General features: G+C 71.2%; 33 protein-coding genes (1 of these 33 only partly in view). 14 read left to right on the plus strand and 19 right to left on the minus strand.

What is annotated here, in order from left to right:
- From G6O68_RS25605 to G6O68_RS25620, 4 genes are all read right to left on the minus strand, one after another.
- Positions 1-31, minus strand: the start of a protein-coding gene (locus G6O68_RS25605) for a serine hydrolase (RefSeq protein ID WP_165251509.1). The gene continues 1,298 nt to the left of window position 1, outside the view; 31 of the gene's 1,329 nt are visible here — the first part of the coding sequence; the start codon lies at positions 29-31; its stop codon lies beyond the left edge, outside the window.
- 414 nt (positions 32-445) lie between these two features.
- A complete protein-coding gene (locus tag G6O68_RS33370) occupies positions 446-1,963 on the minus strand; it encodes an RNA polymerase sigma factor (protein WP_165251510.1) in 1,518 nt (505 codons plus the stop codon).
- A 330-nt stretch (positions 1,964-2,293) separates the two neighbouring features.
- The gene (locus G6O68_RS25615; RefSeq protein ID WP_165251511.1) at positions 2,294-4,585 is read right to left on the minus strand and encodes a hypothetical protein; all 2,292 of its coding nucleotides are present in this window, start codon (positions 4,583-4,585) and stop codon (positions 2,294-2,296) included.
- Positions 4,586-5,084: 499 nt separating this feature from the next.
- Positions 5,085-10,148, minus strand: coding sequence for a PVC-type heme-binding CxxCH protein (locus G6O68_RS25620; RefSeq protein ID WP_165251512.1), 5,064 nt, complete (start codon positions 10,146-10,148; stop codon positions 5,085-5,087).
- 601 nt (positions 10,149-10,749) lie between these two features.
- On the opposite strand from G6O68_RS25620, the gene G6O68_RS32485 reads away from it, so the two are divergent.
- Entirely contained in the window at positions 10,750-13,824 is a 3,075-nt protein-coding gene (locus tag G6O68_RS32485; protein ID WP_206108210.1) for a glutathionylspermidine synthase family protein, read from the plus strand.
- A 220-nt stretch (positions 13,825-14,044) separates the two neighbouring features.
- Here the strand turns inward: G6O68_RS32485 and G6O68_RS25635 are convergent, their stop codons facing one another.
- Both G6O68_RS25635 and G6O68_RS25640 read right to left on the minus strand, forming a co-directional pair.
- Positions 14,045-15,196 (minus strand): hypothetical protein, encoded by a 1,152-nt coding sequence (locus G6O68_RS25635; protein WP_206108211.1) that lies wholly within the window; start codon positions 15,194-15,196, stop codon positions 14,045-14,047.
- 210 nt (positions 15,197-15,406) lie between these two features.
- Complete coding sequence (locus G6O68_RS25640; RefSeq protein WP_206108212.1) at positions 15,407-16,987, minus strand: carboxylesterase/lipase family protein; 1,581 nt, start codon at positions 16,985-16,987, stop codon at positions 15,407-15,409.
- Positions 16,988-17,204: 217 nt separating this feature from the next.
- On the opposite strand from G6O68_RS25640, the gene G6O68_RS25645 reads away from it, so the two are divergent.
- Positions 17,205-18,533: a PepSY domain-containing protein gene (locus tag G6O68_RS25645; RefSeq protein ID WP_165251514.1), complete on the plus strand. Its 1,329-nt coding sequence runs from the start codon at positions 17,205-17,207 to the stop codon at positions 18,531-18,533.
- Between the two features lie 95 nt (positions 18,534-18,628).
- Here G6O68_RS25645 and G6O68_RS25650 read toward each other — a convergent pair whose 3' ends face one another.
- From G6O68_RS25650 to G6O68_RS25680, 7 genes are all read right to left on the minus strand, one after another.
- Positions 18,629-19,864 (minus strand): hypothetical protein, encoded by a 1,236-nt coding sequence (locus G6O68_RS25650; RefSeq protein ID WP_165251515.1) that lies wholly within the window; start codon positions 19,862-19,864, stop codon positions 18,629-18,631.
- A gap of 287 nt (positions 19,865-20,151) precedes the next feature.
- Positions 20,152-20,724, minus strand: coding sequence for a hypothetical protein (locus tag G6O68_RS25655; protein WP_165251516.1), 573 nt, complete (start codon positions 20,722-20,724; stop codon positions 20,152-20,154).
- Positions 20,725-20,983: 259 nt separating this feature from the next.
- On the minus strand, positions 20,984-21,340 hold the full coding sequence (locus tag G6O68_RS25660) for a hypothetical protein (RefSeq protein WP_165251517.1): 357 nt from the start codon (positions 21,338-21,340) through the stop codon (positions 20,984-20,986).
- A gap of 37 nt (positions 21,341-21,377) precedes the next feature.
- Positions 21,378-22,538 (minus strand): SDR family oxidoreductase, encoded by a 1,161-nt coding sequence (locus G6O68_RS25665; protein WP_165251518.1) that lies wholly within the window; start codon positions 22,536-22,538, stop codon positions 21,378-21,380.
- A 216-nt stretch (positions 22,539-22,754) separates the two neighbouring features.
- Positions 22,755-23,198 carry a hypothetical protein gene (locus G6O68_RS25670; RefSeq protein WP_165251519.1) on the minus strand — a complete coding sequence of 148 codons (444 nt, stop codon included), beginning with the start codon at positions 23,196-23,198 and terminating at the stop codon, positions 22,755-22,757.
- A 543-nt stretch (positions 23,199-23,741) separates the two neighbouring features.
- Positions 23,742-24,962, minus strand: coding sequence for an FG-GAP repeat domain-containing protein (locus G6O68_RS25675; protein WP_240911505.1), 1,221 nt, complete (start codon positions 24,960-24,962; stop codon positions 23,742-23,744).
- Positions 24,963-25,102: 140 nt separating this feature from the next.
- The gene (locus tag G6O68_RS25680; protein ID WP_165251520.1) at positions 25,103-25,648 is read right to left on the minus strand and encodes a DnaJ domain-containing protein; all 546 of its coding nucleotides are present in this window, start codon (positions 25,646-25,648) and stop codon (positions 25,103-25,105) included.
- 243 nt (positions 25,649-25,891) lie between these two features.
- Here G6O68_RS25680 and G6O68_RS25685 point away from each other — a divergent pair, with 243 nt between their 5' ends.
- The 6 genes from G6O68_RS25685 (at position 25,892) to G6O68_RS25710 (ending at position 33,100) form a co-directional block, all read left to right on the plus strand.
- Positions 25,892-26,539, plus strand: coding sequence for an FMN-binding negative transcriptional regulator (locus G6O68_RS25685; RefSeq protein WP_165251521.1), 648 nt, complete (start codon positions 25,892-25,894; stop codon positions 26,537-26,539).
- 98 nt (positions 26,540-26,637) lie between these two features.
- Positions 26,638-27,591 carry a cytochrome c gene (locus tag G6O68_RS25690; protein ID WP_165251522.1) on the plus strand — a complete coding sequence of 318 codons (954 nt, stop codon included), beginning with the start codon at positions 26,638-26,640 and terminating at the stop codon, positions 27,589-27,591.
- Between the two features lie 186 nt (positions 27,592-27,777).
- Positions 27,778-30,141, plus strand: coding sequence for an arylsulfatase (locus G6O68_RS25695; protein WP_165251523.1), 2,364 nt, complete (start codon positions 27,778-27,780; stop codon positions 30,139-30,141).
- Between the two features lie 245 nt (positions 30,142-30,386).
- On the plus strand, positions 30,387-31,049 hold the full coding sequence (locus G6O68_RS25700; protein ID WP_165251524.1) for a hypothetical protein: 663 nt from the start codon (positions 30,387-30,389) through the stop codon (positions 31,047-31,049).
- Between the two features lie 619 nt (positions 31,050-31,668).
- Positions 31,669-32,160, plus strand: coding sequence for a hypothetical protein (locus tag G6O68_RS25705; RefSeq protein WP_165251525.1), 492 nt, complete (start codon positions 31,669-31,671; stop codon positions 32,158-32,160).
- A 658-nt stretch (positions 32,161-32,818) separates the two neighbouring features.
- On the plus strand, positions 32,819-33,100 hold the full coding sequence (locus G6O68_RS25710; RefSeq protein WP_165251526.1) for a WGxxGxxG family protein: 282 nt from the start codon (positions 32,819-32,821) through the stop codon (positions 33,098-33,100).
- A gap of 120 nt (positions 33,101-33,220) precedes the next feature.
- Here G6O68_RS25710 and G6O68_RS25715 read toward each other — a convergent pair whose 3' ends face one another.
- Together G6O68_RS25715 and G6O68_RS25720 are read right to left on the minus strand one after the other, a co-directional pair.
- Positions 33,221-35,203: a PAS domain-containing hybrid sensor histidine kinase/response regulator gene (locus G6O68_RS25715; RefSeq protein WP_165251527.1), complete on the minus strand. Its 1,983-nt coding sequence runs from the start codon at positions 35,201-35,203 to the stop codon at positions 33,221-33,223.
- Between the two features lie 314 nt (positions 35,204-35,517).
- The gene (locus G6O68_RS25720; protein WP_165251528.1) at positions 35,518-35,934 is read right to left on the minus strand and encodes a molybdopterin dinucleotide binding domain-containing protein; all 417 of its coding nucleotides are present in this window, start codon (positions 35,932-35,934) and stop codon (positions 35,518-35,520) included.
- A 240-nt stretch (positions 35,935-36,174) separates the two neighbouring features.
- Between G6O68_RS25720 and G6O68_RS25725 the strand changes: the two genes are divergently transcribed.
- From G6O68_RS25725 to G6O68_RS25735, 3 genes are all read left to right on the plus strand, one after another.
- On the plus strand, positions 36,175-36,768 hold the full coding sequence (locus tag G6O68_RS25725) for a sigma-70 family RNA polymerase sigma factor (protein WP_165251529.1): 594 nt from the start codon (positions 36,175-36,177) through the stop codon (positions 36,766-36,768).
- A 66-nt stretch (positions 36,769-36,834) separates the two neighbouring features.
- Complete coding sequence (locus tag G6O68_RS25730; RefSeq protein ID WP_165251530.1) at positions 36,835-40,158, plus strand: serine/threonine-protein kinase; 3,324 nt, start codon at positions 36,835-36,837, stop codon at positions 40,156-40,158.
- Between the two features lie 170 nt (positions 40,159-40,328).
- A complete protein-coding gene (locus tag G6O68_RS25735; protein WP_165251531.1) occupies positions 40,329-41,843 on the plus strand; it encodes a hypothetical protein in 1,515 nt (504 codons plus the stop codon).
- Between the two features lie 243 nt (positions 41,844-42,086).
- On the opposite strand, the gene G6O68_RS25740 is transcribed toward G6O68_RS25735, so the two are convergent.
- Entirely contained in the window at positions 42,087-44,471 is a 2,385-nt protein-coding gene (locus G6O68_RS25740; protein ID WP_165251532.1) for an FdhF/YdeP family oxidoreductase, read from the minus strand.
- A 19-nt stretch (positions 44,472-44,490) separates the two neighbouring features.
- Positions 44,491-45,363 carry a formate dehydrogenase accessory sulfurtransferase FdhD gene (gene fdhD, locus G6O68_RS25745; protein ID WP_165251533.1) on the minus strand — a complete coding sequence of 291 codons (873 nt, stop codon included), beginning with the start codon at positions 45,361-45,363 and terminating at the stop codon, positions 44,491-44,493.
- Positions 45,364-45,619: 256 nt separating this feature from the next.
- Between fdhD and G6O68_RS25750 the strand changes: the two genes are divergently transcribed.
- Positions 45,620-46,135: a hypothetical protein gene (locus tag G6O68_RS25750; RefSeq protein ID WP_165251534.1), complete on the plus strand. Its 516-nt coding sequence runs from the start codon at positions 45,620-45,622 to the stop codon at positions 46,133-46,135.
- 12 nt (positions 46,136-46,147) lie between these two features.
- On the opposite strand, the gene G6O68_RS25755 is transcribed toward G6O68_RS25750, so the two are convergent.
- Both G6O68_RS25755 and G6O68_RS25760 read right to left on the minus strand, forming a co-directional pair.
- Positions 46,148-47,119, minus strand: coding sequence for a response regulator (locus G6O68_RS25755; protein WP_165251536.1), 972 nt, complete (start codon positions 47,117-47,119; stop codon positions 46,148-46,150).
- A 119-nt stretch (positions 47,120-47,238) separates the two neighbouring features.
- Entirely contained in the window at positions 47,239-48,615 is a 1,377-nt protein-coding gene (locus G6O68_RS25760; RefSeq protein WP_165251538.1) for a serine/threonine-protein kinase, read from the minus strand.
- A gap of 371 nt (positions 48,616-48,986) precedes the next feature.
- Between G6O68_RS25760 and trpC the strand changes: the two genes are divergently transcribed.
- Both trpC and G6O68_RS25770 read left to right on the plus strand, forming a co-directional pair.
- Positions 48,987-49,775, plus strand: coding sequence for an indole-3-glycerol phosphate synthase TrpC (gene trpC / locus G6O68_RS25765; protein WP_165251540.1), 789 nt, complete (start codon positions 48,987-48,989; stop codon positions 49,773-49,775).
- Positions 49,776-50,237: 462 nt separating this feature from the next.
- Entirely contained in the window at positions 50,238-51,329 is a 1,092-nt protein-coding gene (locus G6O68_RS25770) for a hypothetical protein (protein WP_165251542.1), read from the plus strand.
- Positions 51,330-51,491: the final 162 nt, after the last annotated feature.

Genomic DNA, 51,491 nt, shown 5'->3' on the forward strand with positions numbered 1-51,491 from the left:
CCTCCGCCGCGACGGCCTCGATCGCCCCCATCGTCCACCTCCCGGCCCCAGTATCGGCCCATCCCCGGCCGAACGCCAGCCGTCTCCATCAAGGCGGACGAACGAGGAGCCGACGCTTCTCGCCGACGATCCAGCAGATCGTCCAAAGCCCTTCCCCCCTGGCGGGGGAAGGTGGCCCGAAAGGCCGGATGAGGGGGAGGACCAGCACGAGAACCGTTCGGAGAGAGGGGCGCGCCGGCTGCCGCGAATCGTCCTTCTCCCCTCGTGGGAGAAGGTGGCCCGAAGGGCCGGATGAGGGGGGCACCTCGAAAAGCCATCGGTCCCTCGCCTCGTCCGCCTGGATGGTCCCCCTCATCCGGCCTTCGGCCACCTTCCCCCACCGAGGGGGAAGGGGGGACAGGTGGACCCGTCAGCCCCCCTGGGGTGAGATCGGTCGGACCAAGCCTCAGCGCAGGTCGTCGATGGTCAGCTTGGCGTCGGGGAAATGCTCGCGGGTCCAGGCGATCAGCCTCTCGACCGCCGCCGAGTGGCCCTGCATCGGGAGGAGTTCCCGTTCCAGCCTCAACATGTCACGCCTCGCTTCATCACGCTGGTCGCGCGTCTCTTGCAGGGCCCGGGAAGCGGCGGCGATCTTCTGATACTCCGTTGGGCCGGAGCCTTCGTCCGCGTTCAAAGCGTCAAGCTCGGCCATGCGTTCGCCAGCCGTGGCCCTCAGCCTCTGGAAGTCTTTGTACGCGACCTGAAAGAGTTTCAACGCGGATTCGCGTTCATCCTTCATGTCCAACAGTCGGGCGAAGAGGACGCGGACCGGCTGGACGACGGCCTCCAACTCCTCGCGCGAGGCGAGGCCGCGCTCGACCAGCTTGAGCCGCGTCTCGTAGAGGCGATAGGCGTTCAACAGCTGGGCCTCGATCTCGCGCAGGCCCTTCGCGTCCACGGCCGACCGGATCGCCGCCGAGGGGTCGGCGGCCGGTGCGGACGCGGGCGCGGCGGGCGCGGCCAGCATGGCGGCGATCCGGTCGAGCTTGGCCTCCAGCGCGTCCAGGCGGTCGGCCTTCGCGGCGGGCGTTTGCGGCGGGGGGGGCTCGTCGCGGGGGGCGGGCCCGTTCAGGCCGCCGCCGGCGACGGCCAGGGCCCCGGCGGTGAGGCCGACGGAGGCGATCGAGAATCCGAGGAGCTTCCACGGGGATGGGGACATGGTCGCGAGGACTCCCTGGGCCAGGGCCGCGGCGGGCCAGGCGGTGGAGGATAGGGAGGAAGCCGGGCCGAGGAATCGGCCGGCGGCGGCGACCGTCGTCGCGACGAGCGACGGCGGGGCGGGGGGGAGCAGGTCGACCCGGGCGAGGGCCAGGCACGCGGGGGCGTCGATCCCAAGCCGGGTGAGGCGGCCGTGCAGCAGGGCCCGGGCCTTCGCCATCCGGCTCCGCAAGGTGCCCGACGGCCAGCCCAGCTCGGCCGCCGCCTGGTCGTAGGTCCGGCCCTTCAGGTGGAGCACCAGCGGGGCCCGATACTTCTCGGGCAGCCGGGCCAGCTCGCGGTCGAGCGTCTCCAGCGCGTCGTCCGCCGGCCGCTGGGGCGCGGCGACGGCCCGGTCGAGCCCGACGTCTTCCCCCTCGCGGGCCCGGCGCTTGAGCAGGTCGGAGCGGGCCCGGAGCGCCACCCGGCGGGCCACGCCGTAGAGCCAGCTCGAAAGGGCGTCGCCGTCGCGGAGGCTTCCCCCCTTGCGGACGAGGACCAGGAACGTCGCCTGGAACGCGTCCTCCACGTCGGCCGGGTCGCGCAGGTAGCGCCGGCAGAGCGCCAGCACGAGCGGTCCGTGGCGGTCGACGAGCGTCTCGAACGCCGACTCGTCCCCCTCGGCCCGATACCGATGCAGGAGCCGCGCGTCGCCCCCCGGCGGGTCCACCCCGTCGCGGAGCAGCCGCTCGACATCCCGCACCGCCCGCCGTCCCGACGTCCGCATGAGCAAGTCTCCCTCCCCACGAAGCTACTGCGGCGAGTCGCCCCGCAGGTCTCGATTTCCGGGACCGTCGTCGATTTTCTCCCGCCCGTCGGCTCCCCGATCTGCGATCCGGCGACATCATCCCTGTTGGAGGATTCCCGTTCCTTGACATCCCGACCGGCAGATCATCGATCCCCGCGACCCGGGGAAGCGTCCCCGACCGCATCGCAGGTCATGCGAAGCGCGCCGAACGAACCCAATTTTCCAGGGCCTCCAAGGCCGCCTTGACGCATACCCCACAAGGACTTGCGTCCGATGGGTTCGTTTCCGGGCCGGCGCGAACGAAGCCGATCATCCGGCGGCGGGCGGGGCCTGGAGGTCGGCGAGGAGTTGCTTGAAGTCGTCGCGGGGACGGAGGGCGTCGAGGGCGGGGTCGCGGCGGTAGAAGTCGAGGCGGTCGTACCCCTGGGCGACGGCCTGGCGGAGGGCGGCGACGGCGCGTTGGGCGTAGACGTCGCGGCGGAGGCGGTCGGCGGGGGTGAGGGCCGGGTCGTCGGCGTCCTCGATCGGCTTGCCGCCGTCCTTCACGCCGATGAGGGTGAGGCCCAGGGCGAGGTTGCAGGCCAGGGCGTAGGAGTCGGCGGCCTCGCGATCCTTCCGGCCTTCGAGCAGGTCGGCCGCGCCCTGGAAGGACTTGAGGGCCTCGGCCGCGCGGCCCTCCTGGGCGAGCATCCGGCCCCGGAGCTGCCGGGCGAAGGCCAGGGCGGCGGCATACCGGGCCTCGTCGGGCCGCTCGACGATCAGGCGTTCGAGTAGGTCCCGGGCCCGGTCCGCGCGGGCCATGGCCTCGGCCCGCTGGCCCCGGCCGCGGAGGATCTCGGCTTCGAGGTTGGCGACCGAGGCCAGTTCGGCCCGGTACGACGAGGCGGCGGGGAAGCGGGCGGCCAGGTCTTCGAGGATCGTCGAGGCGCGGGCCAGGGCTTCGGACGCCGGCGGGATCGCGCCGGCCGCGAACTGGATGTCCGCCAGGTCGACCAGCCTCGCGGCCGTGTCGAAGGCGACGCGGGGGTCGTCCCGGGCCGTTCCCGGGGTCGCGTCGAGGGTCTGGATCGCGCGGTCCAGGGCGATGGCCGCGGCGGGGAGGCCCTCGTCCAGGTCGCTCATCGTCCGGGCCATCAGCCCGTAGGCCGAGGCCAGCGCCAGCCGCGTCTCCAGCCGGTCGGGCTCCGAGAGGTTCAGTTCCTCCAGCAGCCGGATCGCCGACCGGATCGGGGCGACGGCGGGCTCCACCTCGCCGCGACGGCGGCGGATCTCGGCCTGGTCGAGCAGGACGCCGGCCAGGCGGCGGCGGATCCGGGGCTCGTCGGGGAGGGCCTCGGCCGCCTTCCGGTAGCCCTCGCCGGCCGTCTCCAGCGCCGCCAGCGCGGCGGCGACCTCGCCCTCGGGGACCTTGGCCCCGGGGTCGAGCGCGCGGCCCAGGCCGGCGCGGGCCTCGGCCAGCCGCTCGTGGAACGTCGGCTCGCCCGGGCTCGATTCGGCCAGCCCCTTCCACAGCCTCTCGGCCTCGCGGAAGGAGGAGTCCGCCTCCGCCTTGCGGCCCAGCGCCAGCTGGATCGCGGCGACCCGGCTGACGGCGTCGGCGGCGTCGATCGTCGCGCCCGGGCCCCGGTCGGAGTCGGCTTCGACCATCTCCCGTTCGTAGTAGCGCCAGGCCTCGGCCAGCAGGGCGCGGCGGAGCGAGGCGGCGTCGCCCTCGGCGGTCGAGTCGTCGGCCAGGCGGTCGAGGGCGGTCGCCAGGGCCTCCCGCGCCCGGTCGGACGAGGCGGCGGCGCGGTCGCGATCGCGGCGCAGGGCGCGGGCCTCGCGAGTCGTCCAGACGCCCCAGGCGGCCGCCGCCAGGATCGCCGCCGCGAGGGCCGCGACGGCCCCCTTGCGGCGTCGGGCGAAGCGGACGACCCGCCCCCATTCCGAGGTCCGCCCGGCGCGGATCGGCAGGCCGGCGAGGTAGGCGTCCAGGTCGTCGGCCAGGGCCGCGGCCGAGGCGTAACGCCGCTCGGGCTCCTTGCGGAGGGCCTCCAGGACGATCGCGTCGAGGTCGCCGCCGATCGCCGCGCGACGCTCCCGGGGCGCGGCCCGGCGGGGGCGCTCGGGGGCCTGCTCGCTGATCGCGCGGGCCGCCGCCGAGGGGTCCGACGGGTCGACCGTTATCGGCGGATTCCCGGTCAGCAGCTCGTACAGGACCACGCCCAGGGCGTAGACGTCGGAGGCCGTCGTGGGGGGCTCGCCGAGGACCTGTTCCGGGCTGGTGGCGGCGTGCAACGCGTCGGAGTCACCCCCCTCGGCCGGGATCTCGGCCGCCTCACCCGCCTCGGTCGCCCCGAGCCGCGAGGCCGATAGGTCGCCGAAGACCCGGCCCCGGCGGTGGCCCTCGTGGACCATCCGGCAGGCCGCCTGGAACAGCCGGATTCGCGCGGGGACGTCCAGCCCCAGGCGCTCGCAGCGGGCCGCGATCGGCTCGACCGGCCCGTCGTCCGCCTCAGGCTCCGGCCGGGCGCCGGAAGTCGCCTCGGCGGCGATGGCTTCCATCAGGGCGTCGTCGATCGGGTCGGGACGTTCCGCGAGTTCCTCATCGGCCTGGCTCATTGGGCGGACGCGCTCCCGAGACGATTCCATGCGACGAACCGGACCGCCCCCGTTGGACGCGGGCGGTCGGCCGGTCCCCATCATAGCGTCTCGGATCCGCCGCGGGCGACCGAGCGGTCGGAGGTCGTCGCGAACCCAGGGCTCCGACGGCGATCCGGGGTGTGACGTCTCACGGCCTTCCCCCCTGGCGGGGGAAGGTGGCCCGAAGGGCCGGATGAGGGGGAGGACGAGCACGAGCGCCGTCCGGAGCCTCGACCGGGCGGGACGCGGGATCCGACGGCCCCCGTGCTCGTCCTCCCCCTCATCTGACCGCTTCGCGGTCTGTCTTCCCCCGCGAGGGGGGAAGACCGTTTCGCCGCCGCGTTCCGCGTGTTCGAGAGGGACGTCCTGATTTCGGGCCCCCGACGTCCCGGTCGCGGCGAAAGAGGCTCCGCGCGGAACGACCCCGGGGCGGGGGCCCCCGGGGTCGTCGTAGGCGTCGAGATCGGGTCCGCCGCGATCAGTGGCCGGAGCCGGCGTGGCCGTGGCCGGTCGCGGCGCCGTGGGCCGGGGCCTTGGCCTCGGCGTGGCCGGCGTGGTCGTGGCGGAAGAGGGGGTTCTTGGGGTCGCCGGCGGCGGCGACGTAGGCGAGGAGGTCGAGGATCTCCTCGCGGGTCATCTTGTCGAGCAGGCCCTTGGGCATGATCGAGACCGTGGATTTCGCCCGGTCGGCGACGTCGGCCTTGGCGATCCGCCGCGGCTGGACGCTGGCCAGCGGGTTCTCGACGACCTGGATCGCGTCGTCGTCCTCGGCCACGATCAGGCCGGTGACCACCTGGCCGGACTCCAGGCCGATCGCATAGCCGGCGTACTTCTCGTTGATGGACGCCGAGGGCTCCAGGATGTTCTTCAGGAGGTCGGCCAGGCCCTGCTTCGGCTCCAGGTTCGCCAGGTCCGGCCCGAAGTTCGCCCCCACGCCGCCGAGCTGGTGGCAGGTGGCGCACGAGGCCAGCTGGAAGAGCTGGCGGCCGTTCTGGAACGACCGGCCGGCGTCGCCCGTCAGGGTGGCGAGCGACGGCTCCAGGTCGTCGAAGGTCCACTCGGTCCGGGGCCGGCTGGACTTGAGCAGCTCGTCGGCGACGGGGAGCGGGTGGGCGGCCAGGTAGCCTTCGGGCGAGGCCAGGTACTCGTCCAGGTCCTCCACGACGTAGAGGGCCCCGTACATCCGCCGCCAGTGGCCGGGATACGTGCAGACGTAGGGGAGCACGCCCGGGGTCGTCGGCGCGGTGAAGGCGATCCGCTCGACCTCGCGGGACTGGAGCAGCTTGCTGGCCAGGACGATCTTGTCCGAGGGGGGGACGTACTGCCGCTTCATGGCGTCGGGCTGGAGGCCCGTGCGCTCGGCCAGCTCGCCGACCTCCTCCAGGGCGCCGGCCTGGGTGATGACGAAGTTGTGGGGCATCACGTCGACGTTCTCGAAGACGAACTCGACGGGCTTGCCGGCCTGGACGACGATCCGGTCGACGTCGTACCGCATCTGTTCGAGGACGGTGCCGACCCGGATGGCGCGGACGCCCAGGTCGCCCAGGGCCTTGCGGACGGCCTTCGCCTGGTCGGCGGGCAGCCGGGCCGCGACGAGGTCGCCGAGTTGCAGCGCGTCGAGCGCGGCGGGGGTGCGGCGGTCGGCGACGGGGATGTCGGCGACCTGGGCCAGCAGGGCGTCGGCCAGGGGGCTCAGCTCGTCGGCGGGCCACTCGGCCGTCGGCAGCTTCTGGATCGCCACGATCGCGGCCGGGCGGTCGACCCCCTCGCGGATGAACCGGGCGAGGGCGCGGAAGGTCTCGGCCTCGTGGCCGCGGAGGGTGGTCAGGGCGTCCATCGCGGCGCGGCGGACCAGGCCGGCGGGGCCGTCGCCGCCGTACTCGAAGCGGGCCGACTCGTCGGGCGCCGGCAGGTCCTTCCGCCGGTCGACGACCTGGCGGGAGGAATCCAGGAGGGTCAGCTCGTAGCCCTGGAGCCGCTGGCCGAGGGTCCCCTCGGTGCGGTTGCGGACGACGATCGCCTCGACGGGGACCTCGGCGCCGAGGTCGACCTCCCACCAGGGGGAGTCGGTCGCCTCCCGGGTGTGGGTCTGGCCCGCGTCGCCGTAGACGCCCGAGGCGTTGCCGTCGATCGCGCGGGCGGCGTCGCCGCCGTTGGCGGTGTTCACCTGCGAGGCCTTGCCCTGGCGGGCGACGTTGCGGCCGTCGCTGTAGACCTCGACCTCGGCCAGGGTCAGCGTCCCCTTGCGGGGCAGGGCGACCCGGACGTAGCGGCCGACGGCCCCCTTGGCCGACGCGCCGGAGAGCCCCTCGGGGAGGCCGCGGAGCAGGGGCTCGACCTTCGGGAAGAGGGCCGAGCGGACGATCGGGTCGCGGATCAGCGGGGTCGCGGCGAGGATGTCGCGGAGCGAGCCGACCGATCGCGAGGCCAGCTCCCAGGCGGGATCGGCCGAGCCGTCGGCGGCGATCATGGCGGCGTAGCCGATGCGGCGGGCGATCGGCGACTTGCCGGCGGTCGCCAGCTTCTCGGCCTCGGCGCGGATCGGGGCCAGCTCGGCCCGGTCGCGCTCGCCCAGCAGCCGGGCCAGCTCCATCGCCACGGCGTCGTCGAGGCTCGCGGCTCCTTCGGCGTCGCGCGCCGCCAGGTCCTGCAGCAGGACCTTCGCGGGGGCCTCGCCGACGAGCGCGGCGAGGTCGGCCAGGGCCTGGCGGCGGTCCTCCTCGCGGAGCCCGGGGCGGAAGAGGATCTCCCGCAGGACGGGCCGCGAGCGCTTCATCTGGATCAGGTCCTCGGGCGCGGCGCGGTCGAGGAAGTAGCGGGCCGCGGCGTCGCTGCGGAACTCGATCGTCCGCCCTTCGCGGAGGGCCTTCTTGACGACCGGCTCCAGCGCCCGGAGGGTCTCGCCGCGGGCGTAGTCCAGGTAGTAGTCGGTGGCGCTCTCGGCGGTGGTCAGGGCGACGTCGAGGGCGTCGGGCTCGTCGAAGAAGCTGGCGGCGCGGACGACCTCCAGGCGGACGCGCGGGTGCTCGTCGCGGGCCAGCTTGCGGAGCACGTCGAGCGCGTCGGGCGTGCGGTCGCGCCAGCAGCAGAGGACCCGCACGGCCGCGGCGCGGGCCCGGGCGTCCTCGGCGGTCAGGCAGCGCTTCAGCAGCTCCAGGTTCGGGACGTCGTACGTCTGGTGGACCCAGAGGGCCTCGAGGACGTGGTGCTCGCGGTCGGGGTCGGCCGGGTCGAGCTTGGCGACCCAGGCGGCCAGGGCCGGGAGGACCTCGGCGGCGTCGCGGGCGCACAGCTCGAACTTGGTCCGGTAGCGGACGCGGTCCTCGGGCGACTTCAGCAGCTCCAGCAGCTCGGCGACCGGCCGGCCGGCGATGGCGGCGGGGGGCGAGAGCGGGCGGCCCTCGTGGCTCACGCGGTAGACCCGGCCGTGGACGACGTCGCGGCTGGGGTCGCGGAGGTTGTGCTGCATGTGGCCGATGATCGGGTTCTGCCAGTCCACGAAGTAGACCGCGCCGTCGGGGCCGGTCTCGATGTCCACCGGGCGGAAGTTGGGGTCGGTCGAGAAGACCAGGGGCTCCTGCTCGACGGCCGTGAAGCCGGAGCCTTCGTCCTGGTAGCGGTAGCGGTGGATCCCCTGGAAGCCGATCACGTTGGCGACCAGCAGGTCCCCCTGCCAGTCGTCGGGGAAGTGCCTGCTGGAGAGGATCTCCGTGCCTCCGCAGGGGCGGGTGCGCTGCTGGAAGTAGGGCTTCATCGGCCGGTGCTTCTCGGGGAAGTCCAGGTGGCCGGAGAAGGCGGCGGCGAAGTAGTTGACGTTGCCGGTGCCGTCGGTCACGAAGTCCTGGCCCCAGCGGTCGAAGACGTGGCCGTGCGGGTTGGCGAATGGGTAGGTGACGTAGACGTCGATCTTCTGCGAGCGCGGCTCATAACGGAAGACGCCGGCGTTGGCCAGGCGGACGGGCGGTCCGAACGGGGTCTCGATCTGCGAGTGGTGGAACGTCCCCTCCTGGAAGTAGAGGTCGCCGCCGGGCCCGCTGCGGAAGCTGTTCGAGGTGTGGTGGGTGTCGGCCGAGTCGAGCCCGCTGAGGACCCGCGTGCGGACGTCGGCCACGTCGTCGCCGTCGGTGTCCTTCAGCAGCATCAGGTCGGGCGCCTGGGCGACGAGGACCCCCTGGGGGACGATCTCGAAGCCGGTCGGGCAGTGCAGGTCGCTGGCGAACGTGGTCTGCTTGTCGGCCTTGCCGTCGCCGTCGGTGTCCTCCAGGATCAGGATCTTGTCGTTCCGGGGGGACTTCGGCTTCCAGTGCGGATAGGTGGGCCAGCAGGCGACCCAGAGCCGCCCCTTCGCGTCGAAGGTCATCTGCATCGGGTTGGCCAGGTCCGGGAACTGCTCCTCGGACGCGAACAGGTTGACCTTCAACCCCTGGCCCGGGGTCATCTTGGCGATGGCCTCCTCGCCGCCCAGGAACAGGTGCTCGCCGTTCGGGCCCTCGCCGGGCTTGTTGGTGACCACCGGGATGAACGGCGGGGTGTTGGAGTCGTCGACCGGCGGGGCGTCGCCCTTCTCGGCGATGGCCCAAATCCGCCGGTCGCGGTTGGCGGTCATGGCGTCGAGGACTTCCATCTCGCGCTGGGCGACCACGCGGTTGGTCTGGTTCTCGACGAACGCGAGGTCGGCGCGGCCGCCGAAGATGGAGTAGCCGTCGACGGTCCGGTAGCGGTTGAACCAGATGTCGCTCTTGTCGAGGACGGCCTGGCGGAGTCGTTCGAACCGCTCCGGATCCTGCTTCTTGACGTCGCCGAACAGGGCCCGCTCGACGACCTCGGCGATCAGCCGGTCCCCCTCGGAGGTCAGGTGGATCCCGTTGAAGGTGAGGGGCTTCTTCGCCTTGGCGTAGAGTTCCAGGCTGGGGTGGAAGAGGTCGATGAAGCGGACGTCGCGGGCCTCGGCGATGTCGCGCATGACGGCCGTGATCCGCTCCAGGCGGACGTTGACGTCCTTGCCGTCGGGGAGCGACGGGTCGTGCAGGTCCTCGAACGCGATGGGCGAGAAGAGCACGAGCTTGGGGGCCGACTCGCCGTTGTACCGCTGCTCCAGCGTGTGCTTGATGAAGGCGTCCAGGTCGGTCCGGAACTGGGCGAGGTTGGCGTACGACTCGTTGTAGCCGAAGAACGCGCAGACGACGTCGGTCCGGTTCTTGGCGAGCCACTCGTCGGGCGTGCCGAACGCGGCCGAGCGGAGCCGGGTGGTCAGCTCGTCGCCCGAGAAGGCGAGGTTGCGGATCGTGAGCTGATGGTCGGGGAACCGGGTGTGGATGACGGTCTCCAGCCATCCGGTGTGCTGCATGCGGTCGGCCAGGGTGTTGCCGATCACGCTGATGTGCGACCCCTTGGGGAGGTCGAGGTTCGGGTCGGGGAGCCGTCCGTCCCTGGCGAATGCGGCCGGAGGCGAGGCCGACGCGGCCCAGCCCGCGACCAGTGCGAGCGCGAGCCCCCAGGCCCCCGCCCGCCGTCGCTCCCCGAAGTGACGGATCGAATCCATAACGCGCTTCCCCTCGATGCCGCGATTCGAAACGACGCCCCGCCGGGTCCCCGTCCGGGCCCCGCAAACCACGCGGCCGCCGATTCACTGCTCGCGAACCCCGATTGTCCGACCCATCCAGGGGAATATCAATCAGGAACTTGAGACTCCCGCCGCTCGGCCGAGGGTCCGCCTGGGGCGTGTCGGGCGGATTCCGGCTAATCTGTCGCGACGGGGGACGAACATCCTCGGAATCTCGAACGGGCCCGGGCGGAGGCGGCCGGGCCATGCGTCCCTCATTCGGAAAGCGACGGCGGCCATCGCGATGAGAAAGTCTACGGCGGCGATCTCTTTGGCATTCATCGGCTCCACGCTCCTCCTCGGCGGCTGCTCGTCGAGGAACCCCGAGGAGGAAGAGGATCGGGCGCGATCCTCGCCCGGGGCCCGGGGGGCCGTCTTCGTCGGCGCCGGGGGCGGCCGGGCGGCGTCCGGCGCGTCGGTCGGGTCGTCGGCCAGGGGCGGCTTCGGCGGCCACGGGGGGGCCTCGGCCTCGTCGTGACGGCCCACGCCGAAGACGACAAGCCCCCCTTCGAGATCCCCGATCGCCAACGACGAGGCCGCGATGCTCCGCATGACCACGCCCCCCCGCGCCGACTGGAAGGCGGCGGTGGAAGCCCAGGGGCTCCTCTTCCATTCGCTCGAAGACCGCCCTTACTGGGACGAGGGCGGCTACTACCTGTTCGAGGCCGACGAGATCGACCAGATCGAGCTGGCCACGAACCGCCTTCACGCGATGTGCCTCGCCGCCGTCGAGCGGGTCGTCGCCGAGGGCCGGCTCGGCGAGTTCGACATCCCGGAGCCCTACCATCGCTTCGTCGCGGAGAGCTGGGAGCGGGACGAGCACGCGATCTACGGGCGGTTCGACCTCGCCTTCGACGGTTCCGGGCCGCCCAAACTCCTGGAGTACAACGCCGACACGCCGACCTCGCTGCTCGAAGCCGCGGTCGTCCAGTGGTTCTGGATGAAGGACCTGCTGGCGGCCCAGGGCGGCCCGAACGCGTCGGACTTCGACCAGTTCAACAGCATCCACGAACGCCTGATCGAGGCCTGGCGGCGGTTCCGCCGCGAGCGAGGCTCCCGGGTCGTCTTCGCGGTCCAGGACGACGCGGTCGAGGACGTGATGACGGTGGCCTACCTCCGCGAGACGGCCAAGCAGGCGGGTATGAAGACCCAGACGATGTCGGTGGCCCAGATCGGCTGGCACGCGGGGCGAGGGGTGTTCACGGACATGGCCGAACGCCCCATCGAGACCCTCTTCAAGCTCTACCCCTGGGAGTGGATGCTCCGCGAGGAGTTCGGCCGGCGGCTCCCGTCCGCCCCCACCCGCTGGCTGGAGCCGCCCTGGAAGATGGTGCTGAGCAATAAGGCGATCCTGCCGGTCCTCTACGAAATGTTCCCAGACAGCCCGTATCTCCTGCGCGCGTCGTTCGGGCCGATCGCGGGCGACCACGTCGTCAAGCCGTTCTTCTCGCGTGAGGGGGCGAACGTGTCGATCCGCCGCGGCGGCCGCGTCGTCGCCGAGACCGACGGCGGCTATGCGGACGGCCCGTGCATCTACCAGGAATACCGGCCGCTCTGGAGCGACGGCGTCCGCCAGGCCGTCCTGGGGAGCTGGATCGTCGACGGGGACGCCTGCGGGATGGGCGTCCGCGAGGACGACGGGCCGATCACCGGCAACACGAGCCGGTTCGTGCCCCACCTGTTCCGCGCCGACCGCTACGCCAGGCCGCCCGTCCTGAACCCCCAAACGGAAGCCCCTTGCGGGGAAGACCGGCTCGCGCCCGGAAGACCACCCCCTCTGGGATCCGGACTTCGACGGCTGACGAGACCCTCGCGATCGCGCGCGGGGGAGGAGGCGGGAAGGTCGTTGACCGGCGGGCCGGGAGTCGTCATCCTCTCCCATGGCGGACGCTCTGACTTCTGTAAAATCCGAACGGCCCGGCGAGCCGGACGCTCGGGAGAAACGATCATGACGAGACGACGATGGGCGGCGGTCGCGGCGGGCGGGCTGGCCATGTTCCTGGGCCTGGACGCGGAAGCCGCGCGGGCGCAGGCCGTGAAGTTCGAGGGGCGCGTGCTCGACGCCAAGGGGGCGCCCGCCGCCGGCGTCGAGGTGGCGACGTTCTGGAGCGCCGACGAGAAGACCGGCGGGCAGAAGGCGTACAACGGCGTCGCGACCGATGCCGAGGGCCGGTTCTCGCTCAAGGAGGAGATCTACGGCGAGAACGCCGTGCTGGCGGCCTATGACGCCGACCGCAAGAACGCCGGGCTGGCCATCGTGCCGAAGGGGGACTTCGGCAAGCCGGTGGAGATCCGCCTGGCCCCGGCCGTGCGGATCCGCGGCAAGCTCGACAGCAAGGAGCTGGGCCACGCCCCGCCGTGGGCGAACATCTACATGTACGTCAATTCGAAGCAGAACCGCATCATGCAGAGGATCACCACCAGCCCGGAATTCTCCCTGATCCTGCCGGCGGGCGAGTACGACCTGAACGCCTACGGCACCGACGTGCGGGGCGTCATGAAGCCCCTGACGCTCCGGCCGGACGAGCCCGACGTCGACCTGGGGACCGTCGACCTCCCCGCCCAGGCCCTCGCGCTCTTCAAGGGGAAGCCCATGCCCCCCTGGACCCTCGCCGACGCCCGGGGCGTGAAGAAGGACGTCACCATCGCCGACTTCCGCGGCAAGTGGGTGCTCATCGACGTCTGGGGCTACTGGTGCGGCCCCTGCGTCCGCCAGCTCGGCGAGCTGATCGACTTCTACGAGGAGCACGAGGCCGACCGCGACAAGTTCGAGATCCTCGCCCTCCACGACGGCTCCGTGAAGGACTTCGCCGAGATGGACGCCAGGACCGAGGACACCAAGAGGTCCGTCTGGCGGGGCCGCGACCTGCCGTTCCCGATCCTCCTCGACGCCCCCAACGGCGAGCGCGGCGAGACCGTCAAGGCGCTCCAGATCCAGAGCTTCCCCACGACCCTCCTGGTCGACCCGGAGGGGATCCTCGTCGGCGAGGTCGCGCCGGAGGAGTTGGAGAAGAAGCTGCCGCCGATCCCCATGGCCCGGCGCATCCCGAGGGCCCTCGACCGCTTCGTCGCGATCGGCTTCAGCCCGATGCCGCTGGACAAGGCGATGGAGTTCCTCACTCGCGTCGGCGGCGTGCCGATCAAGCTCGACGAGGAGGCGCTGAAAGCGGCCGGCGTCCGGCCCGACGAGGCGATCCCGCTGGACCTGTCGGCCGGCCTCTCGCTGCGGAGCTGGCTCGGCCTGACGCTCGACCCCCTTGGCCTGGAGGCGAAGCCGGCCGACGACGGCCTCCGCATCGTCAAGGCCTCGGGCGGTCGCGAGCAGTCCCCGCTCCAGCAAGAGACGAACCGGCGGATCGAGGAGAGGCTCGCGAAGCCCGGCGCGTTCGCCTTCCAGGACGCCGAGCTGGAAGACGTGGTCAAGGCCCTCGAAGGGCAGACCGGGGAGAGCTTCGCCCTCGACCCCGCCGCCCGCCGGGCCGGCCGGCTCGACCCTCACGCCCGCGTCACCGGCGAGGCGAAGGACGTGCCGCTCGGCCCGGCGCTCGAAGCCCTGCTCAAGCCGCTGGGCGTACGAGCCGTCGTCAAGGACGAGGCCGTGCTGTTGACGAAGTAGCACTGGACCGGGGTCAGCCTCCCCCCAGCTTCACCTTGGCCTTCGCCGCCTGCTCGCGGCGCCAGGCGAAGTAGGCGTCGAGGGCTTCCAGCTGGGGGAGGTTGGGGACGGGGCGGGCGGAGGGGGCGTCGTCGACCGTTGGATGGGGTACCAGGCCGTGAGCCGTCGACGGGGTGGTCGTTCGTTTCGTCGCGCAGATCGATCATCATGAAGCCGTCGATCACGGCCCGGCCGGGAATCGTTTCCTCAATTGGTCGCGTGCCTTGACGCAGGCTGCATGGATCGGCGTCGGACGCGAACCGTCATCGGCCAACTCCTCCATGAGTTTCAGGGTCTTGACGTCGCCGCATCGCGCGAGAATTTCGAGGAGGTGGAGGGCGAGCCTCCCGCGCATGTGAGCTTCGGTCCGCGAAGCCGACAGGTTATCCGCCTTGTCGAATGCGACAGGGCCGGGGGCGACGACGAACTTCTCCAGCGACCCCAAAGCCTCCCGCGTCCCGATGGACGCGAGAGCGTGATAGACGTCCGGGTAGGCAGGCCAAACTCCGTCGACCATCTTCGCCAGGACGGGGACCAGTTCGACCTGACGTTGATTTCGCACGATTTTGAGGAGCAGAGAGCGTTCGTAGCTGACGAGAGAAGCGGCCGCGAGTCGGTCCTTCAGAAATGAAGGAGCAAACTTCATGGCGGCGCAGACGACCGTGGCGCGGTTCTCCAAGCTCACGTTCAGGCCGCGAAAATCCGGCATCGAGTTCAAGGCGCGCCATAACATCAAATCCTGCGCCACCCAGCGGGGACGTTCCTCGACTGGCCGGGCCAGCCTCTGTCGCAGGGCGACGAGGTTGACCTCGATCTCGGCACGATCCCGCTCCACGACGCGGGGCACGCGCTCCAATGCGGCCGCGATCCTCTCATCGCTCCCGGCCTCTCCGAAGAAACGGAACAAGATCGACCTGGCGATGAGGCCGCCTGGCCGGCGGACGTCTTCGGCCGATACCTGCTCGACCAAAGCGGTGGCCGCCGAAGGCTTGGCGTAGGTTACAGCCAGGCACGTCAGAGGATCCCAGCATAGAATCGCGTTTATGCGAAACGCGAGTTCCGCTCGGGCGGCTGGATGCTCCGCGAGCGCGACGAGCGTCATCAAGGCGAGCTTGCGCGACACCGGAGTCGGCCCGTTGATCACCTGGCGGAGAGTCTGCAAGGCGGAAGGGCCGTACGACTTCGCGAGGGCGTCGGCCTCTGCCTGATACGCGTCGAGTCCGATGTATTGAGCAGGTTTGGACCGCGCCCCGATGCGGGTGACGGCCGCATCGAAATCACCCTGGAAACCAGGCGGCTCGGGGGCGGCCGCCGAGGCGACCAGCAGCGACAAGGCCGGTGCCAGCAAGCCCAGTCGGACCTCGCAGCGGGATCGACCGTTCACATTCCTAATCATCGGTGTCTCCAGAACGACTCCGGGGACATGCGGATCACGTCCGCGGCACGAGGAATCGACGGGGCCCTGCTCAAGCCGCGGGGCGTGTGCAACGTCGTGAAGGACGAGGCCGTGCTGCTGACCAAATAGACCGGCCCGGACAGACCGTCAGCCGCCGCCCAGCTTCACCTTCGCCGCCTGCTCGCGTCGCCAGGCGAAGTAGGCGTCGAGGGCTTCCAACTGGGGGAGGTTGGGGACGGGGCGGGCGGAGGGGGTTTCGTCGAAGACCAGCACCTTCGGGTCGGCGGGGTCGAAGGCGGGCCAGGGGGGGAGGCCTTCGCCGTTGGGGTCGCCGGACTTCGCGAAGTTGACCCAGAGGTCGCTGATGAGTTCGGAGGCGGCGACGTCCTCGGCGCGGGGGCCTCGGGCGAAGAGGCCGGCAAGGCCGTCGAGGTTGCGGAAGACGAAGGGGATCTCGGCCGCGTGCGACGCGCCGGGGGAGCCCTCGGGGCGGCGGTCGTAATAGTAGACGAAGGCCGGGTTCGCCCCCTTCTCGGCCTGGAGGCGGGCCCAGGTCCAGGTGTGCCAGGCGAAGGCCGAGTCGCGGAAGAGGGCCTTGGTCGCCGCGAACGCCTCGTCGGGCGTTGCGTGGGGATAGGCGGCCAGGATCGCGTCGGCGAGGTCGCCGTACTCCGAGCGGACCCGGGAGGCGAAGCCCTTCGGCGTGGTCCTCGCGCCGGGGCGGACGAACATGGCCCCCTCGTCGGAGTTGGTGCCGACCAGGATGGGGGTGTCGTGGAACGCGCCGGCCTTGTACAGCTCGTACGGGTCGCCGGGGAGGACGTCGCCGTCGAAGGTCGGCCACCACCAGTGCGGGAGCCTCAGGAGTTCGGTCGCCGGCAGCGCGCGGGCGGCGGCGAGGTCCACGCCCAGGTCGTCGAGGAAGCGCTCGCCCTCGGCCTCGGCGAGCTTCAAGGGGCGGGCGGCCATGCCCCCCTCGTCGGCCAGCTTGGGCGGCGCGAACGAGCCGCCGCTCTGGGAGATCGCCCGGTGGAACAGCCCCTTCGCCCGGGGCGAGGCGGCGAGCATGCTCACCGAGATCCCGCCGGCCGACTCGCCGAAGACCGTCACCCGGCCCGGGTCGCCGCCGAACGCCTCGATCTCGTCGCGGACCCACTCCAGCCCGGCGACCTGGTCGCGCAGGCCGTAGTTGCCCGAGACCCCGCCCGCCTCGCGGCTCAATTCGGGATGCGCCAGGAAGCCGAGCGGGCCGACCCGGTAGGCGATCGAGACGACCACGACCCCCTTCTCGGCCAGCCGCGCGCCGTCGTAGGTCGGGACGTTGGTGGAGCCCATCGCGAAGGCCCCGCCGTAGATCCAGACCATCACCGGCAGCCGCTCGCCGGGGGCCTTGGCGGGGGTCCAGACGTTGAGGTACAGGCAGTCCTCGCTGAAGTTCGTCGCCGCGCCGGTCATCAGCGCGATCAGGCCGTTCTGGATCGGCCCGGGGGCGAAGACCTTCGCCTCGCGGACCCCTTCCCACCTCGGCGCCGGCCTCGGGGCCTTCCACCGCAGCGGCCCGACGGGGGGCTCGGCGAACGGGATCCCCAGGAAGGCGCGCACGCCGTTCGCCCGCGTCGTCCCCTCGACGACGCCCTTCCTCGTCTCCACCCGCTCAGCCACCGCCGAACCCGCCAAACCGCCCGCGACGACCAATCCCATCAAGAACCGCGTCCCTTCCCGTCTCATGGCCCCTCCCGACTGAGCGTTGGTGAACGTCAGGCCCCGGCCCCCTATCCTACGGCGCAGGGACAGGGGGCCGCAGTTGAGCCTTCCCGACCGATCCCGCCGGAACACCCTTTGACACCGCGATCCCCGACCGATACCATCAAAACCGAATTGAGACTCAGTCTCAATAATAATCCGCCGCCCCGCGTGGGCTTCGCCTTCCTTCGAGAGAACCTTCATGGATCACGCGTTCCGGGACGATGCGGGGCAGGCCGTGGAAGAGGTTTCGGATTTCGTCGAGGAGGCCGCGAAAGAAGCGACGCTCGCCGGCCCTTCCCAGGTCAGCCCGGCCCTGGCGATGGCGCGGGCCTCGGCGGCGCGGGCGGAGGCCGATCCGACGCCCAAAGGCCGGGCGTGGGGCCACGAGGTCCTGATGCTGGTCCGCCGCTCGCACCTGTACGCGGGCCTGCTGCTCTACCCGTGGGTGCTGCTCTACGGGGTGACGGCCTTCCTGTTCAATCACCCTTCGGCGTTCTCGGACCGGACGACGATCGCGATCGACCGCGGGGCGATGAAGGGGACGAGCCTGGAGAAGCTGCCGACGCCGCTCGACCTGGCGTCGAAGGTGGTCGCGGCGCTGAACGAGCGGGCCGGCGGCGGCTCGACCTACGCGCTGGTCAACCCCGACGCCGCCCGGTTCGAGCGCGGCGGCCTGGCCGCGAGCGTCCGCGCGGGCGACGGCAAGTCCTACACGGTCACCCTCGACCGCGACGGCGGCCTGGTCCGGCTCGCCCCGGCCGGAGCTGGAGCGGGTGCGGCGAACGGCGGGATGAACGGCGAAGCCGCGCCGACCGGCGAGCGGGCCGGCATGCGTCGAGCCCGGGGCGAGGGCGAGGCCGCCGGCCCGCGTCCCGAAGGTGGCGAGCGAGGCGAAGGCGGCCCGCGCCGCGGTCGCGGCGAGGGCGGTGAAGCCGAGGGGGCCGAGCGTCGCGGCCGAGGCGGCCCGAGGGACGAGGCCGGGTCCGAGGGGGCCGAGGCCGGCGGCCGTCGCGGGCCCGAGGGCCCCCGCGCTCCGTTCGCGGCCGCGTCCGGGGTGACGATCGAGGGGCCGTCGTTCGAGACGATCCGCAAGGAGCTTCCGGCCGTGCTGGCCCGCGCCGGGCTGGCGGACGCGACGGTCTCCGAGGTCCGCGCCGCCCCCCTGACGTTCCAGATGGAGGGCGAGGGCCGCCCCTGGCTGGTCAGCTACAACCTCCAGACGGGGGGCGTCTCGGGCCGTCCGGTCGACGACCCGGCCTCCCAGGCCGAGCTGACCACCCGCCGGTTCCTGCTCCGCCTCCACACCATCCACGGCTACCCCGCCGAGTTCGGCCAGCGCTGGATCTGGGCGTTGATCGTCGACGTGATGGCCTTCCTGATGGTCTTCTGGGGCCTCTCCGGCATCGTCATGTGGTGGCAGATCAAGCGCCTCCGCCGCATCGGCGCCGTCGCCCTGACCTTCAGCACCGTCGCCGCCGTCTGGATCGGCGTCGGCATGCATTACTACTTCGTCAACGGGGGGCGCTGAAGCCTTCGGGCACTACCTGCTTCGGAGCAAGAAAAGGCGTCGCCGCATGGACAGGAGCGGATGGTCTGTTCGAAGTCCGAGGATCTGCCCGCGTCCTACTGCACCGAGAGCGCATACTCGGCGTTTTCGTCCGTGATCTGGATTTTTTGATGGAGCCGGACGATGTAGGCGAGGAACTGGATGCTCTCGCCCGATTCCAGCTTGAAGGCGCTGATGACGTTACCGATCGTATCCTTCTGGTCACCGCTCAGTTCGTCGACGACGAGAACGACTCTCATGGCGCTCTGGAAGGCGTTCGTCAGGTGGTTATGGATGCGGAGCCCGACCAATTGGTCCGAGACGGCCGGCTCGATCTCCTTGATCCACGCGGAGAGCTTGAGCGCCAGGTCGGGCCTCTCGTAGACGTGGCTCACGATCCGGTCCACCCAGTCCTTGATAGTCTGATCCCTCAGCCGTTTGTCGGTCACGATCGAAAACGCCGAGGCGAAACGCATGAGTTGTGGGATGACGTGGCAGTTGAGGTGGTTGGACTTCTCCTGCGAGCTGATCTTCGACTCCCCGAAACACTCGTACTCGATCAGGTTGACGGCCAGCGGGTGCTTCTGCTGCCGATTGTACACAACCAGTATGGCGTCGGGGATCGAGCGGATGCCCTTGACGAAGGCGTCGCCACGGGCCTCGACGCCGGCCGAACGGAAGAGCCGGTTCTCGGCGATCAGAATCGAGTGCCCCTCCCGATACGCGGGGAACAGCGAGTAAAAATGCCGGTTGACGAGCGGCTCAAGCCCCTGGGAGGCGTCGGTCTCGTTCTTGAATCTCACGGTCTGGAATGTGCCAAGGACCGACAACCCCGCGTCGGGGACGGCCTGGACCGGGACGGAAGACTCTTGGTCGTCGTCCGGCTCGTCCGGTAGGAGCGGTTTGTCGGCACCCAGGTAGTCCGGCTCGATGATCCTGTGCTGGTCGAAGATCCTCGCGAGCCGTCCGACAGCCTCCGTCTCCTTGATGGGCTTAGCCTGCTGAAGATACTTCAAAGCCCAGTATTCGCCGCCCACCTGCGACAGGAAGCGGATGTCGAACGGGCTGCTGTACTCCACATCGTTCAACGTGAAACAGATCACGTACTTGTCCGCGTCCGGCCAGGGCTTCGAGTCGGTGACGTCCGCGAGTCTGGCACGCATTCCGCAGAGCGTGTCCTTCCCGCGCTTCATGACAAGATAGACGTCATCGCCGATCTCGGGCCCGCGGTGGGTGAACCCGAAGACCCGTTCCCTCATGCAGGTCGCGTAGTTCTCCAGGGACTTGCCGCAATGTAGGATGCGCACGGCCATCAAGGATGCTCCACCGCCGATCGAGGATATGGACGAGCGAATATATCCTCAGTCCGTGGAACGGCGAAGAGGCCAGTCTTCCGCCACCCGGGAAACTGCACCTCCAAGGTCACACGGTTCGCATCGTCGGAGAAAGGTGCGGGCCCGTCGATTACATCGGCCTCATCACCGACATCACAGCCGATCGTCCAGGTCGAAAGCGACCAGCCCGGGGAAGGCGGGCCAGGCCGGGACGAGGGGCCGCAACCGAAACTCCCTCGGAAGGACGCGCGGGAGCTGTCGGCCTCTCACTTCGGCGGGTCCACGCCCGGGATCTTGACGACGCCCTGGACGACCGTGTCGAGCTTCTTGTTGGTGTCGTCGAGCCGGCCCTCGACGCGTTCGAGGCGCTGGTTGGTGACGCCGAGGCGGCCTTCGACGGCCCCGATGGTGGCGTTGGTGGCGTCGAGGCGGCCGTTGGTGGCGTCGAGCTTGGTGTTGGTGGCGTCGAGCCGGCTGTTGGTGCCGGCGAGCTTGTCGTCGACGGCGCCGATCGTCTCGTTGGTCGTCGCCAGCCGGGCCTCGACGCCCTGGAGCTTCTGGTTGGTCGTCCCGAGGGCCTCGCGGACGCCGGCCAGGCTCGTGTTGGTCTCGGCGAGCTTGCCGTCCACCTTGTCGAGCCGGTCGTTCACGCCGCCGAGCTGCTCGTTGACCCGGCCGAGCTGCGCATTGACCTGCGCGAGCTGGTTGTTGGTCTCGCCGAGCTGGCTGTTGACCAGATCCAGCCGGCTGGTCAGGGGCGAGAAGAGCCGCTCCCTGAGCGAGGAGCAGCCGGAAAGGCCGGCCAGCAGCACGGGGGCGAGCAGATAACGGACGCGCATGGGGCCTCCGACCCCGGGGCGCGCGGCGGCCGCCCGGGACGCATGAGTGGGATGGGTCGGCGTTCCGGAAGGGCGAAGGGGTGGGTGATCGCGCGAACCGGGAGGGGCCCGGCTCGGCTCGCGGCCTTCCATCCCGCTCGCTCTCCGAACACTCCGTTCGGACCTGCCGAGGGTTCGACGCCTCGGGAATCTCATCGGCCCGACGCCCGGCCCATCTTGAGGCGGCGCGTCTCGGGGGCACGTCGCGGAGGGCTGTCGCTCAAAAGTTCACGTTGACGACCTTCCCCTCCTTGATGACGACCTGTACGTCGGTGTCTTCCTCCTGGGTGAGGGGGTCGCGGGTCCGCTTCTTGAAGTGCCAGAAGAGCGAGCCGCCGTCGTCGGTGGTCACGTCGGGGCGGCCGACGGCCGCGATGACCTCGTCCTCGGACTTGCCCATCACGCGACGGGAGAAGTCCTCCCGCGCGTAGACCGGCGACGCCGCGGCGGGCGGGGGCGGGCGCAAGGCGCGCGAGATCGCGACGTAGCCCCCCGCGGCCATCGCCAGGCCGAACAGCGTGCCGAAGACGAAGGCGAACACGGCGGGCGTCCGACGCGAAGGGGCCGGGGCGCTCATGGGCGGGTCTCCATACCGAGCGGGCGGGGCCTTGGAATCACGGGGTGGACGCGGCGGCGGTCGGCCGCACCTTCCGCGACGCCCGGCCCCACTTGTCGCGGACGGCGAACTCGATCAGCCGGGCCAGGAGCGCGGCGTCGAGCGGCGGGCAGGGGAGGTGCGGCAAGGCCGTCCGGGTGTTGGTCGCGTCGAAGGTCGGCTCGGACGCCCAGTACAGCTCGTACCGGGACACGTATTCGTAGAAGGCGGCCTCGGCCGCGTTCAGGTCGCCGGACGACCTCGCCCCGGGGCCGGCGAAGGTGACGCCGGTGTAGTTGAAGTACGCCTCCATGGCCCCCTCCAGCTGGCGCGCCGTGACGGGGGGCGTCGGCGTCTGGTGATAGGTCTTGCCGTGGAGCTCGGGCCGGAGCACCACCTCGGCGATGACGGCCGAGACCCAGTCCACGGGGACCAGGTTGCGCCGCTCGTCCCCGGTCAGGTCGAGGCGGAGGGGAAGGACCCAGCGCCCGGCGCCGCGACCGGCGGAGGCGCGGGCGGCGAGCCGGCGCATGCGGTCCATGTACTGGAGATACAGATACAGCCCGTGATAGGTCGAGGTGTACCCGGTGACCGAATCGCCGACGATCACCGCCGGGCGATGGACCGTGACCCCGCCCGGGAAGGCGGCCGCTCGCACCAGCCGCTCGGCTTCCGCCTTGGAGTGCTCGTAGTCGTTGCGGAACGGGCCGGCCCGCAGGGGCTCGTCCTCGGTCACCAGGTCGGACCGCAAGCCGCAGACGTAGGCCGTGGAGACGTGGTGGAACGACCGGACCCCGGCGGCCATGCAGACGTCGACCAGGTTGGCGGTGCCGTTGAGGTTGGTCTGCCAGGGTTCGCCGTCGCGGTCGGCGCCCACGAACGTCAGGCTCGCGGCGTTGTGGATCGCCCCGGCGCAGTGGCGGCCGATCCATCGCAGGGCGGCGGCGTCCAGGCCCAGGCCCGACTTGGTCAGCTCCCCGGTCAGGACGTGCGGGCGCGGCAGGCGGCGGCCGAGCGCCCCCTCCCAGCCGGCCATGATCGACTCGACGCGGGCCTCGGGCGGGTCGCGCCGGTCGCCCCGCGCCAGCACGGCGAGACGGGCGCCGCGCAGCGTCAGGTCGCGGAGCAAGTAGCGGCCGAGGAGGCCGGTGGCCCCGGTCAAAAGGATGACGTCACTCACGGTCTGGGACCCTCCTCCAGGTCGGGGCGCCGATCGCGGCCCCCGGCGGTGATATCGAACAAGTCGGCGGCTTCGACGGCGAGGCCGAGTCCGGCGACGCGACTTTCCGTCCCCGGCTCCGCGGCGGCCGGGCCGAGACCGACGCGGGACGGCCTCGCGGCGCGGGCCGACGGGACGGGGACCTGATGGAACGAGGCACGTGGCGATCTTCCCCAGTCAAGGACGTACATCGGCCCGGCCCGGGGCCGGCTCGTCCGCGGCGTCCGCCCGGCCGAACCCCGTCGGGCTCGTCGGCGGCGGGGCCGGGACGCGGCATCGAGGGTCGATGGAGGCGTCGCCGAACATCCGGATCGGTCGTCGCAGCATGACGGCCGCCTCGATCGCGTCCGCGTCCGCGAGCGGCAGTCCGAGGCCTACCATCCCGGTGTGCTGCGAGCGGGCCGTCATCAGGAGGGGCGCGCTCGCGGACGGGAAGAACGAGCGCCTCGCCGGTGCCGGCGCGGCGGCCCGCAATCGCGGCCGGACGCCCATCTGGGCGGACGCGGAATGCCGGGGCGTCAGACTCGACCCCGGCAGGAGGTCGCGTCCGAACCAGGCCGGTCGAGCCGGCGGGCTTGGGTCGTCCTGGACCGCTTCGGGCCGTTCCGTGTCGGGCGTCATGGGCGAATCCGTGCAAAGCAAAGTGGAATCGAGGTCGGACCTCCGGCCCGCCTCCCCCGTCTTACCGAGCCCGCCGGGTCATTCCTCCGGCGAACCACCAACGACGGTAACGGACCGGGCCCGAAAGGAGAACCCAAGGTTGAGCAAATACCGGACCGTCCGCCGTAATTCATGGCCGCGAACCAGCATTCGATCGTCCTGGGAAGGGAGGACGCCGGCGCGTGGAAAGGGCGGACGGCGTGAAGCCGCCCGCCCTTTCCTCGTCTCCGCTGGGGAAGGTTTCCGTCGCCGAGTGCCACGGGTTCGGGGGAACCGTGAATCGGCGTCGGGCCGGTCCCAAGCCGTCTCCGAAGTCCCCGGCCTCTTCACGGGTTCTCCGAACCCGTGGCACCCTGAGGCTTTCCGCCACGACTTGGTGGTGTTGAGCGAGGAGCGTCCTCCCCGGGAGAGGGTTTTCGCCGCCCAAGGTCTGAGGGTGCGTCCCGGCCATGATGGAACGGCCGACGCCAGGGTGCGCGCGATCGGCCCTTCCGCCGGCGGGGGTCAGTTCCCCTGGCGGGCCTGTTCCAGCAGGAAGACGCCCTTCTTGTTGGCGGTGACGACGTCGAGGAGGCCGTCGCCGTTGAAGTCGACGACCTCGAACTGGGTGCCGATGCCGCTCTGGTCGTCGATCTCCCTGGGCTCGAACACGGTCATGCCATCGGGGTTTTTGGAGGCGCGGAACCAGAAGAGCTGGGCGGGCTTGTCGGAGCCGGGCTCGGCCTGGCCGTGGGACCAGAACCGCTTGCCGGTGATCAGGTCCTTGAGGCCGTCGCCGTCGATGTCGGCGGCGATCAGGGCGTGGGTCTCGGAGACCAGCTCGGGGAAGAGGTCGTGGCGGGTGAAGGGGGGCGGGCCGTCCTTCGCGTCCCCCTGCTCGAACCACCAGATCCCGTACTTGTGGGCGGAGCTGGCGACCACGTCGGCCTTGCCGTCGCCGTTGACGTCGTAGGCGATCATGTCGGCCACGGCGTCGCCCAGCTGCGCGGGGTGGAACAGCCAGGGCTCGTCCTCGCCCGGCTCGGGCTGCTCCCACCAGCCGCCGGTGCTGATGACGTCCTTGCGGCCGTCGCCGTTCAGGTCGCCGACGCCAAGCCCGTGCGCGAACCGCTGGGTGCCGGGGACCCCGTGGCCCTCGCTGATCTCGTGCTTCTCCCAGGGCTGCTTCGGGTCGGGGCCGGGGGCGAACCAGCCCATCCGACCCTCGTCCTCCTTGCCCTCGGGCTGGAAGCCCATGACCAGCACGCGGCGGCCGTCGCCGAGGAGGTCGGTGTACAGCGGCGTCTCGTTGCAGGCGCTCGGCCAGATCTCGTGGCGCTCCCAGTAGCCTTCGGCGCCCTGGGGGTTGCGATACCAGGCGGCGGCCTTGCCGGGGAAGCCGATGACGATCTGGTCGGGCCAGCCGTCCTTGTCCACGTCGTCGGCCCAGCAGGTCATGCACTCGCTGTAGGACCGCAGGCCGTCGCCGTAGTCGCCCGGCCGGCGGATGTCGTGCTTGTTCCAGTTCGGGGCCTCGTACCAAGAGTCGCCGATCAGGACGTCGAGCTTGCCGTCCTTGTTCACGTCGGCCGTGGCGACCCCCTCGGACCGGAACTTGCCCTCGATCGTCGTCTTCTTCCACGAGATCGCCCCGGCCTTCGCCGGGTCGGACGCCGACGCCCCGGCCGGATTCGAGACGATCGCCGAGAGTCCGAGGACCACGGCCCAGTTTCGCACGCACATCATGATCGAGCCCCGCAGGGACCTGGAAGCGAGCCGCCCCCCCGCGCGGGGGGTGGAGATCTCTAGACCATACCCCGACCCGGCCGCGAAGCCAGGGGGGAGCGAGCGCGGGGCGCCGGCCCGACCGCGGGCCCGCCCATCCCTCAGCCGCGCCAGGCGGCGTACTCGACGGCCGCCTCGTAGGCGGCGTTGAGCTGGACCATGGCCGCGTGGTCGCCGCCGCGGTCGGGGTGGAGCTGCACGGCCTTCCGGCGGTACGCCGCCTTGATCTCGGCGAGCGAGGCGGCGCCGAACAGGCCGAGCGTGTCGAACGCCGCAGTCGGGCCGGTCGGCGACCAGAGCGCCGCGCGGGCGCGCGCCCGCGCGGCCTCCTCCTCGCGGTCGCGACGGCGGAGGACCTCGTCGGCGTACGCCGCGATCCCGCCCGTCGAGGCCCCGCACAGCAGGAACCTCGCCCGCGCCTTGCGATCCCGGAGCACGTCTTCCGCGTTGGCCGCCCAGCGGTCCGCGACCTCGCGCAGGGCGGGGTTGGTCCCCAGCCGCTCCAGGAACGCGACCTCGGCCTCGTCGCGGTTGCGATACTCTCCCAGGTGCAGCACGATCCGGCTGCGGATCCGCCCCTTGGGCCGGTGCAGCTCCACCACCGCCCAGATGACCTTCCCGTCCTGCTCCTCCGCCGTCAGCAGCATCGAAACCGCCCCTCGAATCCGCGAAGGCCCCGCGACCCCCGGCGCGACGCCGCGGCTCGGCCTCATGGCCCCGTCCCTCCGCACCATGATAGCATCGGGCCCGGTGCGCGACGCCCCCGCCCCCCCGGACGAGCCCGACCGACGTCGAACCTCCGGGGCGGCCGGGCCGTCCGGATGGGATCGCCGGCGGGGCGGCCGTCGGCCCCGCTTGCGACGAAGTCCGGCCCCCGCGGAATCCCGATCATGTACACGCCCGCCTCGTTCGCGATGTCCGACCCCTCGGAAATCCACGCCTTCCTGCGCCAGAACGGCTTCGCCCTGCTCGTCACCCGGGGCGGGGGGGGCCTGACGGCGACCCATCTCCCCTTGCTGCTCGACGCCGAGGCGGGCCCGCGCGGGACGCTCCTCGGCCACATGGCGCGGGCCAACCCCCAGTGGCGCGACGTCGAGGGCGAGGCCCTGGCCGTCTTCTCCGGCCCGCACGCCTACATCTCGCCCACCTGGTACGAGGCCCCCGGCACCGTCCCCACCTGGAACTACGCGGCGGTCCACGCCTACGGCACGCTCCGACTCGTCGAGGACCGCGACGGCCTGCACGACATCCTCACCCGGACCACCGCCTTCTACGAACGGGCCATGCCCCGGCCCTGGTCCTACGACGTCGACGACCCCGACATCGACAAGATGCTCCGGGCAATCGTCGGCTTCCGGATCGAGATCGCCCGCCTGGAGGGCAAGGCCAAGCTCAACCAGAACCACCCCGAGGAGCGCCGCCGCAAGGTGATGCAGGCCCTCGAAGCCCGGGGCGACCACGACTCGCGGGCCGTCGCCGAGCTGATGCGGCGGACGCTCGAAGCGGGGGGCGACGGGCCGAGGGGACGAACCCCCTGACATTTGTCTTGACCGCCCCGGCGCGACTCCGAGATGATTGGGACCCCGGGCCGGCGGCGAGGTCGTCGGCTCCGACTCCTCCTGACGAGCCCTGAATCATGACGTCGACGCCGAAGTCTCGGTCCCTGCCCCCCCTCGCGGCGACCTTGCTGGCCGCGTTCGCGCTCGCGTCCGCCGGCCAGGAACCGACGCCGGGCGCGGCACCCGAACCCCTGAAGATCGAGGGGGTCGAGAACGCCTTCCGCCTGAGCCCGAACCTCTACAGCGGCGGCGACCCGCGCGGCGTCGAGGCCCTGACGGCGCTCAAAAAGCTGGGCGTCCGGACGATCCTGAGCGTCGACGGCGTCGAGCCGGACGTCGAGGCCGCGCGGCGGCTCGGCATGCGGTACGTCCACCTCCCCATCGGCTACGACGGCGTGCCCCGCGAGCAGGCCGTGCGGATGGTCCAGGCGGTGCGGACCCTGCCCGGCCCGATCTACGTGCACTGCCACCACGGCATCCACCGCGGCCCGGCGGCGGCGGCCGTCTGCGCCATGGCCTCCGAAGGGTGGAGCGACGAGCGCGCGGCCGACTGGCTCCGGCTCGCGGGGACCTCGGCCGACTACCGCGGACTCTACGAGTCGGTCCGCGACTTCGCCCCCCCCACGGCGGCGGAGCTGGAAGCGGCCGGGGCCGAGCTGCCCGAACGCTCGGAGGTCCCCGCGCTGGTCGAGACGATGGTGAAGGTGGACGAGCGCTGGGACGCCCTCAAGGCCGTTCAGAAGGCCGGCTTCAAGCCCCCCGCCGGCCGACCCGACGTCGACCCGACGGCCGAGGCCCTGCAACTCCTGGAGCTGTACCGCGAGGCGTCCCGGCTCCCCGATTCGAAGGCCCGGGGCGAGGCGTTCCTCGAACAGACGGCCGCGGCCGAGGCCCTCGCCGACGAGCTTTACCGATCGATGGCGGCCTACGCGAAGCAGCCCTCGCCGGAGGCGCTCGATCGGCTCGAAGCCTCGTTCGCCGCGGCGGGGAAGAGCTGCAAGTCGTGCCACGCGAGCCACCGGGACCGCTGAGCCGGGCTGGTCGCCGGATCGCGGGGATCGGGGCCGGGCGGGTCGCGGCGGCCCGGCCGCGAGGTCGGCCCTGGCGGGCGCGGGACCGATCGGTAGAATAACCATGCTCGCCCGGGTCGACGCCGACCCGGTCGCCGCGGCGAGTCGAGGTCCGCCCCGCCCCCTGTCGAGAAAGGCAGAAGTTCGATGAATCCCCTCCTGCGGCGCCTGACCGTCGGCCTGGTCGCGTGCGTCGCCCTCGCCGGCCGCGCGGCGGCGGGCCCCCCGCCCGTCGCGGCCGACGATCTCGACCGGACGATCCTGCCGATCCCCGAGCCCGAGGCGGCCCCCGTCGCGGAACTCGACGCCCGCAAGGCGGTCGCCCCGCCCCGGGCGCAGGTCCGGGCGCCGAGGGGGGCGCCGAACGTCGTCCTCGTCCTGCTCGACGACTTCGGCTTCGGCCAGGCGAGCGCCTTCGGGGGCGGCGTCCACACCCCGACCCTGGAGCGGCTGGCGCAGGGCGGCCTGCGATACACGCGGTTCCACGTCGCGGCCCTCTGCTCGCCGACCCGCGCGGCCCTGCTCACGGGGCGGAACCACCACTCCTGCAACGCCGGGGCGGTCATGGACGTGGCGACGGCCTTCCCCGGATACACCGGGGTGCGGCCCCGGAACATCACGCCGCTCGCCGAGATCCTCCGCCTGAACGGCTACAGCACGGCCGCCTTCGGCAAGTGCCACGAGATCCCCCCCTGGGAGGTCAGCCCCTCCGGGCCGACCGACCGGTGGCCGACCCGTTCGGGGTTCGACAAGTTCTACGGCTTCCTCGGCGGCGAGACCAACCAGTGGGCGCCGGCGGTCTACGACGGGATGACCCGCGTGGAGACCCCCGACGACCCGAACTATCACCTCCTCGTCGACATGACCGACCGGGCGGTCGACTGGGTCCGCCAGCAGCAGGCCCTGACGCCCGACCGGCCGTCCTTCGTCTACTACGCCCCCGGCGCGACCCACGCCCCCCACCACGTCCCCAAGGCCTGGTCCGATCGCTACCGGGGCCGTTTCGACGGCGGCTGGGACCGCTACCGCGAGGAGACCCTCGCCCGGCAGAAGGCGCTCGGCGTCGTCCCAGCCGACGCCAAGCTCGCCCCCAAGCCCGAGGCCGTCAAGGACTGGGACGACCTGACCGCCGACGAGCGCAAGGTCTTCGCCCGGCAGATGGAGGTCTTCGCCGGCTACGGCGAGATGGTCGACCACGAGGTGGGCCGGCTGGCGGCGGCCGTCGAGGAGCTGGGCCGGATGGACGACACCCTGATCCTCTACATCGTCGGCGACAACGGCGCGAGCCCCGAGGGGGGCCTGGACGGGCTGAACAACGAGGCCGGCTTCTTCAACGGCGTCCCCGAGCCCCTGAAGGACAAGCTCGACGGCCTCGACGACCTGGGAGGCCCCTCGTCCTATCCCCACTACGCGGCGGGCTGGGCGGTGGCCGGCAACACCCCCTTCCGCTACGGCAAGCAGGTGGCCTCGGACTTCGGCGGCAGCCGGAACCCCATGGTCGTCCACTGGCCGAAGGGCTTCCGGGCCCGGGGCGAGGTCCGCACCCAGTTCCACCACGTGATCGACGTCGCGCCGACGATCCTGGAGGCGGCCGGCCTCCCCCAGCCCACGCTCGTCAACGGCGCGACCCAGCATCCGATCGAGGGGGTCAGCCTCGCCTACACCTTCGACGACCCCGGGGCCGAGCCCCGGCGCCGCACGCAGTACTTCGAGATCGGCGGGAACCGGGGCGTCTACCACGACGGCTGGTTCGCCGGCACCGTGCACCGCGCCCCGTGGGAGGCCGCGCCCCGCGCCGCGCTCGCGGACGACCGCTGGGAGCTGTTCCACGTCGACCGGGATTTCAGCCAGGCAGACGACCTCGCGGCCGCCCACCCGGCCAAGCTGAAGGAACTCCAGGACCTCTTCCTGGCCGAGGCGGCGAAGTACCACGTCCTCCCCATCGACGACCGGAGCGTGGAGCGGATGGACCCCGCCGTCGCCGGCCGCCCCGACCTCATGGGGGGCCGCACCTCGCTCCGGCTCCACCCGGGCGGGATCGGCCTGGCGGAGAACGCCTTCATCAACGTGAAGAACCGCTCCCACGACGTCACCGCCGAGCTGACCGTCCCCGAGGCGGGGGCCGACGGCGTGATCGCGGCCCAGGGGGGCCGGTTCGGCGGCTGGAGCCTCTACCTCAAGGAGGGGAGGCCGACCTTCGCCTACAACTGGCTCGGCCGGGAACGCTACACCATCGCCGCCGACGAGAAGCTCCCCCCGGGCGAGGTCACCCTCCGCTACGAGTTCCAGTACGACGGCGGCGGCCGCGGCGCGGGGGGGAAGGGGACGCTCCTCGTCGACGGCCGAAAGGTCGCCGAGGGGCGGATCGACAGGACCATCCCCAACATCATCTCCGTCGACGAGACCGCCAACGTCGGCGTCGACGAGGAGACGACGGTGACCGAGGACTACGCCGAACGCCGCAACAAGTTCACCGGCGTCATCCGCGCCGTCACCATCGAACTGAAGTGAGCGACGGAGCCCCCGCCCGGTCTGATGCGGGCGATGCGGAAGGGATGAACCCGCGCCTCCCCGCGCGGGCGTCATCGCCGCGGGACGTGGCCCCGATTCCCTGATTCGAGAAGTCGCCGTCGAGCCTGGTGATCGAGGACCGAGAGTCCGTGACGCCCTGGAGTCTTCCAAACGCGAGAGGGCGTCTCGATCACCATCGTTCCCGAGAAGCTCCGCGAGTCGACGCGACAGGGGGGATCAGGTCCATGAAGCCGAACGACGGATTGACCATCTTCGACGTCGTCATCCTGGTCGCGTCGATCGCCGCGGGACTGGCCGTCACGAGAGGCTTGCCCGATTACCAGGGGATCTATCGGCAGTTCGGGATGACCGTGGAGTTCCTTGGGGGCGGAAGCAGTGGGATCGGCCTGGAGACGCCGGGTCGATTCTTCAAGCCTCTCGCAGGTCGCCCATTGCATCATCGGCCCTCGTTCTGGCTTGGGCATGTCCCGTACTGGGCAGGGCCTCCTCTCTTCTTCATGACCGTCGCCTCGGCGGCGCTCGAGTTCCGGAGCCCGGGACCTCGCAGGCGGCTCCTGGCTCGCAGGCCTGGCCTGGTCGCCGGACTCGCCGTGATCGCGGCCGCGTTCGCCGTGGCGATTCATGGCCTCCAATATCTGATCGCGATCGGGAGACCGTGGAATCAGTTGAAGCCGCACTTGCCGCCGTGCTCGGGCTACTTCTGGACTTCGCTCCCCGTTTTCGCGGGTTACACGGTGGCCGTCCTCTGGCTCTCCCTGGTCCTGAGCGGCTCCTGGTCGTCCGATCCGGGATCGAGGGCGAGGCTCGGTCGAGCCCTCGGCTGGAGTTGGGTCGCGATGGCCGCTTCGAGCGAAGTGGGCGTGTGGCTTTACCTCCTGAATTCCTGACACCGTCTCGTTACGCGGTTTCGTGGGATGGGCATCGCCGGTCGCCTTTGGCGACGACAGGCAGCCGGTGAGCGGCGCCTACCCTACGCGCTGATGGACGCGACCTTAAGGGCGTTACGCGACGATCCCCTCGGCCGGCAGGGCCGACGAAGACGAACGATCTGCGGAGAAAACCGGCCGCTCCAGAGATTTCCGGGATTTCGGTCGATTCCGAATCGAACGCCCAGTGAAATCAAGATATCGACCGTGACCGTCGCGAGCGGCGTGGCAGGAATCGGTCAAGGGAGCCCCGCCCTGCGACTCGTCGCGGCGCGGCGCGGGGCTTCGTGCTTCTCGGCGGCCCAGATGGGTGGACTGGGATGGGATGAAGCGGCCCCGCCAGGCAATCACCGCCGCCGAGCCGGGGCCCTCGTCGTCCTCGGGAACCGGCGGTCGCAGGCCGAAGGGTTGAGGGTTCCGACGCGGAGGCGCCTCGCGGGCGATGGCCCGGACGCGACCGGGAAAGGAGGAGCTTCACGACGCGACGCCGTCCGATCGTCCGATCGTCCGACCGCCCCCGGTCGCGGCCTTCGGCCTCGCACGCCGCGCCTCCGCCGGGATCCGAATCGGGAGGTGGGCCATGTTCAAAGCCATGGACCTCGACTTGTCGGCCTACGGCTACGGAGAGTCCTCGTTCGCCGACGTGATCTACATCGCCATGACCCTGGCGACGAGCTTCGGGGGCCACGCGGAGTTGCTCGCGTCGATCACGATCGAGCAGGACTTCACCGACGTCGTGGGACGCCGGCACAACCCGACGGTCGTGGTGGTCCGGGACCAGATCCTGAGTTCGTTCTCCAGCCGGGGGAGCATCTGGATCTTCGGCGGCGTGATGGCCGCGCCGGAATGGGGGGCCGTGAGCTTCGCGAGGACGCTGAGCTACCCGACCCTGTTCCCGGCCTACGGGATCGCCGACCACCGCGAGCCCCTGGGCGGCCCGATCAAGGTCCACGTCGATTTCCGCTGCGAGGCCGAGGCCGACCATCGCCGGGCCCACGGCGAGATCGGCTTCCGCGAGGCCGACGGCCACCGCATCAAGGTCCACCAGATCGTCCTGCACCAGGCGGACTGACCTGCGTCGCCGTTCCGCGTCGGCCAGAGCGGAACAGAAAAGGCATCCGCGACGCGATTCATGACCGGGCCCCCGGCCATGTCGCTTCGCCTCCGCTCCGCCAAGCCCCGCGCGGGAGAGGGCGACGAGGACTTCCGGGCCGTCGCCGGGCTGATGCGGGGAACGCTCAAGGGGTGAGGCCGTACGCCTGCCTCCCCCGGCGGCGACGCCGACGCGATACCTCACCAGCCCAGATCCTCGGCGAGGAGGCTCCGCATCTCGACCGGCATCCCCTCAACGAAAGCGCCCCGGCCGGCTTTCCTGTCTTCGGACAAGCTCACATGACTTGGATTCGCTCCGATTGAGCCGTGTCGCCCGACCTGTTGGCGGAGATAAAGGGAATTATCTCCGGCAAAGGGGCATCCAGTTGGCGACCATGAGCCCTCGTACCGCCCGGAGAATCACGGAGCGAGCGACCGCCTCATCGCCCAGACGAGCACGGCCCAAGCACGCAAGGGTTGGCTTCATATTTGCTTGTTCATGTTTTCCGATAAGTTTCAGGATGCCCCCCGGCTTCGCCGGGGGACCGAACCAGGGTGACACGACGTCCTCGCACCGGGACCCCGCTCACGGGGTACGGCTCAAACAGCACCATCCCAGCAGACCAATAGGAGCCCCTATGCCTCGCATCATTCGCAACCGCCTCGCCCTCGCCCTCCTCGGCCTGTCCCTGACCCTCTGCCCCTTCGCCGGGCGGGCCTCGGCCCAGGCGACCGGCGACCGCACCGGGTCCATGACCGGGACCGACTCCGGCACGACGGCCACCCGGACTGACCGGGACGACGACGGCTTCAACCCCGGCTGGCTGGGACTCATCGGGTTGGCGGGCCTGGCGGGCCTCATGCCCAGGAAGAACCACGCGGTGACCACCCACCGCACCGGCGATACGTCCTCTCGCTGAGGCCGGGCGGCGGAACGGCGCGGTAATAACGCCCGCGGAGCAGTGATGCTCGGCGGGCGTTAGCGTCGATGCGGGCGGCTCGTCGCGGCCGGGCATGCTCACCGCGACGGGGGGAGCGAATCAGGGACGGCCGATGAGGGCGAGGATGGTGTCGAAGTTGACCGGCTTAACTAAATGGTGATTGAACCCGGCCGCCTTCGAGCGGTCACGTGCCTGCTCCTCCCCGTAGCCGGAGACGGCGATTAGGACCGCGTCCTTGCTCCACTCCTCTCTCCGGAGCGAGGACGCCAGTTCGTACCCGTCCATGCCGGGGAGGCCGATGTCGAGGAGCATCATCTCGGGCCGCTGCTCGCGGGCCGTGACGAGAGCGTCCGGGCCGTTATTCGCCACCCAGACTTCATGGCCTGAGAGTTCGAGGAGGCGGGCCATCCCGTTCGCGGTGTCCATGTTGTCATCGACGACGAGGATACGGAAGCGGCGGGACTTCGGTGGGGTCGCTCCCCCCTTCGCATGGGATTCCGTCTCGGCCCGAACTTCGGCGGCAGGTAGACGGAGGACGAACTCGCTCCCCTTGCCGGGGCCGTCGCTCGCGGCGGCGACGGTCCCGCCGTGAAGCTCGGCCAATGACCGGACGAGCGTGAGCCCGATGCCGAGCCCTCCCTCCGACCGGTCGAGCGAGCGGTCTCCCTGGGTGAAGAGGTCGAATATCTTCGGCAGCAGCTCGGGCAGGATGCCGAGGCCGTTGTCTCGGACGCGAAAGACCACCTCGTCCCCTTCGACTCCGGCGATGAGCTGGATACGACCCCCGAGCGGCGTGTACTTGGCCGCGTTCGTGAGCAGGTTCACGAGAATCTGCTCAAGCCGGGTCGTGTCGGCCTCTAGTCTCAAATCGGTCGACGTGTACGAGAGGAGCATCTCATGCCTCCGCTCCTCGACGATGGGCTTCACGGCTTCGACCGCGTGGCGGATGACCGGGGCGGCGTCGATGAGCTCCTTCTGGAGCTGGATCTTGCCTTCGGTGATGCGGGCGACGTCCAGCAGGTCGTTGATGAGGTGGGCGAAGTTGCCGACCTGACGGGCGGTGACGTCCCGGCTCCATTCGAGGGCTTCTTTCGAGCCCGAGCGAGAGGCCACCTCGACGGCGTTCCTGACTGCGGCGAGCGGGTTCCTGAGCTCATGGGCGAGCATCGCGAGGAACTGATTCTTGTGCCGGTCGGCGTCGGCGAGCTTGGCCGCATCCTGCTCGGCCCGGTCTCGTGCCTCGTGGGCCGCCGCGAGCAGCCCCTCGCGTTCGACTTCGAGCCGCTTGCGTTCGGTGATGTCCTGGATGGCGAGGAGAATAAGCTCCCATTTGCCTTCGGGGGGGAAGCGGCGGGCGTTGAGCAGCATCGTCTTCGGGCCGATGGTCTCGAAATCGTGCTCCACCTCGAAGTCGTCGAAAAAGCTGTTCTCGGGGATGACCTCCTCCAGCAAAGTCTTAAGTGCCGGGATGTCCCACTGGCCGTCGCCCAGGTCGTAGATGAATCGGCCTTCGGTCTCGGGCGGACCGACCCGGAACATCTCGTAGAAGGAGCGGTTGGCCGACCGAACGTGGAGGTCCGCCTGGAGGATGAGCAGCGGCTCTCGCACCGTGTTGACGATGCTCTCGGCGTATCCCCTGGCCGCCGCGATGAGGTGCTCGTTCTGCCGACGTTCCGTGATGTCCCGGAAAATCATGACGACGCCGACGAGCTCTCCGTCCTCGCCCCAGACCGGGGCGGCACTGTCGTCGATGGGGAGCTCGCTGCCGTCCCTGGCGATGAGGACCGTGTGATTGGCGAGACCGCGGACGAGCCCCGTGTCGATGACCTTCCTCACCGGCTGCTCGATGGGCTTGCGGGTCTCTTCGTTGAGGATGCGGAAGATGTCTTCCAAGCGTTTCCCGTGGGCCTCGTCGGACGTCCATCCGGTCAGCGTCTCGGCGACGGGGTTCATGAAGGTGATGAGGCCTTCAGGGTCGGTGGTCAAGACCGCGTCGCCGATGGCGGCGAGCGTGACCTGATACCACGAGGCGGCCTTCGGGTCCGACGAATCGCCCGCTCGTGATGCAGTCGAATTCGTCATAGGTCGGCTTCTTTTACGGGGATGAGAGACGCATCACGGTACGGAGTTCTCAAAGGCTTGTATCATCGGCTGTCAATCGGCCATTGGCAAGCTGAGACGACCCAGCTCCAGTCACCGTTAGGGGGCCGTGGCGAACATAAAGAGCATTCTACGACGCAGGCCGCGGCCTAGTCTTGGGCCCATCGCACCGCCTTCGGGGCGGGTAGGATCTTCTCCGATCCGCCAGGCCTCGCGAGGCGAATCGTCCGTCCCGGCGGGCCCGCCGGCGACGGCTTCCGCGAGCCTAACAACCGCGAGGTTGGCCGATCGCCGCGTCAGCTCGCGGCCGGGGCCTCGGCCGGGTGGGTGGTCGGGACGACGCGGATGACGACGGACTTCGACGACGGGGTGAGGCTTTCGGGGTCGACGTCGTCGACGGCGACGAGGGGGTTGGTCTCGGGGTAGTAGGCGGCGGCGGAGCCCTCGGGGATGTCGTGGACGACGACGGCGAAGCGCGGGGCGACGCGGGTCTCGCCCTTGTGCTCGCCGATCAGGTCGACGACCTGGCGGTCGACCAGGCCCAGGCGCTCGACGTCGCTCGCGTTCAGGAAGACGACGCGGCGGGCGTTGTGGACGCCGCGATAGCGGTCGTCGTACCCGTAGATCGTCGTGTTGAACTGGTCGTGGCTGCGGATCGTCGCCAGCAGGAGCCGGCCGGGGGTGCGGGCGTCCGCCGGGATCGGCGTGGTCATGAACCGGGCCTTGCCGGTCGTCGTGATGAACCGGCGCTCGGCGAGACCGAGATGACGACTGCCGACATTCCAGGCGTCGATGGAAATAATCCGGAACACAGCGGCACGAAATCGGACCGGTCTATCTCGTCGCACCGATGGTCGATAGCTTGGAGAGGGAGCCCCGACCCGAGGGCGGGCTTCGGGGCGGCCCGAGCGGCGTTGCAGAGACCCGGGACCTGTCCCGGGCGGAAGGGGTCGATGAACGACGTGACCCGCATCCTCTCGGCCATCGAGCCGAACGACCCCCAGGCCGCCGACCGACTGCTGCCGCTGGTCTACGGCGAGCTCCGCAGGCTGGCCGCCCGGCGGCTGGCCTGCGAGAAGCCGGGCCAGACCATCCAGGCCACGGCGCTGGTCCACGAGGCCTACGTGCGCCTGGTCGGGTCGGAGGACCCGGGCTGGGACGGCCGGGGCCACTTCTTCGCCGCCGCGGCCGAGGCGATGCGCCGCATCCTCGTCGAGAACGCCCGCCGCAAGCGGGCCGAGAAGCACGGCGGCCTCCTGGAGCGGCGGGGCCTCGACGAGGTCGACATCGCGGCCCCGGCCCCCTCGGAAGAGCTCCTGGCCCTCGACGAGGCCCTGGCCAGGCTCGAAGCCGAGGACCCGCCGAAGGCCCGGCTCGTGAAGCTCCGCTACTTCGCCGGATTCTCCGAGGAGGACGCCGCGAACGCCCTCGGGATCTCGCGTGCGACCGTCCAACGCCATTGGCGTTACGCCAAGGCGTGGCTGCACGGCGAACTTCGGGGAGCCGAGGCTGACGGGGAGAATCCCGAAAATCCGCCCGCCCGGTGATGCCGGCGGGCCGCGGATTTCGCATACCCCTCCAGACGGGTCATGCGGCGACGGGGGCTTTGAGCGATGGAACCGACGGCTCCGAACATCGAAGAGATCTTCTTCGCGGCCCTGGAGCAGGAGAGCCGGGCGGCTCGCGCGGCGTTCCTGGATCGGGTCTGCGGCGACAAGGAGCTTCGGCGACGCGTCGAGCGGCTCCTGTCCCATGACGCCCTGGCGAGCGGTTTCCTGGAGGCTCCGGCCTCCTCGCCGACGGGGACCGCCGACCCCACCTCCCGCCTGGCCGCCGACGAACCCGGCGCGGCCATCGGGCCCTATCGGCTGCTGGAGGCCCTCGGCGAGGGGGGCATGGGCGTCGTCCACGTCGCCGAGCAGTCCGAGCCCGTCCGACGCCGGGTGGCCCTGAAGGTCATCAAGCCGGGGATGGACTCCAGGCAGGTCATCGCCCGGTTCGAGGCCGAGCGGCAAGCCCTGGCGATGATGGACCACCCCAACATCGCCAGGGTCTTCGACGGCGGGATGACCCCCGCGGGCCGGCCCTACTTCGTGATGGAGCTGGTCCGCGGCCTGCCCATCACCGAGTACTGCGACCGCGAGGAGCTCACGATTCCCGAGCGTCTGGAGCTCTTCACGCTGGTCTGTCGCGCGGTGCAGCACGCCCACCAGAAGGGGATCATCCACCGCGACCTGAAGCCCTCCAACGTCCTCGTCACGATCGTCGACGGCGTGCCGACGCCGAAGATCATCGATTTCGGAGTGGCCAAGGCCGTCGGCCATGCCCTCACCGACAAGACGCTCTACACGGGCTTCCACCAGTTCGTCGGCACCCCGCTCTACGCCAGCCCCGAGCAGGCCGGGCTCTCGGGGGCCGACGTCGACACCCGTAGCGACGTCTATTCGCTCGGAGTCCTGCTCTACGAGCTCCTGACCGGGACGACGCCCTTCGACTCCGAGACGCTCAGGCGGGCGGCGTTCGACGAGATGCGTCGCATCATCCGTGAGGAGGAGCCGCCGAAGCCCAGCACGCGGCTCAGCACGCTGGGCGAGCGTCTCACGACCGTCTCGGCCCAGCGGAAGGCCGACCCCAAGCGGCTCGGCTCGTCGGTGAAGGGCGAGCTCGACTGGGTTGTGATGAAGGCCCTGGAGAAGGACCGGGGCCGCCGCTACGAGACGGCCACCGACTTCGCCGCCGACGTCCTGCGGTACTTGACCGACCGCCCGGTCGAGGCATGCCCGCCGTCGCCGTGGTATCGCTTCCGGAAGTACGCCCGCCGCAACCGGGCCCTGCTCGCGGCCGGCACGGCGGTCGGCCTGGCCCTGGCTGCGGGCACCGTCGCCAGCACCTGGCAGGCGGTCCGGGCGGCGAGGGCCGAGCGGAGGGCCGAGGCGCGCTCGTCCGAGGCGCGGCGGGCCGTCGACGAGATGTACAGCCAGGTCGCCGAGCGTTGGCTGACGGACCGGGCCTCGCTCACGGCCCTCCAGCGGGAGTTCCTCGAGAAGGCCCTGGCCTTCTACCAGAGGTTCGCGGCGGAGGAAAGTTCCGACCCCGAGGTCCGCTACGAGGCGGCCCGGGCGCTGTACCGTGTCGGGAGGATCCAGACCAAACTGGGCCGGCACGCGGAGGCCGAGGCGACCTGGCGCGAGGTCGCCGCCCGGGGGACCGAGCTTGCGCGTCGCGACCCCGGCCGGCCCGAGGCCCTCTTGCTGCTAGCCGAGGCCCGGGTCAGGCGGGCGTATGTGGTCCTCCATACCGGCTGGGAGGAGGGGCGGGAGGCGGCCGTGAAGATCGAGGGAGGCGGCATCCAACTCGCCCCCGTCGACGCGGATGCCAAGCGAACCGAGGTCGGACGCGAGCTGCTCCAGGCCGGGCGAGAGCTGGCGCAGGTAAGTTCCGCCCGTCGCGGAACCCCGGACGACCGGCGGAGGCTCGCCGAGACCTACCAGCTCCTGTGCTCCCTGCAGACCCGGGTCCGTCAATTGCCCGAGGCCGACGCCGCGTTGCGCTCGGCCCTCGAGGTCTGGGAGGCTCTCGTCAAGGACGATCCGACCGAGTTCGACCATCGCGCCGGCCTGGCGCGGGCCCACGCCACGAGGGGCATGCACCACGTCTGGTGGGGTCTGGAAAACGAGAAGGCCGAGGCGGCGTTGCGACTGGCCGACACCCTGCTCTCAGAACTCCTGAAGCAGCGACCCGCCGAGGCGCGGGTCCGAGACACCCTCAGCGAGGCCCTGACCAACCTCGGCCAGGTCCTGCACCGGACCAAGCGATTCGCCGAGGAGGAAACGGTCGAACGCCGCAGCCTGACTCTGGCCGACGGCCTGGCGTCCGAATTTCCCGAGGTCCCCGACTATCAACGTTCCCTGGCGATCTCCCTGACGAATCTCGCTCAGACGATCGCCTTCGCCGGCCGGCCGGACGACCCCGAGCGCCAGGCGCTTTGCGCCCGCGCCGTGGGGATCGGTCAACGGCTGGTGGACCACCACCCCGGAGTGGCCGAATACCACTTTCAGTGGACGGACGACCTGGTGCATCTGGCGCTCGCGTTCCGCGCCCTGGACAAGCCCGAGGAGGTGCGCCGGGTGGCGGAGCAGCTCCTGGCCCTGACCAAGGAGTTTGCCGCTGCCCACCCCGGGCTGATCGGCGCCCGAACCCGACGCGTGGACGTACTGTTGCTACTCACGGAGGTCCTGCTTCGGCTGGGCGACCTCGACGCGGCGGGCCGTGCTGGCGAGGAATGGGCGTACCTGGTCCTCCATGACTTCTCGGAACAAGACCGCGGGCCGGATCGACTAGGTGGGCTCGTGCTGGAGATCACCGGTCTTATGATCCAGGCCGCGCAGAGCCAGGAAGTCGACGCGACATACGCTACGCCTTCCTGGCGTGAGGCCTACACTCAGGGGATTCTCCTCCGTGCCCGGGCGCTCGTCAAAGGAGCCGGCCACCTGGCCCGGGACGACGCCAAAACTCTCCGCGTTCTCGCCGACGTCCTCACCGCGGCACCCGAAGGCATGCGTGACCCACGGCTTGCCCTGACCTGGGCGGAGAAGGCTGTTTCGCTCGAGCCGGGGGACGACATGGCCTCGCAGTCGCTCGGTTGGGCGCAGTACCGCGCCGGGGATTGGAGGGGATGCATTCGAACCTTGAACAAGCTGAAGGACGCCGAGAGCACCGACTTCTTCCTCGCGATGGCCCACTGGCGGCTGGGCGAGCCGGGCCAGGCCCGCGAGGTGTACCGGCGGGCCGACGAATGGCTCACGGGCTATGAGAAGGGCTGGCATGGTCAGGCCTATCCCCTACCGTCGATGTTGCGGGCCGTCCGGGCCGAAGCCGCGGCCCTGCTCGGGGTGGCTCCGCCTCAGGAGGAGGCCTCGCAGGAGCCGCCGGATTGAAGGGCTCGCCGGCAGGTGAGCCGAGTCAGCTGACGCGATGAAGCCGGCCGCGGGGATGGTCCCTGCGGCGAGAGGAACCCCTGCGGAGCGAGGTCGGGCTCCGCAGACGCCCGGGGTGCGCGCCGCGCGCACTCTCCGGGCGCAGCCCACCGACCCCGAGGAACCTAGCCATGTGGACGTCGTTCTCGTCGCCGCGCCATCGCCATTCCCAGCGCCTCCCGGGCCCTCGGCGGGCGCTGCGTCCCATCTTGACGACCCTCGAAGGGCGAATCGTCCTGTCCGTCGCCTTCGATTCCGTCCTCACGGTCGGCAACGACACCGCATCCATCTCGCTCACGGACAGCGCCGTGGACGCGGCCGGGAACACCTACGTCACGGGCAACCTCCAGGCGACGATGGACTTCGACCCGGCGAACGTCCGCGCCGACGGCTCCGACATCCTCTCCCCCAGGGGCACGTCGGACGCCTATGTCGCCAAGTACAACGCCGACAACTCGTTCGCCTGGGCTAGAAGCCTGGGCGGCGATTACGTCCGGCAGTCCAACCTGGATGAGTTCGAGAAGGGCAACGGCATCCGGGTCGACGGCGCCGGCAACGTCTACGTCACCGGCACCTTCTTCGGGCAGGCGGACTTTGGGGCGTTCCGGCTCACGTCCGCCGGGGACGCCGACGCCTTCGTCGCCAAGCTCGACGGCAGCGGCGGCGTCGTCTGGGCGAAGGGCTGGGGCTCGTCCGAGCAGGACGTCGGCAACGACCTCGCCGTCGACGGCGCCGGGAACGTGATCTCGGTCGGCACCTCGGCCTACTCCGATCCCGTCAAAGGCTGGATCGCGAACGAGTCCCAGGTCCGGAAATACGGCCCGACCGGGGCGGCCGTGTGGAGCGCGTCCTTCGCCGGGCCGACCCACGGGGCTTACGGAGTGGCGACAGACGCGGCGAACAACATCTACGTGGCCGGCCGGTTCAGCGGCAACCCGGACTTCAACCCCAGCCCCAAGAAGGCGAATTACGCATCCGCATCCGGCAGCTACAGCAACTACGGGTCCGGCTACGTACTCAAGCTGACCTCGGCCGGGGCCTACGGCTGGGTCTCGGCCTTCCAGACCAGGCCGACTCAAAAGACCTCCGGCTCGGCCCTGACGATCTTCGACATCGCGGCGGACGCCGCGGGGGACGTCGCCGTCGTCGGCAACTTCCAGGGCGAGATCGACTTCAACCCGAGCGCGTCGGTCGACACCCGGCTCCCGGACACGAGGCTGGTCAACGGGTTCGTCGTCAAGCTCACGTCGAACGGCTCGCTGGCGTGGGCCAGGCACACGGGCGGCGACGGTGCCGCGGCGGTGGCCTTCGACGCGGCCGGGGCGGTGTACGTGACCGGCTGGTTCTCCTCCGCCGCGCCCGGGTTCAGCCCCGGCTTCGGCCTGCCGGACACGCCGAGCCACGGAGCCGCGGACGTCTACCTGAGCAAATACACCTCCGCCGGCAACCTCGCGTGGGCCGTGACTTTCGGCGGGGCCGGTCCCGACGCCGGTCATGGGCTCTCGGTGGACGCCTCCGGCATCATCTACCTGGCCGGCCTCTGGGGCGCGGGCACGACCGACTTCGACCCCACCCTGCAGGGCACCCAGGAAAGGACCAACACGGCCTTCGGCGACCTCTTCCTCCTCAAGCTGAGGCAATCGTGACACCTCGGGGCGACGCCGCTGCACGATCGGTCTCCAAGCGGCTGGACGAGGCCTCCTCCTCATTCCGCGTGATCCGCATCCACCACGACGACATCGCCCGCGACGAGTTGAAAGCTCTGCGGCGGACCGACCTGCCGCACAAGGTGCGCGACCTCATCGAGATGGTCGCGCTATCCGACCCCGGACGGCCCGCGCATTCCGCGACGCCCGCCGGAGCCCCGGGGCCGGCCGGCGATCGCCGCGTCAGCTCGCGGCCGGGGCCTCCGTGGGGTGGGTGGTGGGGACGACGCGGATGACGACGGACTTCGACGACGGGGTGAGGCTTTCGGGGTCGACGTCGTCGACGGCGACGAGGGGGTTGGTCTCGGGGTAGTAGGCGGCGGCGGAGCCCTCGGGGATGTCGTGGACGACGACGGCGAAGCGCGGGGCGACGCGGGTCTCGCCATTGTGCTCGCCGATCAGGTCGACGACCTGGCGGTCGACCAGGCCCAGGCGCTCGACGTCGCTCGCGTTCAGGAAGACGACGCGGCGGGCGTTGTGGACGCCGCGATAGCGGTCGTCGTACCCGTAGATCGTCGTGTTGAACTGGTCGTGGCTGCGGATCGTCGCCAGCAGGAGCCGGCCGGGGGTGCGGGCGTCCGCCGGGATCGGCGTGGTCATGAACCGGGCCTTGCCGGTCGTCGTGATGAACCGGCGCTCGGCGGCGGGGTTGATCAGGGTGAAGCCGCCGGGGCGGCGGACCCGCTCGTTGAAGTCGTGGAAGCCGGGGATCGTCCTCGCGATCAGGTCCCGGATCCTGTCGTAGTCCGCCGCGAGCGCGTCCCAGTCGACGGGGTCGGTCGCGCCCAGGACGGCCTTGGCCATCTGCGCCACGATCCAGGGCTCGCTGCGGAGCAGGGGGGAGCCCGGCGTCAGGCCGCCGTGCGAGGCGTGGACGACGCTCATGGAGTCCTCGACCGTGACGAACTGCCGGCCCGAGGGCTGGTCGTCCAGCTCGGTGCGGCCGAGGCAGGGGAGGAGCAGGGCCTCGCGGCCGACGGTCAGGTGGCCCCGGTTCAGCTTGGTGGCGACGGAGGCCGTCAGCCGGCACCGCGCGAGGGCCTCGGCCGTGTAGTCGGTGTCGGGCGAGGCGACGGCGAAGTTGCCCCCCATCGCGAAGAAGACCCCCACCTTCCCCTCGTGCATCGCCCGGATCGCCTCGACCACGCTGTAGCCGTGCTCGCGCGGGGGGTCGAAGCCGAAGACCTTCGCCAGCCGGTCCAGGAACCCGACGGACGGGCGCTCGAAGATCCCCATCGTCCGGTCGCCCTGGACGTTGCTGTGGCCCCGCACCGGGCAGGCCCCAGCGCCGGCGCGGCCGACGTTGCCGCGCAGCAGGAGCAGGTTCACGATGGCCTGCACGTTGGACACGCCGTGGCGGTGCTGGGTCGTCCCCATCCCCCAGCAGGCCATCACGCGGTCGGACGAGACGTAGATGTCGGCCGCCTTGCGGATCGCCTCGCGGTCGACCCCGGACGATCCCAGGATCGCGTCCCAGGGGGTGGCGTCGAGGTCGGCCAGGAACTCGTCGAAGCCCGACGTATGGTCGCGGATGAACGGGAGGTCGATCACCTCGCCGGGGCTCCGGCGCTCGGCCTCCAGGACCTCCTTCATGATCCCCTTGAGCAGCGCCACGTCGCCGCCGATCCGGACCGGCAGGAACATCTCAGCGATCGCGGTGCCGCCGTGGAGCATGTCCATGGGGTGCTGGGGGTGCGCGAACCGTTCCAGCCCACGCTCGCGGAGGGGGTTCACCACCACGATCCGGCAGCCCCGCTTGGCGGCGTTGGCCAGGGTCGTCAGCATCCTCGGGTGGTTCGTGCCGGGGTTGTGGCCGATGATGAAGATGGCGTCGGCCAGCTCGAAGTCGTCGAGCGTGACCATCCCCTTGCCCACGCCGAGCTGCTCCTGCAGGCCGAAGCTCGTCGACTCGTGGCACATATTCGAGCAATCGGGCAGGTTGTTGGTGCCGAATCGCCGCGCGAAGAGCTGGTACAAAAACGCGGCCTCGTTGCTCGTCCGCCCCGAGGTGTAGAAGACGGCGTCGTCGGGCGAGCCCAGCGCCTTCAGCTCGCGGGCGATCAGGGCGAAGGCGTCTTCCCAGGAGATCGGCTCGTAGTGGTCGGCGCCCGGCGCGAGGTGCATCGGGTGCGTGAGCCGGCCCTGGTCCTCCAGCCAGTGGTCGTCCTTCGCGCGGAGCTGGTCGATCGACCACTTGCGGAAGAACTCGGGCGTGACGCGGCGGCGGGTGGCCTCGGCGGCGACCGCCTTGACGCCGTTCTCGCAGAACTCGAAGGTCTCGCGGCGATCCTGGCCGGCCTCGGACCAGGCGCAGCTCGGGCAGTCGAAGCCCTCGACCTGGTTGATCTTCAGCGACATCGACACCGACCGCAGCAGCCCGAGCTGGGGCAGGGCCATGGCCGTGGAGTGGACGATCGCCCCCACGCCGGCCGCCGGATGGTGGTACGGCCGGACGTCCACCGTCGACAGCTCGACCGGAGCGGTCGAGGACGCGGCCTCGACGCCCGACGTCTCCGGACCCGAGGCACTCTCGGCCGTCCCGATCGGCGTCTCCCCGTGGTCCGCCATGAGCGATCTCCTCGAAAGTTCAGACCCGGGGGTCGACCCGCCCCGGGTGGGTGTAGACGTTGAAGTGCTCGCCGCGGAGGAAGCCGACCAGGGTGATCCCCAGCCGGTCGGCCACCGAGACCGCCAGGCTCGACGGCGCCGACACGGCGCAGACGATCGGCAGGCCGGCGACGGCCGCCTTCTGCAAGATTTCGAAGCTGGTCCGCCCGGAGACGAGCAGGATGCGGGTCGACAGCGGCAGCTCGCCGTCGAGGAAGGCCCGGCCCACGAGCTTGTCCACGGCGTTGTGGCGGCCGACGTCCTCGCGGGCCGCCAGCAGCCGGCCGTCGACGTCGAACAGGCCGGCGGCGTGCAGGCCGCCCGTCCGGTCGAACGCCCGTTGCGAGCCCCGGAGGGCGTCGGGGAGGCCCAGGAGCGCCGAGCGGCCGACCGTCGGCCCGGGCGCGACCGGGCCGCAGAGCACCGCCACCTGGTCGAGGGCCGACTTGCCGCAGATCCCGCAGCTCGACGTCGCGAAGAAGTTCCGCTTCAGGGCCGAGCCGTCGAACGGCCGGGTCAGGGCGACCTGGACGACGTTGCAGCCGCGCGACGGCGTCGCGTCCGGCGGTAGGACCTCGTCCTCGGGGCCGATCAGGCCCTCGGTGCGGAGGAAGCCGACGGCCAGTTCGAAGTCGGAGCCGGGCGTGCGCATCGTCACGGCGACGGCGGTCGGCTCCTGGCCGGGGCCGCTCGCGCGGATCTCCAGCGGCTCCTCGACGGCCACCCAGTCGTCGCGCTCGACGGGGCCGCCCGGGCCGTCGGCCCGCACGGCCACCCTCGCCACCTCGCGCGCGGGCCGGGGCGGGCCGCGACGCGGGACCTCCGCCGGCTTTGCAGACCTCTCGTCGATCATCGCCGCTCCGACCCGAAGCTCACGACCCTTCCCGACCGGGCCCGCGCGGTCGCGCTTTCGGAAGAGGGCCCAGCCAGGATCATAGCAGGGCCGAGGGCGCGGGCCAACCTTCCCGGTTTCCCCCTTGTCGACGCCGGGCCGGGGGATACCTGAACGGTGGGCGCCGCGCTTCGACGCGCCGCGGCCCGCCGCTTGCATGAACACCGACCCGAAGGCGCGTCCGAACGCGCCGCCGCCTCGCCCCGAGGATCGCCCCATGAGCACCGACCCGCGCGCGAAGGACCCGAGCCCGACGGACGCCGACCTGGACCTCGAGACCGACTCGCGGTTCCCGTCCGGCCCCTGGGTCGGCTACTTCCTCCAGGCCGAGCTCCCCCCCGGCAAGCACGGGATGGAGCTACGCCTGACGTTCAAGAACGGCGTGATGACCGGCGAGGGCCGCGACCTCATCGGCGACTTCCTCATCCGGGGCCGGTATCAGGTCGAGGACGGCAAGTGCTGGTGGACCAAGCGGTTCCTCGGCAAGCACGACGTCTCGTACCAGGGGTACAACGAGGGCAAGGGGATCTGGGGCACCTGGGAGATCCCCCCCTCGTGGAAGGGGGGCTTCTACATCTGGCCCGAGGCGATGGGCGACCCCACGAAGCAGAAGCTCCAGGAGTCGATCGACGAGCCCTTCAACGACTTCATCGACGCCGATGCCCCGGCCGCCGAGCTGTCCATCGCCGGGGCCGACCTGGAGCCCCAGGCCGACGAGCCGCTGCCGACCTGACCCGGGCGGCCGTTACCCCGGGGATCGGCCCGCGTCCAGCCGCATGGTCATGGTGACGACGTTGCCGCGCGAGTTGTGCGACACCTCGTCCATGAACGTGCGCATGAGCATCAGGCCCCGCCCGCCGACCCGCTTCAGGTCTTCCGGCTCGACCGGGCGGCCGGCGCAACGAACGTCGAAGCCCGGCCCCTGGTCCTCGATCTCGAAGACGGCCGCGCGGCGGTCGAGCACGACGCGGACGCGGATCCGCCGCGACCGATACGGCTCCTGCACGCGGCGGGCGGCGACGTGGGCGTGGAAGGCCGCCTCGTCCTCCCGCCGCAGTTCCGAGCCCAGTTCGAGGTTGCCGTGGAAGAGGGCGTTGAGCAGGGCCTCCTGCAAGGCGACCCGCAGCCGGATCCGCGCCGAGCGGTCGAGCAGCCCGAGCCCGGCGACCTCGTCGACGAGCACCTGGGCGAGCATCGAGGCCAGCTCGGGGTCGTTGTCCAGCTCGTAGGTCGACGCCTGGCTCCGCATCCCCCGCGCCAGGCGGTGGCGACGCAGGTCGAAGGCGAAGGCGTCCAGGGCGCGGCGGAGCGTCGGCGTCAGGTCCTTGTCCAGCCGCGACTTGGGGAGGTAGTCGGACGCGCCGGAGCGGAGCGCCCGGACGGCCTCCTGCTCGCCCCCGAACGCGGTCATCAGGATCACCGGCAGGCCGGGCCGGGCCTCGTGCACGCGACGGGCCAGCTCCAGCCCGTCCATCTCGGGCATGACCAGGTCGCTGAGGAGCAGGTCGGGCGGGTCGCGTTCGAGCTCCTCCAGCGCCTCGGCGGCCCCGGGGGCGAAGCCCACGTCCAGGCCCTCGAATCCGCCCAGCAGGACGGCGATGCGGCGGCGTTCGAACTCCGAGTCGTCCACGACCAGGAGCCTCGGCGTCCTCGGTCCCTCGTCGGTCGAGGCGGCCGGCCGAGGACGCGGGCCGCATCGTTCCGTGTCGATCATCATGGGAAGCGCCCCTCCTTCCCTGGAATATCGCCCGTCGCGGCCCCCCGGCCAACTCGTCGCGCGAAAATCTCGACGCGAGCCGGCGGGGCGTCCGGGGCGGGGGCGTCCGGGGGCGGGGCTCAGGCGAACCAGGCGCGGCGGCGGGCCTGGGGGCGCTCGCCGCGGAGCCAGCGGCGGAGGTCGGCGGCGAGGTCGGCGCACGAGGCGTAACGCCGCTCGGGCTTCTTGGCGGTCGCCCGGCGGCAGATCTCCGCCAGCGGCCGGGGGACGCGCGGGTCGACGACGGCCGGGCAGGGGGGCTCGTGGGCCGCCGCGCGGGCGAGCACCGACGACGCCGGGCCCTCGAACGGCGGGCGGCCGCAGAGCAGCTCGTACAGGACCGCGCCCAGGCTGTACTGGTCGCTCGCCGGCAGGGCCTCCGGGCGCTCGCCGGCCAGCTGCTCGGGGGCGAGGTACGCCGGCGTGCCGACGATCGACCCGGGCGCCGAGGCCGACGCGGGGCCGGCCGAGTCCGGCCGGTGGGCGATCCCGAAGTCCATCAGGTGGACGCCCCCCCGCGCGTCGATCCGGACGTTGGCCGGCTTCACGTCGCGGTGGACGATCCCCAGGCCGTGGGCGTACGCCAGCGCCTCCGCCAGGTCGGCGACGACCTCCGCCCCCCGGCGGTGCGAGAGCCGGCCCTCGGCCAGCACGTCGGACAGGCCCCGGCCCTCGATGAGGTCCAGCGCCAGGTAGAGCCGGTCGCCGTCGCGGCCCGCCTCGTAGATGGAGACGATGCCCGGGTGCTTCAGCCGGGCCAGGGCGCGGGCCTCGCCCAGGAACCGCTCCTGCGCCCGCGACGAGCGCGGGGCCTCGTCGCGCATCAGCTTGAGGGCCACCTGACGCTCCAGCGTCGGGTCGAACGCGCGGTAGACCGTGGCGTGCCGGCCCTCGCCCAGCAGGCTCATGATCCGGAACCGGGCCAGGCCCCGCTCGTCGGCCCCCTCGGCGGCCCGACGCTCCAGGTCCAGGTGCCTCGGCGCGGCGAACACCGCCGTCCGCGAGGCGTCGGCCCCCGCGCCCCCGCCCAGGGCCGGGACGTTGTACGAGCTCTCGTTCCACTCGAAGCCCGAGGCCGCCTCGGCCAGGTCGTCCCAGGGCTCGTCGAAGTCCCCCCCCGGGTCGAACGCGCCGACCCGGAACTCGCCGCTCTCCGGGGCCGGCGCCGCGGTCCCGGTCGTCGGGACGGGGCGGGCCAGCACGGCCACACCTCCCGAGCCCGACCCCGAACCGAAGCCCCGGGGGGCGGACGCGAAGGAATGCGGGCGCGAGGCGGCCGCCGCGCGTCGCGGAGCGGGCGCCGCCGCGACGGTCCAGCCCGAGTCCGACGCCGTCGGCTCGCCGGCGCGGAGCTTCGTCAGGCAGCGGGGGCAGCGGAAGATCCGGCCCAGGGGGTCGTCCCCCAGGGGCGAGAGGCGGCCGCAGGAGGGGTTGGGGCAGTGCGCGATGGTGGTCATCCTGATCTCCTTATCTCGCCCTCGGGCCGAGGCCTCCGCGCAGGGGGCGGTCCGTCGGTCCGACGCTCCGGGTACGTCCGTGTTTGCTGGAAACCTCGCGATTCGCTAAGCTGGCCAACCGTCGCTTCGGCGCGACGACTTGCGGGAACGGAAAACGCCCTGATCTCGCGACTTCTGATGATGTTGCCGACTTTAGCGGGGCGCGCGACGGCTTCGCAAGACGTCAAGCCGAAGTTTTCTCCGATCCACCCTCAAGACCGGCACGGCTTGCCCAGACTCAGGCCCCCGACGCTCGAAACCGCACGGTCTCCGACCGATCCCCCGATACGGCCGACCGAGCCACCTGGAACCTTCAACCTCAAGACGGGCCCATGACCGCCAGCATCCTGGACGAGATCGTCGAATCGAAGCGCCGCGAGGTCGCCCGCGACCGCCGCCGGATGCCCCTGGAGGAGCTGGAGGCCCAGGCCGCCGAGGCCCCCCCCGTCCGCGACTTCCGCGCGGCGCTCGACGGCAAGGGGGCGATCTCGCTGATCGCCGAGGTCAAGAAGGCCAGCCCGTCGGTCAAGGTCATCCGCGAGGACTTCGAGCCGGTCTCCATCGCCCGCGCCTACCAGGACCACGGCGCGGCCTGCCTCAGCGTGCTGACCGACGTCCCCTACTTCCAGGGCCACCTCTCCTACCTGGCGAGGATCCGGGCCTCGGTGGCGATCCCCCTGCTGCGCAAGGACTTCTTGATCGACGAGTACCAGGTCGTCGAGGCCCGCGTGGCCGGCGCCGACGCCATCCTGCTGATCGCCGAGATCCTCGACGACGCCACCATGGCCCGGCTTTTGGAGCGTGCCCGCGAGCTGGGCATGGCGGCCCTCGTGGAGTTCCACGACCCCGAGAACCTCCCCCGCGTGCTGGCCGCCGGCGCCGACCTGGTGGGGGTCAACAACCGCGACCTTCACACCTTCACCACCGACCTGGACCGGACCTTGCGCGTCCGCGACCAGATCCCCGACGGCGTCCTCCTGGTCAGCGAGAGCGGCATCCACGACCGCGCCCAGGTCGAGCGGCTGCAATCCGCCGGCGTCGACGCGATCCTCGTCGGCGAGTCCCTGATGCGCGCCCCGGACATCGGCGCGGCCGTCGAGAAGCTCCTGGGCATTTCCTGACGCCCGTCCGGCCGGCGCTTCGAAGGGAAAGATCGGGGACTCCGCGGCGCATGCCAACGGGTCGCCAGGGAAATGGTTAGGGTGCCACGGGTTCCGTGAACCCGTGGATCGGCGTCGGGCCGTTCCCGGGCCGTCGCCGAGATCCCAAGCCGGTCCACGGGTTCTCCGAACCCGTGGCACCCCGAGCCCGTCGACGGTCCCAAACCGGCGACGTTCCGCGAGGAGCCTCAAGAATCGCAACGGCGCGGCGAATGCCTTCGAACGGGGAAGGACCCGACCGAGGCCGGACGACCTCGCCGCTTGACGCGGCCGGGCCCGGGCCCCATCGTGGACGGAGACGGCGCGCGGCCCGTTGAAGGCTCGCGCCCGCCTTCGCGACGCCCCCATTCGTGCGACGACGTCCGACGACCGCGCCTCGACGCGGCCGGATCGGAGCGACCCCCCATCCAGGAGAGGACGAACATGCACGCCCGTCCGAAGGTTTCGAGCAAGTGGAAGAAGCTGGGAGGGTTCGGCCTGCTCGGCCTGGCCGTCCTGTTCGCCCCGGCGGTCATCGCCCGGTCGTTCGAGGAACCCGGCCCACCCCGCGAGCACCCCGAGGCCCCGGCCCCGCCGGCCGCCCCCGAGGCCCCGACGCCCCCCGAGCCGCCCGACGACCAGGACGAGCCCGAGGCCACCGCCGACGAACTCGCCCGGCGCATCCAGGAGCTGACCGAACGCCTGACCAACGAGGCCGCCCCCGTCGCCGAGGAGGTCCGCAAGGCGCTCGGCGAGGCCGCCTCGGCCGTCAGCGAGACCCTCAAGCGCGACGACGTCTCCACCGACGACGTGAAGGCCGCCCTCGAACAGGCCCGCGAGGAGCTGAAGCGCGCCTTCGAGGAAGGCGGCCCCGTCGACCGCCAGGCCCGCGAGGCCTTCCGCAAGGCCCAGGAAGAGCTGCGTGACAGCCTGGAAGAACCCCGCCGCGAGGCCCGCCAGGCCCTCCGCCGCCGCTTCGACGCCGAGCGCGAACGCCTCGAAGGCGCCGACAAGGACGAGGCCAAGCCCGACGCCGACATGGACGAAGACGCGGATGAAGACGAAGGCGAAGGCGACGACCTGTCCAGCGCCCGCAACCGCGTCCGCGAACTCCAGGCCCAGCTCCGCGAGGCCCAGCGCGACCTCCAGCAGAAGGAACGCGGCGGCCGCGAAGCCCGCCGCCCCGGCCCCCCCCGCGGCCGCATGGGCCCCGGCATGGGCATGGGCCCCGGCCCCCGCTTCGGCCCCGGAGGCCCCGGAGGCCCCGGCATGCGCATGGGCCCCGGCCGTCCCGGCATGGGCATGGGCATGGGCCCGGCCGCCCGCCCCGCCGAGACCGACCGCCGCCTCGACGCCCTCGAAGCCAAGATGGACCGCCTCCTCGAACAGCTTCAAGGCCCCAAGGCCGAGAAGTCCGAGCCCAAGGGCGACGACGACAAGGACGACGACGACGACGACGACGACAAGAACGAAGGCGAGATGAAGAAGGACGACGACGCGAGCCTCCGCGCCGCGCCGACGCTCCCCATCGCCTGACGGGTCCCGAAGGGGGTGAGAACGAGCCCTCGCCGCACGGATCCGGCGGGCGAGGGACTTTCCGTCTGATATCGCATAGCCCCCCCGGCGGGGGGGTGTATAGACCGGGGACATGGGTAACAGGTGTTCGGGGACATGGGTGACACATTCGGGCATCATGGC

The organism is Paludisphaera soli (assembly GCF_011064595.1).
GTDB classification, from domain to species: domain Bacteria; phylum Planctomycetota; class Planctomycetia; order Isosphaerales; family Isosphaeraceae; genus Paludisphaera; species Paludisphaera soli.

Coding starts and splice junctions, on each gene's coding strand:
- G6O68_RS25740 (WP_165251532.1), bottom strand. CDS start 44,471: ATGGCGGACCACGGGGAGACGCCGATCGGGACGGCCGAGAGTGCCTCG.
- G6O68_RS25645 (WP_165251514.1), top strand. CDS start 17,205: ATGGATCACGCGTTCCGGGACGATGCGGGGCAGGCCGTGGAAGAGGTT.
- G6O68_RS25700 (WP_165251524.1), top strand. CDS start 30,387: ATGAAGCCGAACGACGGATTGACCATCTTCGACGTCGTCATCCTGGTC.
- G6O68_RS33370 (WP_165251510.1), bottom strand. CDS start 1,963: ATGCGGACGTCGGGACGGCGGGCGGTGCGGGATGTCGAGCGGCTGCTC.
- G6O68_RS25710 (WP_165251526.1), top strand. CDS start 32,819: ATGCCTCGCATCATTCGCAACCGCCTCGCCCTCGCCCTCCTCGGCCTG.
- G6O68_RS25720 (WP_165251528.1), bottom strand. CDS start 35,934: ATGACCACGCCGATCCCGGCGGACGCCCGCACCCCCGGCCGGCTCCTG.
- G6O68_RS25730 (WP_165251530.1), top strand. CDS start 36,835: ATGGAACCGACGGCTCCGAACATCGAAGAGATCTTCTTCGCGGCCCTG.
- G6O68_RS25620 (WP_165251512.1), bottom strand. CDS start 10,148: ATGGATTCGATCCGTCACTTCGGGGAGCGACGGCGGGCGGGGGCCTGG.
- G6O68_RS25675 (WP_240911505.1), bottom strand. CDS start 24,962: ATGATGTGCGTGCGAAACTGGGCCGTGGTCCTCGGACTCTCGGCGATC.
- G6O68_RS25685 (WP_165251521.1), top strand. CDS start 25,892: ATGTACACGCCCGCCTCGTTCGCGATGTCCGACCCCTCGGAAATCCAC.
- G6O68_RS25770 (WP_165251542.1), top strand. CDS start 50,238: ATGCACGCCCGTCCGAAGGTTTCGAGCAAGTGGAAGAAGCTGGGAGGG.
- G6O68_RS25725 (WP_165251529.1), top strand. CDS start 36,175: ATGAACGACGTGACCCGCATCCTCTCGGCCATCGAGCCGAACGACCCC.
- G6O68_RS25690 (WP_165251522.1), top strand. CDS start 26,638: ATGACGTCGACGCCGAAGTCTCGGTCCCTGCCCCCCCTCGCGGCGACC.
- G6O68_RS25670 (WP_165251519.1), bottom strand. CDS start 23,198: ATGACGCCCGACACGGAACGGCCCGAAGCGGTCCAGGACGACCCAAGC.
- G6O68_RS25640 (WP_206108212.1), bottom strand. CDS start 16,987: ATGAGACGGGAAGGGACGCGGTTCTTGATGGGATTGGTCGTCGCGGGC.
- G6O68_RS25680 (WP_165251520.1), bottom strand. CDS start 25,648: ATGCTGCTGACGGCGGAGGAGCAGGACGGGAAGGTCATCTGGGCGGTG.
- G6O68_RS25735 (WP_165251531.1), top strand. CDS start 40,329: ATGTGGACGTCGTTCTCGTCGCCGCGCCATCGCCATTCCCAGCGCCTC.
- G6O68_RS32485 (WP_206108210.1), top strand. CDS start 10,750: ATGCTCCGCATGACCACGCCCCCCCGCGCCGACTGGAAGGCGGCGGTG.
- G6O68_RS25750 (WP_165251534.1), top strand. CDS start 45,620: ATGAGCACCGACCCGCGCGCGAAGGACCCGAGCCCGACGGACGCCGAC.
- G6O68_RS25650 (WP_165251515.1), bottom strand. CDS start 19,864: ATGGCCGTGCGCATCCTACATTGCGGCAAGTCCCTGGAGAACTACGCG.
- G6O68_RS25760 (WP_165251538.1), bottom strand. CDS start 48,615: ATGACCACCATCGCGCACTGCCCCAACCCCTCCTGCGGCCGCCTCTCG.
- fdhD (WP_165251533.1), bottom strand. CDS start 45,363: ATGATCGACGAGAGGTCTGCAAAGCCGGCGGAGGTCCCGCGTCGCGGC.
- G6O68_RS25695 (WP_165251523.1), top strand. CDS start 27,778: ATGAATCCCCTCCTGCGGCGCCTGACCGTCGGCCTGGTCGCGTGCGTC.
- G6O68_RS25660 (WP_165251517.1), bottom strand. CDS start 21,340: ATGAGCGCCCCGGCCCCTTCGCGTCGGACGCCCGCCGTGTTCGCCTTC.
- G6O68_RS25615 (WP_165251511.1), bottom strand. CDS start 4,585: ATGAGCCAGGCCGATGAGGAACTCGCGGAACGTCCCGACCCGATCGAC.
- G6O68_RS25655 (WP_165251516.1), bottom strand. CDS start 20,724: ATGCGCGTCCGTTATCTGCTCGCCCCCGTGCTGCTGGCCGGCCTTTCC.
- trpC (WP_165251540.1), top strand. CDS start 48,987: ATGACCGCCAGCATCCTGGACGAGATCGTCGAATCGAAGCGCCGCGAG.
- G6O68_RS25755 (WP_165251536.1), bottom strand. CDS start 47,119: ATGATGATCGACACGGAACGATGCGGCCCGCGTCCTCGGCCGGCCGCC.
- G6O68_RS25705 (WP_165251525.1), top strand. CDS start 31,669: ATGTTCAAAGCCATGGACCTCGACTTGTCGGCCTACGGCTACGGAGAG.
- G6O68_RS25715 (WP_165251527.1), bottom strand. CDS start 35,203: ATGACGAATTCGACTGCATCACGAGCGGGCGATTCGTCGGACCCGAAG.